Source organism: Micromonospora sp. NPDC005206 (assembly GCF_040608175.1).
Classification (GTDB): Bacteria; Actinomycetota; Actinomycetes; order Mycobacteriales; family Micromonosporaceae; genus Micromonospora.
In genome coordinates this window covers 56,923-112,893 of the sequence record NZ_JBEXHU010000018.1, presented here as the reverse complement: position 1 = coordinate 112,893, position 55,971 = coordinate 56,923, and the positions used below count along the sequence as shown (strand labels likewise).

Genomic DNA, 55,971 nt, shown 5'->3' with positions numbered 1-55,971 from the left:
GATGCCGCGGTCCAATCGATGGCGGCGGTGACGGCGCCGACCGGTTCGCCGCCGCCGAGCACCGGTACCCGACGCAGCGCGTCGGCCCCATCCACCGGTACGCCCACGGCGTCGAGCGCGGCGAGCGCGATGACGGTGGTGGCGCGGGGTGACCCGTCGATCGCCTTCACCGCCACGGCGTGACCGTCCGGGGTGGCCAGCGCGAGCACGCCCTCGGCCCCGCCCTTGGCGAGTACGCCGGGTAGCGCCCGCATCAGGTCGGTGTTCGAGTGCCCGCGCCACCCACCCACGTACTCCGGGTGTTGGCGCATTGCCTGCGCGACCAGCGCCTCGTCGGTCCCAGCGGGCGCCGTGACCAACGCCTGGAACGTGCGGGCCAGGCCGGTCAGTGGCAGGCCGAACAGTGGCGCGCCGCAGCCGTCGACCGCGTGGTGCGCGATGGGCGTGCCGGCCAGCCGGGCGACGGTCGCGGCGGTCTCCCGCTGCAGCGGGTGATCGGGGTCGAGGTAGTCGTGTGTGCTCCAGGACCGGGCGACGCAGGCGACCAGCATCGCGGCGTGCTTGCCGGAGCAGTTCATCCGGATCCGGTCGCGCTGCCCGCCAGCGCGAATCAGCCGGTCCCGGGTCAGTTCGTCCTCCGGCCAGTCCACCGGGCAGCCGAGGGCGTCCTCGGTCAGGCCAGCGCCGGCCAGCATCGCCCGGACCACCTCGACGTGCCGGTCGTCGCCGGTGTGGCTGCCGGCGGCGAGCGCCAGCGCCGGGCCGGTCAGCGGGTCGGCGCCGTCAAGGCCGGGGGCCGCCGCGACCCGGCAGGCCAACGCCTGCGCCGGCTTCAGGGTGGAGCGGCGGAGCACCGGTTCGTCGGGTACGCCGGCGGCGAGGACGACCTCGCCGTCCGGGGCGAGCACGACGACGCTGCCGTAGTGCCTGCTCTCGACAAAGCCGTTGCGAACGACCCGGGCCAGTTCGGCATATCGGGCAGCGGTCACCGGGTGCTGCTCCCTTCGATGAGTGGTGGGGGCAGGTCTGCGTTGCCTCGTCCACGTCGGCCGCCGAAGCGGCCGTTGCGGGCCTGAAGGACGCGGGCGAACTTCGACAGCGAGGCGTTGACCACCAGATAGATCAGCGCCACCACCAGGAACGTCTGGATCAGTAGGTGGGTGTACGAGGAGAGCACCTGCCCGCTGTAGAGCAGCTCGGTGTAGCTGACCACCAAGCCGAGCGAGGTGTCCTTGAGCAACCCGACCAGTTGGCTGACCAGGGACGGGGTGAGCTGGAGCAGCGCCTGGGGCAGGACCACCAGCGCCATCACCTGTCCGCGGCGCAGCCCGACGGCGAGGCCGGCCTCGGTCTGTCCACGGTCCAGGGCCAGGATGCCGGACCGGAAGATCTCTCCGAACGCCGCCCCAGGGGTCGGCCGGGGACATCAGTCACTGCCGGGTGGTAGCTGACCCCGCGCCGGCGTGCAGCTGCGGCAATGCCGGCTGCCTGGAGGCGGTGGCCAGCGGCGCCGCCCTGGTCACCGCGCTACGCGACCAGGGAGTCCCGGTCTCCGACCTGACCGGGGTCATCCGCCTGATCGACGACGGCGACCGCCACGCCACGGCGCTCGCCCGGCAGGCCGGCCGGGCTATCGGCGAGATCCTGGCCGTCGTGGTCAACTTCTTCAACCCGCAGGTGGTGGCCATCGGCGGCCGACTCGCCGACTGTGAACCGCTGCTGGCCAGCATGCGGGCCACCCTCTACGAGCGGTGCCTGCCACTGGCCACCCAGACCCTGCTCATCGAGCGGGTCACCACCGGCCAGGACGTCGGCATCACCGGCGCCGCCCACCTGGTGATCGACCACGTCGTCGCGGCCAGCTGACTCGCTCGCGTGTTGATCACACGGTGTGCCCCCGGGCCTACTCGGGGACGCGGCGGTAGGCGCCGTCGCTGGCCGAGGTGGCCATCGAGGCGTACGCGCGCAGCGCCGCCGACACCGGCCGCTGCCGGTCGGTCGGGGTGTACGGCTTGTCGCGCTTCTCCTCGGCCACCCGTCGCGCCTCCAGTTCTTCGGCGGGCACGTTCAGCTCGATGGACCGGCCCGGGATGTCGATGACGACCTCGTCGCCGTCGCGGACCAGGGCGATCAGCCCGCCGGAGGCGGCCTCGGGGGAGACGTGCCCGATGGAGAGCCCGGAGGTGCCGCCGGAGAACCGGCCGTCGGTGAGCAGCGCACAGGATCGGCCCAGCCCACGTCCCTTGAGGAACGAGGTGGGGTAGAGCATCTCCTGCATGCCGGGGCCGCCCTTGGGCCCCTCGTACCGGATCACCACGACGTCTCCCGCGACCACCTGCTTGGCGAGGATCGCGGTCACCGCGTCGTCCTGCGACTCGTAGACCTTGGCCGGGCCGCGGAAGGTCAGGCAGTCGTCGGGCACGCCGGCGGTCTTCACCACGCTGCCTTCCGGCGCCAGGTTGCCGTGCAGGATGGCCAGCCCGCCGTCGGCGGAGTAGGCGTGCTCGCGGTCCCGGATGCAGCCACCGGCCGCGTCGGTGTCCAGCGACGACCACCGGTTGGTGGTGGAGAACGGCTCGACGGTGCGCACCCCGCCGGGGGCGGCGTGGAACAGCTCGACCGCGGTCGGTGTCGGCGAGCCGCCGCGCACGTCCCAGTCGGTCAGCCACTGCGCCAGCGAGGGGGAGTGCACGGCGTGCACGTCCCGGTTGAGCTGCCCGGCCCGGTCCAGTTCGCCGAGGATCGCGGGGATGCCGCCGGCCCGGTGCACGTCCTCCATGTGGTACATCGGCGAGTTCGGCGCGACCTTGGCCAGGCAGGGCACCCGCCGGGAGATCGCGTCGATGTCGGCGACACCGAAGTCCATCTCCGCCTCACGGGCGGCGGCGAGCAGGTGCAGCACCGTGTTGGTGGAGCCGCCCATCGCCACGTCCAGGGCGACCGCGTTCTCGAACGCGGCCTTGGAGGCGACCGTGCGGGGCAGGACCGAGTCGTCGTCGCCGTCGTACCAGCGCTTGGCGATCTCCACGACGGTGCGGCCGGCCTCGACGAAGAGCGACCGGCGCGCGGCGTGGGTGGCGAGCGTCGAGCCGTTGCCGGGCAGCGCCAGCCCGATCGCCTCGGTGAGGCAGTTCATCGAGTTGGCGGTGAACATGCCGGAGCACGAGCCGCAGGTGGGGCAGGCGGAGCGCTCGATCTCGCCGAGCTGGTCGTCGGTGACCGCCTCGTTCGAGGAGGCGATCATCGCGTCGATCAGGTCGATCTTGCTGTGCACGACGCCCTCGATCGCCATCGTCTTGCCGGCCTCCATCGGGCCACCGGAGACGAAGACGGTCGGAATGTTGAGCCGCAGCGCGGCCAGCAGCATGCCGGGCGTGATCTTGTCGCAGTTCGAGATGCAGACCAGGGCGTCCGCGCAGTGCGCGTTGACCATGTATTCCACCGCGTCGGCGATCAGCTCGCGGCTGGGCAGCGAGTAGAGCATGCCGCCGTGGCCCATCGCGATGCCGTCGTCGACCGCGATGGTGTTGAACTCCCGCCCCACCCCGCCGGCCTCGGCCACCGCGTCGGCGACCAGGCCGCCCATGTCCTTGAGGTGTACGTGACCCGGCACGAACTGGGTGAAACTGTTCGCGATGGCGACGATCGGCTTGCCGAAATCGTCGTCGGTCATCCCGGTGGCCCGCCACAGGGCCCGGGCGCCGGCCATCGTCCGACCGTGTGTGGAGGTCCTCGACCGCAGCTCAGGCATGCGTACCAGCATGACACCGCCGGGGCGCCGGCCGTCCGGAGCGGACGCCGTGTCCCAACAGATGCACACCCGGTCCCCACGGCGAGCGCGCATCCGGCACTCTTGACTGCGTGCACTTTCCCCCGGGCATGGTCGCTGTGGCGGCGTTGAGCGGGCTCGTCGCCGTTGCCGCCGCCGCACTGCTGACCGTGGTCGTCCGGCGGCGCACCGGGCCCCGCCGCCCGGCGCACGTGCTGCTCGCCGCTGCCGCCGGCGTCGCCCTGCTCAGCCTCCTGGTCGGGGTGGCGACCGTGCTCGCCAGCAGCGAGCACTGGGCGCACGAGCAGGGGCAGCGCACCGGGTGGGCCACGGCGGTGGCGATCGGCACGGCGGTGAGCGGGCTGGCCTTCGCCGCCGGCCTGCTCCGACTGCCCGGGCTGGCGGCCACCGCGGCGGGGACCGCCCGGCTCGCCCTGGACGGGTTGATCATGGCCGCCGCGCTGTGGTTCGTCGGCTGGGTGCTCTTCTCCGAGCCCACCCGGCTGCTCGGCGCCGCCACTCCGATGGCGTGCCCGGCGATCCTGCTGGCCACGGTGAGCGCCGCGCTCGGCGCCGGGCTCAGCGTGATCGTCATCTTCCGGGCCGCCGCCCCGCGTCGGCGGCTCGCCGCGCTCGGCGCGGGCATCAGCGCGGTGGCCTGCGGCGGTCTGGGTCTCGCCGCCGGGCTCTGCCAGGCCGGACCGAACATGGCCCTGGCCGGCGCGGCGGTGCTCGCCGCCGGTCTGCTGACCGTCGCGCTCGCGGTGCACCGCGCCGACCGGCCGGGTCAGGTCGACCTGGACCTGATCGGTCGCGACGGCGAGTACGCGATCGCCCCGATGCTGGCGATGGCCGCCTCGGCGATGTACCACCTCCTCCAGGACGGCCGGTTCACCGCGGCGGGCGTCGTCGCCGGCAGCGTGGAGGGCTTCGCCCTGGTGGCCCGGCAGTACCTCACCCTCAAGGACGTCCGTAACTACGCCGGCCGGCTCGCCGAGCGGGAGGCGCACTTCCGCGAACTGGCACACACCGACCCGCTCACCGCGCTGGCCAACCGGCGAGGGCTGCTGCGCGCGCTGCACGACAGCGCCGCGGCGGGCACCCCGTGTGTGCTGCTCGGCCTGGACCTGGACGGCTTCAAGAACGTCAACGACATGCGTGGCCACGACGTGGGCGACGCCGTGCTCGCCGAGGTGGGCCGGCGGCTGCGCGGCAACCTGCGCCCCGGCGACGTGGCGGCCCGGCTCGGCGGCGACGAGTTCGCCGTGCTCATGGCGGGCCGGCCCGCAGACGCCAACCGGGTCGCCGAGCGGCTGCTCGGGGTGCTCAACCGGCCGTACGACCAGCCCGAAGGGCCCGTCTTCCTCTCGGTGAGCATCGGGGTGGCCGGGTGGGCCGGCGAGCCGGACGTGGAGTTGCTGCTGCGCCATGCCGACCTGGCGCTGCGCTACGCCAAGCAGCGCGGCAAGAACCGGATCGAGCGCTACGACGCCACGTACGACCAGCTGCTGCGTCGGCGCACCACGCTGGAGCACGAGTTGCGCGGCGCCATCGAACGCGACGAGTTGCGGCTGGCCTTCCAGCCGGTGGCCTCGCTGCCGTCGGTGCGGCCGGTCGGCGCCGAGGCGCTGCTCCGCTGGCACCACCCCGAGCTGGGTAACGTCCGCCCGGACGAGTTCATCCCGCTGGCCGAGGAGTGCGGCATGATCGCCACCCTCGGTGCCTGGGTGCTGCACCAGGCCTGCTATCAGCTCTCCCGCTGGCTGGCCGACGGGCACGACGTGTGGGTCTCGGTGAACGTCTCCCCACGCGAGCTGCACGCCCCGGAGTACGTGGTCCAGGTCGCCGAGGCGCTGCGCGCCCACCACGTGCCGCCGCAGCGGCTGGTCCTGGAGGTCACCGAGCACGCGGTCGCCACCGACCTGGACGAGCTGATCCGGCGGCTGACCGCGTTGCGGCTGACCGGTGTCCGGATCGCGCTGGACGACTTCGGCGCCGGCTACTCCTCACTGGGGCAGCTGCGCCGGCTGCCGATCGACATCCTGAAGATCGACCACAGTCTGGTCGCCGAGCACGAGCCGGTCCGCCCGGTCGGCGCGGACGGTCCGGCGTTCGCGCCGATGGTCGACATCGTCATGCGACTGGGCCACCAGCTGGGGCTGGAGGTGATCGCCGAGGGGGTGACCACCCCCACCGAGCTGGCCGCGGTGGTGGCCGCCGGCTGCCGGTTCGGCCAGGGCGCGCTCTTCGGCTGGGGCGTGCCCGCCGAGCACCTGGAGGCGATGCTGGAGGCGGCGACCTCGCCGGGTGCGAGGCCCACCCCGCTGCCCACACCACGCCGGGTTTCCGGGGGGTCCGGGCAGGTCATTCCGGTCGCCGAGGGCGCGTCGCCGCCCGACTCGCCGCGCTCCGTTAACCAACATGTGGGATCAGTTGACTCATCGCGTGAGATGCGTCAGGCTTAGCCACATGTCGTCGTACCGGTCGCGAGTACTTACCTGAGCGCACTCTCCCTCATCGAGAGTGCGCTGGCCCCGTGCATCTGCACGAGGGCCGTTTTTATTGCCATCGGAACCTGTCGGGGCGGGCCCGCCCGCGTCGCTTCGCTTGACAAGCCCCAGCCATTCCAGCCGAAGGCCAGAACCGCCATGACGAGACCCACGCCAGAGACCCTCGCCCACACCGCCCGGCGCGCCCGCGCCGCCGCCGAGCCGGGCGGCGACGTCGACTCCACCGCCGCGCGCGCCGCGGCCACCCCGGCCGTCCCGGCGGTACGGACACCCGCTCCGGCGCAGGTCTCCGGCGCCGGCTCGCTCGTGCGGTCCCTTGAGGCGCTCGGCGTGGACGTCGTCTTCGGCATCCCGGGCGGCGCGATCCTGCCGGCGTACGACCCGCTCTACGACTCCACCGTCCGGCACATCCTGGTCCGCCACGAGCAGGGCGCCGGTCATGCCGCCACCGGGTACGCGCAGGCCACCGGCAAGGTGGGCGTCTGCATCGCCACCTCCGGCCCGGGCGCGACCAACCTGGTCACCCCGATCGCCGACGCGTACATGGACTCGGTGGCGATGGTGGCGATCACCGGTCAGGTGGCCCGCCAGTCGATCGGCACGGACGCCTTCCAGGAGGCGGACATCCAGGGCATCACCCTGCCGATCACCAAGCACAACTTCCTCGTGCAGAGCGCCGAGGAGATCCCGCAGGTGCTGGCCGAGGCGTTCCACCTGGCCAGCACCGGCCGGCCCGGCCCGGTGCTGGTCGACATCCCCAAGGACGTGCTCCAGGCGCCGACCACCTTCGCCTGGCCGCCCACCCTCGACCTGCCCGGCTACCGGCCCACCCTGCACCCGCACGGCAAGCAGATCCGGGAGGCGGCCCGGCTGATGGCCGGCGCCCGCCGGCCGGTGCTCTACGTCGGTGGCGGGGTGCTCAAGGCCGGTGCCACCGACGGGCTGCGCCGGCTGGCCGAGCTGACCGGCATCCCGGTGGTCACCACGCTGATGGCGCTCGGCGCGTTCCCCGACTCGCATCCCCAGCACCTGGGGATGCCCGGCATGCACGGCACGGTCGCCGCGGTCTACGGCCTGCAGAAGGCGGATCTGATCGTCGCGCTGGGCGCGCGGTTCGACGACCGGGTCACCGGCAAGCTGGACTCGTTCGCCCCGGACGCGACCGTGGTGCACGCCGACATCGACCCCGCGGAGATCGGCAAGAACCGGCACGCGGACGTGCCGATCGTCGGCGACGCCCGGCACGTCATCGACGAGCTGATCGCGGCGGTGACCGTCGAACGTGCTGCCGGGCACGACAGCGACCTGGGCGACTGGTGGACCCAGCTCGACGACCTGCGCAACCGCTACCCGCTGGGCTACGACGAGCCGGCCGACGGCACGCTCTCCCCGCAGTACGTGATCAAGCGGCTGGGCGAGATCGTCGGCCCGGACGCGATCTACGTGGCCGGGGTGGGCCAGCACCAGATGTGGGCGTCGCAGTTCATCTCCTACGAGAAGCCGCAGACCTGGTTGAATTCCGGCGGGCTCGGCACGATGGGCTACGCGGTGCCGGCGGCGATGGGCGCCAAGGTCGGCAAGCCGGACGCGGTGGTCTGGGCGGTGGACGGCGACGGCTGCTTCCAGATGACCAACCAGGAGCTGGCCACCTGCGCGTTGGAGGGCATCCCGGTCAAGATCGCCGTGATCAACAACGGCAACCTCGGTATGGTCCGGCAGTGGCAGACGCTGTTCTACAACGAGCGTTACTCCAACACCGACCTCGGCACCCACAAGCACCGCATCCCCGACTTCGTGAAGCTCGCCGAGGCGTTGGGCTGCGTCGGGCTGCGCTGCGAGAACGCCGACGACGTTGACAAGACCATCGCCGCCGCCATGGAGATCAACGACGCCCCGGTGGTGATCGACTTCGTGGTCGGCAAGGACGCCATGGTCTGGCCGATGGTCGCCGCCGGCACCAGCAACGACGAGATCATGTTCGCCCGCGGCGTCCGCCCGGCCTTCGACGAGGATGACATCTGACATGAGTGAGCGAAGCGAACGAATCAGCAGGCTCAGTGCTGCGCGTCGTCAGGGCGCGACCGGGCGAAGCGAGGTCGTGGCATGACGATGCACACCCTGTCCGTGCTCGTGGAGAACAAGCCCGGCGTGCTCGCCCGGGTCTCCGGCCTGTTCTCCCGGCGCGGATTCAACATCGACAGCCTCGCCGTCGGTGAGACCGAGAACCCGGACGTCTCCCGGATCACCATCGTGGTCAACGCGGAGTCGTCCCCTCTGGAACAGGTCACCAAGCAGCTCAACAAACTGGTGAACGTGCTCAAGATCGTCGAGCTGGACCCGCAGGTCTCGGTCGCCCGGGAGTTGCTGCTGGTGAAGGTCCGCGCCGACCGGTCCGCGCGGACCCAGGTGCTGGAGACCGTCAACCTGTTCCGCGCCCGGGTGGTCGACGTGGCACCGGACACGCTGACCATCGAGGCCACCGGCACCCCGGACAAGCTCGACGCGCTGCTGCGCGACCTCGAGCCCTTCGGCATCAAGGAAATGGTCCAGTCCGGGCTGGTGGCGATCGGGCGCGGCTCGCGTTCGATCACCGCCGGTCCCGCGCTGCGGGCCGCCTGACCCATCCGCACAGACCACGACGGGCCGTCCGGGCCGTCGTACGAAAGGGAAGTCTCATGAGCGTTGAGGTGTACTACGACGACGATGCCGACCTCGGCCTGATCCAGGCCAAGAAGGTCGCGGTGATCGGCTACGGCAGCCAGGGCCACGCCCACGCGCTGTCGCTGCGCGACTCCGGCGTCGACGTGGTGATCGGTCTGCCGGAGGGCTCGAAGAGCCGTCCCAAGGCCGAGGAGCAGGGCCTGCGGGTCGTCACGCCGGCGCAGGCCGCCGCCGAGGCCGATGTGATCATGGTGCTCGCGCCGGACACCGCCCAGCGTGCCCTGTACACCGAGTCGATCGCCCCGCACCTCGCCCCGGGCAAGGCGATCTTCTTCGGCCACGGCTTCAACATCCGGTACGGGCTGATCAAGCCGCCGGCCGAGGTCGACGTGGCGATGGTCGCCCCGAAGGGCCCCGGCCACCTGGTCCGCCGCCAGTACGCCGACGGCAAGGGCGTGCCCTGCCTGGTCGCCGTCGAGCAGGACGCCAGCGGCAACGCGCTCGCGCTCGCCCTCGCATACGCCAAGGGGATCGGCGGCACGCGCGCCGGCGTGATCCGGACCACCTTCACCGAGGAGACCGAGACCGACCTCTTCGGCGAGCAGGCGGTGCTCTGCGGCGGCGCGGCGGCGCTGGTGCAGACCGGGTTCGAGGTGCTCACCGAGGCGGGCTACGCCCCCGAGGTGGCCTACTTCGAGTGCCTGCACGAGCTGAAGCTGATCGTCGACCTCATGTACGAGGGCGGCATCGCGAAGATGCGGTACAGCATCTCCGACACCGCCGAGTACGGCGACCTCTCCCGTGGCCCGCGGATCATCGACTCCCGGGTCAAGGACGAGATGCGCAAGATCCTCGGGGAGATCCAGTCCGGCGAGTTCGCCCGCGAGTGGGTTGCCGAGGACGAGGCGGGCCGGCCCAACTTCACCAAGTGGCAGGCCGAGGGTGCGGCGCACCCGATCGAGGAGACCGGCCGGAAGCTGCGCGGCATGATGAGCTGGGTCGACCGCCCGATCACCGAGACCGCCTGACGCCGCCGCGGGGCCGTCCGGTCGTCCTGACGCGGCCGGACGGCCCCGCGCGTCCAGCTTGTCGATGCTCACATGCTGGACCGAGTGACGCTGAGCACCGAGCCGGTGGCGTCGGCCGCCCGGGACATGTCCGTTGAGCGTGCGACCCGCCGGGCCCGGCAGCGATGACGGTCGGGTGAACGGGCGATGTCCGGCGTCCGCCCCGGCGTGTGAGGGCCCTCACCCCGAAGACCCGAACATGCCGACCAGCGGGGCCCCTACGATCGCGGGTAGGTGCGCAGCCGGCACCTGACGGCCACGGCACGGATCAGCGCAGGGCGCAGTGCGGCGCCTCGCCGCCCGCGCCGATCGTAAACACGACCTCTACGAGGACCGATGAATCCTGTCGTACTGATCGCCGAAGAACTCGCCCCCGCCGCCATCGAGGTGCTCGCCCACGACTTCGACGTCCGGCACGTCGACGGCACCGACCGTCCGGCCCTGCTCTCGGCGCTCTCCGAGGCCCACGCCGTCATCGTGCGCAGCGCGACCCAGATCGACGCCGAGGCGATCGCCGCCGCACCGCGACTCAAGGTGGTCGCCCGGGCGGGCGTCGGGCTGGACAACGTCGAGGTGCCGGCCGCGACCGCGCGGGGCGTCATGGTCGTCAACGCGCCCACCTCGAACATCGTCTCCGCCGCGGAGCAGGCCGTCGCTCTGCTCCTCGCCGTGGCCCGCAACACCGCCAGCGCCAGCGCCGCGCTCAAGGCGGGGGAGTGGAAGCGGTCGAAGTACACCGGCGTCGAGGTGCAGGGCAAGACCGTCGGCGTGGTCGGGCTCGGTCGCATCGGGGTGCTCTTCGCGCAGCGCATCGCCGCGTTCGGCACCCGGCTGATCGCGTACGACCCGTACATCCAGCCGGCCCGGGCGGCGCAGCTCGGCGTACGCCTGGTGGGCCTGGAGGAGTTGCTCCGGGAGAGCGACTTCATCTCCATCCACCTGCCGAAGACCCCCGAGACCGTGGGCCTGATCGGTGAGAAGGAACTGGCGATCGTCAAGCCGGGCGTGCGCATCGTCAACGCCGCCCGCGGCGGTCTGGTCGACGAGCAGGCGCTCGCGAACGCCATCGCCGAGGGCCGGGTCGCCGGCGCCGGCGTCGACGTCTACAGCAAGGAGCCCTGCACCTCCTCCCCGCTGTTCGCCTTCGACAACGTGGTGGCCACCCCGCACCTGGGTGCCTCGACGCACGAGGCGCAGGACAAGGCCGGCCTGGCGGTGGCCCGGAGCGTGAAGCTGGCGTTGCAGGGCGAGTTCGTCCCGGACGCGGTCAACGTGCAGGCCGGTGGCGTGGTCGCCGAGGACGTGCGGCCGCTGCTCCCGCTGGCCGAGAAGCTCGGCCGCGCCTTCACCGCGGTCGCCGGCGGCGTCGCCGCCAGCGTCACGGTCGAGGTCCGCGGCGAGATCGTCAGCCACGACGTGTCGGTGCTCAAGCTCGCCGCCACCAAGGGCATGTTCAGCTCGGTCGTCGAGGAGCAGGTCACCTACGTCAACGCCCCGCACCTGGCCGCCGAGCGTGGCGTCGAGGTCACCCTGGCCAGCCTGGCCGAGACGGCGGAGCAGCCCACCCTGGTCACGGTGCGTGGCGCGCTGCCGGACGGCCGGACGGTCAGCGTCTCCGGCACGGTCACCCACTCCGGCGCTCGCGACGTCCTGAAGCTGACCGAGGTGGACGGCTTCGACGTGGAGATCGGCGCGGAGGGCATCCTGCTCTTCCTGCGCTACGCCGACCGGCCCGGCGTCGTCGGCACCGTCGGCACCCTGCTCGGCGAGTCGGGCATCAACATCGCCGCGATGCAGGTGGCCCGGCGCGAGGCGGGTGGCGAGACGCTGATGACGCTCACCGTCGACCAGGCGCTCGGCGCGGACCTGCTCACCTCGGCGGCCGACTCGATCGGCGCGACGGCGGCCAGCGCGGCGGACCTGCGCGACGAGTAGTCACGGCAGCACCACGGGGGGCCCGGCGATCCGCTGGGCCCCTTTGTCGTACCCGGGCTCGGGTGGTCCTGCCGCCCGCCCGGGTCAGCCGGGCAGCCGGGCCGGGGGCGGGTAGACCGAGCCGTCCTGCGGGTCGAACAGCATCAGCCCGTGCTCGCCGGCCAGCCGTTCGATGTCCAGCAGCACCTGGTCCGCGCAGGTCGGATGCAGGTTCAGCTCGACATGGTCGTGGGCGGCGTGCAGTGGCGCCACCGCCCACGGGCTGTCCGGGCCGGGGTGCCGGTCCGGGTACGAGGCGGTGATCGCCCGGTAGAAGGCCACCACTCGGGGGTCCGGGTAACGGTCCACGTGCCGCCCCTGCCGGCAACCCTCGACCGCGGCCCGCACGTCCTCGGGCGTCGCCCCGTCCTCCAGGGCCCACACGCTCAGATCGAAACTCACGGCGGACAGCGTGCCATCCGTCGTTCACCATGTCGAAACTGCCTCGCCGCAGGCCAATCACTGATCTGCCACGCTCCGGCCGCGACGGTCCGCTGTGGAGACTCTTGCGTCGAGTTGCGTCGATTCGCTAGCGTACCGACTGCGGTCACTGGCCGAGTTCGCGGCGTCGGCCCGTCTTCGGGTGGCGCGGTCGACGTCCGGCCCCGACCGGTCCGCACCCCTCGATTGTGCGAGCCACGCGCACTCGTCGCTGACCGGCCCCCACGGCCGTTGCCGAGGCTGTGGGGGCCGATCGCAGCCCGACCGGCCGAGGTGCCAACCGGGCCGGAGCACCGCGGGGAGGCGGGCTCGGTGCGACGACGTCCCGCTCAGCGCCGGTGGGCGAAGAGCGCGCGATAGTCGGAGCCGCCGCGGAACCAGGCCAGCCCGGTGGGGCCGGCGGCGTAGAGCGCGGTGGCGTAGGCGTCGGCCACGGTCAGGTCGGGGCCGACAACCGTGGCGGCGACGAGGTGGTTGGCCGGCTCGCCGGTGTGCGGGTCCACCACGTGCCCCTGTCGTCCGGTCACCCCGGAGGTGCCGACGGCGCCGGCGGTCATCTCCAGCAGCAGCGGCGCGCGTTCGGGCGCGGTCGGGTGGTGCACCGCCACCCGCCACGGCCCGCCGTGCGGCGCCCGGCCGCGGACCACCAGGTCGGCGCCGGTGAGCACGGCGTAGTCGTGGATGCCCGCGGCGCGCAGGCGGGCGGCCGCGCGCTCCACCGCCCAGCCGCCGAGCAGGCCGCCCGGGTCGAAGCCGCCCGGCACCGACCAGGCGTCGAACCACCCGTCGGTGGCGGCGCGCATCGCCGTGCAGCGGTCCACCAGGTCGGCCAGCGGGGGGTACGAGTCGGGACTGATCTCGCCACGACGCAGCCTGGAGACCAGGCTCTCCGGCCGGTTCGGGCCGTAGGTGAGGTCGATGGCGCGTAGCTCCGCGACGCTGTCCCGCAGTGCCTCGCCGACGCCCCGGCGGCCGAGCCGCTCGGGGGCGTTGAGCAGCAGCGTGTACTCGGCGGTCGGGGTGCGCACGGTGTGCTGCACCGCGATCCGGCCCTGGCTGGCGGCCGCCGGGTCGATCCGCTGCCGCCGGCTGCCGAGCCGGAGGTCCGGCCGGCGGTTCCGGAACGCCGACGGGTCCGGCCAGCGGGTCCGCGGCTGCTCGTCGATGCGCATGGCATCTGCCCCCTCGCAGTTGGGGTCGCGTCGTCGGTGACCCCCGGTTCGCAGGCCCCCGTGACCCGCTGATCCCCACGGTAGGCAGCGGAGATGACCGCCACATGAGTCCCGCCTGAGAGGGTGCTGTGTATCCGTCCTTCCCACATCGTGGAAGCTGCGTACCGGGAGGCGGGACGGAGACGTACCGTTGCGGCGACGGTGCAGTCGAACAGAGGAGTGCGGGCGTGGCGCGGATCGCGGTGGTGGCCGGGGACGGCATCGGGCCCGAGGTGGTCGCGCAGGCCCGCAAGGTCCTCGACGCCGTGCTGCCCGGCGTGCAGGCCACCGAGTACGACCTCGGCGCGGCCCGCTGGCACCGTACCGGAGAGGTGCTGCCCGACTCGGTGCTGACGGAGTTGGCCGGCCACGACGCGATCCTGCTCGGCGCGGTCGGCGACCCGACCGTCCCGCCGGGAGTGCTGGAGCGGGGGCTGCTGCTCAAGCTCCGGTTCGCCTTCGACCAGTACGTCAACCTGCGCCCGTCCCGGCTCTGGCCCGGGGTCGCCGGCCCGCTGGGCAACGTCAAGCCGGGTGAGGTCGACCTCGTAGTGGTGCGTGAGGGCACCGAGGGGCTCTACGCCGGAGCCGGCGGCTCGCTGCACCGCGACACACCCGCCGAGGTCGCCACCGAGGAGAGCCTGAACACCCGGCACGGCGTGGAGCGGGTGATCCGCGACGCGTTCGCCCGGGCCGGCCGCCGGGAGCGGCGCAAGGTCACCCTGGTGCACAAGACCAACGTGCTCACCCACGCCGGTTCGCTCTGGGCGCGGGCCTTCGACGCGGTCGCCGCCGAGCACCCGGACATCGCCACCGAGTACCAGCACGTCGACGCGGCCGCGATGTTCCTCGTCACCCAGCCGCAGCGCTACGACGTGGTGGTCACCGACAACCTGTTCGGCGACATCCTCACCGACATCGCCGCCGCGGTCACCGGTGGGATCGGGTTGGCCGCCAGCGGCTGCATCAACCCCGAGGGGGCGTACCCCTCCATGTTCGAGCCGGTGCACGGCTCGGCGCCGGACATCGCCGGGCAGGGCATCGCCGACCCGGTCGCCGCGGTGCTCTCCGCCGCGCTGCTGCTGGAGCAGCTCGGGCACGCGGAGGCCGCGGCCCGGGTCAACGCGGCGGTCGCCGCCGAGCTGGCCGGCCGGACGCCGGGTGTGGCGCTGCGTACCGCCGAGGTCGGCGACCGGCTCGCCGCACACGCCGTAGCCTGAGCCGCCCACGGCCGCGCGCCGGTCGGTCCGGCGAGGAGCCATCCGGGGTCGTCCATGCCCCGGGCGGCGCTACCCGCTGAACGACCGTTCGGGGTAAGTTTCTGGCACAGCCATGTCGGTGTGCGATCCCGCATGCCGTTGTCCCGCAGGGAGGTCAGCGCGATGAGCGGTGGTGACAAGCTCGACTTCGAGATCCGTCCGAATCCCGCGCCGGTATCCGCCACCGACCGGGCCGCCCTGCTGGTCAACCCCGGGTTCGGCCGGGTCTTCACCGACCACATGGTCACCGTCCGGTACGCCGACGGCAAGGGCTGGTACGACGCCCGGGTGGAGGCGCGCGGGCCGATCCCGATGGACCCGGCCAGCGCGGTGCTGCACTACGCGCAGGAGATCTTCGAGGGGCTGAAGGCGTACCGGACCGCCGACGGTGGCGTGACCATGTTCCGGCCGGACGCCAACGCCGCCCGGTTCGCCGCCTCGGCGCAGCGGATGGCGATGCCGACGCTGCCGGCCGAGGTCTTCATCGACTCGCTGCACAAGCTCATCGAGGTCGACCGGGAGTGGATCCCGACCGGCGCGGACGGCAGTCTCTACCTGCGGCCGTTCATGTTCGCCAGCGAGGTCTTCCTCGGTGTCCGCCCGGCCAACGAATACCTCTACATGGTGATCGCCTCGCCGGTCGGGGCGTACTTCAGCGGCGGCGTCAAGCCGGTCACCGTCTGGGTCTCGCCGGACTACACCCGGGCCGCGCCCGGTGGCACCGGTGCCGCCAAGTGCGGTGGCAACTATGCCGCGTCACTGGCGGCCCAGGCCGAGGCCATCGAGGCCGGCTGCGACCAGGTGGTCTTCCTGGACGCGGTGGAGCGCCGCTTCGTCGACGAGCTGGGCGGCATGAACGTCTTCTTCGTCTACGACGACGACACGGTGGTCACCCCGCCGCTGACCGGCACGATCCTGCCGGGCATCACCCGGGACGCGGTCCTCACGCTGGCCGGCGCGGCCGGGCACCGGGTCGAGGAGCGGCCGGTCACCTTCGCCGACTGGCAGGCCGACGCGGCCAGCGGCCGGCTCCGCGAGGTCTTCGCCTGCGGCACCGCCGCCGTGATCACCCCGATCGGCGGGGTCCGCTTCCCCGACGGCGAGTTCCTGATCGGCGGCGGCGAACCGGGCCGGGTCACGATGGCGCTGCGCCAACAGCTCGTCGACATCCAGCGTGGCGAGGCCACCGACCCGCAGGGCTGGGTGCACCGGGTCCTCTGACGCCTCCGCCCTAGTCGAGCAGGTGGTCGCGGAGGGTGGTGAGTTGCGCGTCGGTCACCCCGGCGTGGCGTAGGTAGCCTTCCACCGAGCCGTACCCCTCGCGCAGCTCGGCGAGGAAGAGCTCCATCGTCTCGGCGGGCGAGGCCAGGAACGGTGCCGGCACGTCCCCCACAACCACGTTGTTGGCGGCCAGCCAGGCACTGAACCGGGCGGACGCCTCGGTGCTGAGGGCGTAGTCCGCGACGATGTCGGTGTCGTCGACGCCCAGCACGGCGAGGGTCAGCGCGCACACGATGCCGGTGCGGTCCTTGCCGGCCACGCAGTGCACCACCACCGGGGCGTTGGCCGAGTCGGCGATCAACCCGATCGCCTCGGCCAACCCGCCGGTGCCGGTCTGTGCGAGGGCGGCGTACCGGTCCGCGAGGTAGCGCGCCAGGCTGTCGCCCTCGCGGTACGGCTGCTCGCCCCACTCCGCGTGCTCCGGGTGGATGTTCCGGTAGGTCAGCCCCTGGTACGACGGCACCCGGCCGTCCCGTTCCACCTCGTGCGGGCGGCGCAGGTCGATGACGGTGCGGATGCCGATCGCGGCGAACGCGTCCCGGTCGTTCTCGTTGAGGCGGTGCAGTGAGTCCGAGCGGTAGAGCCGTCCCCGGCGCACGGTGCGGCCGTCGTGACCGGGGTAGCCACCGACGTCGCGGAAGTTGAAGGTCGCGGGCAGCGAGATGTTTCGGTTGTCCTCGATGGCGTCCACGCTGACACGGTAACGGCCGGTGGGACAAGGCCCCACCGGCCGTCGGGTCCGATCGGCTACCGCCCGGTGCCGGGCGGGAGTGCGCCGTATGTCTCGTCGTAGTAGCCACCCAGCTGGTTGCGGTAGTGCGGGTCGCTGTGGCTGGTCTCGTCGTACTCCGGGGCGGCCTTGATCTGGTCGCGGGTCCGGTCCACGGAGACGGTGCGCTGGTCGTGGTCGACCTGGTTGACCGTGCCGGCCGGCAGCATCACCTTCTTGCCGAAGATCCACGGGCCGGTGTCCACCACCAGGTAGCTGCCGTCCACCTCGTGGCTGGCGCTGTCGATCTTGCCGATCCCACCGTCGGTGGCCTCGACCGCGTAGCCGACCAGGTCGGCGTCGGCCACCCCGGCCTGGTCGCGGTAGCGCCAGGGGTCGAAGGCGCCGGCCGGGGCGCCCCCGGGCACGGTGCCCTGGTCGCCTCCGCGCAGCGGCTCCGGCGCGGCGTGCGTCGCGTGCGGGTCGATCCTGTCCATGCCGTTCACTCCTGACTGTCGCCGATGCGCACGGCGTAGGTGAGTGCGTCCCCGCAGGAGCTACCCGGTCGCCGGGGGCCGGAAACGGCGACGGGCCGACGCCGCGGTGCGGCGTCGGCCCGTCGGGGCGTACCTGCTCAGGCCAGCGCGGCCTCGGCGTCCAGGGTGACCGCCGCGGCGTGCACCACGGCGGAGATTCGCAGCGCCTCGTGCACCTGCTCCCGGGTGAAGCCGCTGCCGCGCAGCGTCTTCTCGTGCGACTCGAGGCACACCCCGCAGCCGGTGATCGCCGACACGGCGAGGCACCAGAGCTCGAAGTCGCCCTTGTCCACCCCCGGCCGGGCGATGATCTGCATCCGCAGCCGGGCCGGCATCGAGGCGTACTGCTCGTCGCCGATGAGGTGCTTGGCCCGGTAGTAGACGTTGTTCATCGCCATGATGGCCGCGGCGCCCTTGGCCGCCTCGACACCCTCCGGCATGAGGTGACCGAGCGCCTCGGCGGCGATCTCGCGCAGCACCATCGGGTTGCGGGCGGCCACCGCGCAGGCCAGCGCGGTGCCCCAGGCCTGCACCGGGGTCAGCGTCGAGGTGCCGACGGTGGAGCCCAGGTTGAGCTTGATGTCCTTGGCGTACTCGGGCAGGGCCGCCTTGATCGCGTCCAGACCCATGGTCAGGCTCCGGCGCCGGCGAGGAGCGCGCTGGCGTCGAGGGTCTCGCCGCCCTTGTTCCAGTTGCACGGGCACAGCTCGTCGGTCTGCAGCGCGTCGAGCACCCGCAGCACCTCGGAGACGTTGCGGCCGACCGAGCCGGCGGTCACCATGGCGAACTGGATCTCGTTGTTCGGGTCGATGATGAAGGTCGCCCGCTGGGCCACGCCGTCCTCGCCGAGCACGCCGCAGGCGGCGGCCAGCTCACGCTTGATGTCGCTGAGCATCGGGAAGGGCAGCTCCCGCAGGTCCGGGTGGTCCTTGCGCCACGCGTAGTGGACGTACTCGTTGTCCACCGACGCCCCCAGGACCTGCGCGTCCCGGTCGGCGAACTCGCCGTTGAGCCGGCCGAACTCGGCGATCTCCGTCGGGCAGATGAAGGTGAAGTCCTTCGGCCAGAAGAAGACCACCCGCCACTTTCCCTCGTGGGACTTGTGGTTGAGCGTCTCGAACGCCTTGTCGGCGTCCAGCGACACACAGGCGGTGAGTTCGTACTCGGGGAAGCGGTCACCGACAGTGAGCAAGGGTCCTCCTTGGGAGCGGCACAGGGCCCGATAACTGGATCGGTTCCAGATGCTTCCGTAGGCGAGTTTTCGCCGGTGGGCGGGCAGGTGACTTGTGAAGCCGATCACGAGCGGGGGGTTGTGCCCGAGACCGGAGGAGGGTCCGGGTCGGCCAACGGTGCGTCACCATCCCGCGATGTGGACTGTTCCTCCCAAAATCAGGGGAGCGGTGGCAGAGTAGCGATCGTGACCAGCACCGCCCTGATTATTGCGACCTAGCGCGCCGGCCCTCCCTCCGCCGAGCGCGCAGACCTCCCGCAGCCGCGGGGGGTCTTTTTGTTGCTCCGAGAAAGGATCCTGATGACGTTCCAGGTCTACGACACGACGTTGCGCGACGGCGCCCAGCGCGAGGGGCTCACCTACTCGGTGGTCGACAAGCTGGCGGTGGCCCGGCTGCTCGACGAGTTCGGCGCCGGCTTCATCGAGGGCGGCTGGCCGGGCGCGGTGCCCAAGGACACCGAGTTCTTCCGCCGGGCACGCACGGAGCTGGATCTGCGGCACGGCGTGCTGGTCGCGTTCGGCGCCACCCGCAAGGCCGGTGTGGCGGTCGCCGACGATCCCCAGGTACGCGGCCTGCTGGACGCGCACACCCCGGCGGTGGCACTGGTCGCCAAGGCCGACACCCGGCACGTCGAGCGCGCGCTGCGCACCACCGGCGCGGAGAACCTGGCGATGATCCACGACACCGTCAGCCACCTCGTCGGCGAGGGCCGACGGGTCTTCGTCGACGGCGAACACTTCTTCGACGGCTACCGGCACGACCCGGCGTACGGCGCGGCCGTGGTGCAGACCGCGCTGGCCGCCGGCGCCGAGCGGATGGTGCTCTGCGACACCAACGGCGGCATGCTGCCATCACAGGTGACCGCCGTGATCGCCGACCTGACCGACCGGCTCGGGATCGACGCGGGGCTGCTCGGCATGCACGCGCAGAACGACACCGCCTGCGCGGTGGCCAACACGATCGCCGCGGTCGAGGCGGGGGTCCGCCACGTCCAGGGCACCGCCAACGGGTACGGCGAGCGGCCCGGCAACGCCGACATCTTCGCGGTCGTCGCGAACCTCGAACTCAAGCTGGGCATGCCCGTCCTACCGGAGGGCTGCCTCGCGCAGATGGTGCGGGTCTCGCACGCCATCGCCGAGATCGCCAACATCGCCCCCGACACCCACCAGGCGTACGTCGGGGCCGCGGCCTTCGCCCACAAGGCGGGGCTGCACGCGAGTGCGATCAAGGTCGACCCGTTGCTCTACAACCACGTGAACCCGTCGGTGGTGGGCAACGACATGCGGATCCTGATAACCGAGATGGCCGGCCGGGCCAGCGTCGAGCTCAAGAGTCGTGAGCTCGGCCTGGACCTGGCCGGCCGACCGGAGGCGCTGACCCGGGTCACCAACCGGGTCAAGGAACTGGAGGCCGGCGGCTGGTCCTTCGAGGCCGCGGACGCCTCCTTCGAGCTGCTGGTCCGTTCGGAGCTTCCGGAGGGCGGCCCGGCCCGGCCGTTCACGCTGGAGTCGTACCGGGTGCTGGTCGAGCACCGCGAGGACGGCGCGGTGGTCTCCGAGGCAACCGTCAAGATCCGGGTACGCGGCGAGCGGGTGATCGCCACCGCCGAGGGCAACGGTCCGGTCAACGCGCTGGACGAGGCGCTGCGGGTGGGGCTGGCCCGGCACTACCCGCAGCTGCGCGACTTCGAGCTGGCCGACTACAAGGTGCGCATCCTGGAGGGCAGCCACGGCACCGGCGCCGTCACCCGGGTGCTGCTGGAAACCGCCGACAGCGGCGGCCGGGACTGGACCACCGTGGGCGTGCATCCCAACGTGGTCGAAGCCAGCTGGCACGCCCTGGTCGACGCCCTCACCTACGGACTGGCCCCCGCCCCCGTCTGACCCGGATCTCCACCCCCGCCCGGATCGGGGCAGGGCGGGGCGTGGGAGCCGCGGGTCAGGTGGCCGGGAGGCGGAGGGTGGCCAGCACGGGACGGTGGTCGGTGCCGGGTAGGTCGTGCACGGTCACGGTCCGGGCGGCTATCCGGCGATCGATCAGCACGTGGTCGATGGTGACCGGCGGGATCAGGTCGCCGTCGTACGGGCCCCAGGTGCCGGTCAGCCCCGCTCCGGTGGCGTCGGCGGCGTCGACGTAGCCGGTTCGCAGCAGGGCCCGTAGCGGGCCGTGGTCGAGGGTGGCGTTGAAGTCCCCCGCGAGGATCCGCAGGCCACCGTCCGGAGTGGCCGGTGGCTGGGCGGTCAGGTCGTCACGCCAGGCACCGACCTGGTCCAGCGCGTATGGCGCCGAGGGGTGGGCCGACTCGACGCGGACCGGGGGCGCGCCGGGGACGGCCAGCGTGCCGTACGCCTGGCTGAAGCCCCAGCCGCGGCGGTTGTGCCGGACACCGGCGTCGGTGATCGGCCAGCGCGAGTAGAGCCCCGAGCCGGGCGTGCCGACCTGCGCGTTGAGCTGCCGGTGGGGCAGCAGTTGGTCGAGACCGAGCCGATCGAGGGCGGCTTGCGCGTCCGGGGTGAACTCCTGCACGGTGAGCACGTCCACCCGGTGCCGCCGGACCAGCTCGACCAGCGTCCGCGCGTCGGCGGAGCCGGCGAGCAGGTTTGCGGTGAGCAGCCGCACGGTGGGCCCGCCTGTCGCGGGTTGCGGAGAGGCCAGGGCCCGGGGTGCGACCACGCTGAGCAGCGCCGCCGCGACCAGCGCCGCGACCGCCGCCGGCCACCAGCGCCGTAGGGCGAGGGTGAGGGTCAGGGCCAGCAGGCTCCAGCCCGCGACGTACGGGGTGAAGGCGAGCGCCTGCACCAGCGGCCCCCGGTCCAGGCCGGCCAGCCGGGCGGCGGCCCAGGCGGCCGTCGGTACGACCGCCAGCCAGCAGAGCACCGTACCGATCCGGTCGGCGCGGCGTCGGGCCGGTGCGGACGGGGCGTCGACGATCATGGCGGTGAGCCTAGCGGTAACCCCCGGATCCCATTTTCATGAATGGTGATGCGCTCACATCTCACAATTATCTGACGGCTGACCGACAGCTCGATAAAGCGAGATCAACTATTGACGTTCGGCTTTTTCCGATGCTACGTTCCATCTGGCCTAAACGACGCAACTCTGAGTAGTAATCCCAGCTCAGACCGGATCTGGATCGTTGAGAAATCAACCTCACCAGGTGCGCGTGAGATAACTTCCTCCGGTCTCATTGTCGTCGTCCACCTATTACAGGCAGTCATCCGTCCCGCCCTGCGGGTCGGCCGAATTCGCACGGTCACACAAGGGGGACCTGTCATGAGCACATCTTTCCGACGTAAGGCGGCGGCAATCACGTTCGCTGTCCTGGGGTTGAGCCTGGCCGGCGGCGGGATCGCCGTCGCCCAGCCGACCGCGAAGGCGCCGGAGGAGACCGTCCAGCCGGCGGCCCGCAGCACGAACGCCCAGCCGCCGGTGACGGCGGAGTCCGCACGCAAGGCGAAAGCCGCACTGAAGTCCGGCGCCGCAACCACACTCGCCGCCAGCACGAGCATCGTGGTCGTCAACGCCAACGGCACCAAGGCGCGCGGCGTTGGCACCGTGATCAAGTACGGCGTCGGCCAGTACGAGGTCCAGTTCGGTCACATCGTCACCACCGGCACCTTCGCGGCCACCGTCGGCCGCGCTGACTCCTGCTGCGTCCCGCCGTCCGGCGAGGTCTCGGTCGCGCCCCGGCTCGGCACGCCGAACGGGGTGTTCGTGCAGACCCGCAACTCGGCGGGGGCTGCGGCGGACCTGGGCTTCCACCTGGTCGTCCACATTTCCTGACGGTCCGGGTGCCGGCCCCGGACAGGGGCCGGCACCCGGGGTTGTCCCGATGAGGCCGCCGGCCCGCCCCGGCGGCTTCGCCCTGCACCCGGTCTGCTGCCGCACGCGTGGCTCGTGTCGTCCCGGGGCGGTTGTCACCCGACCGGACCGTTCATCCCGGGTCGGGGCGCCATCGGGCACTTGCGCGCTGATAATCCGACGTTTGCCGGGCGGCCGCCCCGGGAAGCAAGCACCGTGACGGACATCTCGGACACCCTGGCCAGCGTGCCCAGCCCGGTCGAAGCCGAGCCGACCGGCGTCGAGCTGGAACAGACCCTCTTCGAGGTCAAACGCGTGATCGTCGGGCAGGATCGGCTCGTCGAACGCCTGCTGACCGCCCTGGTCGCCAACGGGCACTGCCTCCTCGAGGGGGTCCCCGGCGTGGCCAAGACGCTGGCCGCGCAGACCCTCGCCACCGTGGTCGGCGGGACCTTCTCGCGGATCCAGTTCACTCCGGACCTGGTCCCCTCCGACATCGTCGGCACCCGGATCTACCGGGCCTCCAAGGAGACCTTCGACATCGAGCTGGGCCCGATCATGGCCAACCTCGTGCTCGCCGACGAGATCAACCGGGCCCCCGCCAAGGTCCAGTCGGCGCTGCTGGAGGCGATGGCGGAGCGGCAGGTCTCCATCGGTGGCCGCAGCTGGCCGGTGCCGACGCCGTTCCTGGTGCTGGCGACGCAGAACCCGATCGAGTCCGAGGGGGTCTACCAGCTCCCGGAGGCGCAGCGCGACCGGTTCATGATGAAGGTGGTCGTGGACTACCCGAGCGACGCCGACGAGCTGGCGATCCTCTACCGGATGAGCACCGACCGGCCGAGCCCGCGCCAGGTGCTCGACGCGCAACGGCTGCAAGACCTCCAGGCCCACGCCGAGCGGGTCTTCGTCCACCACGCGTTGGCCGAGTACGTGGTCCGGCTCATCCTCGCCACCCGCGACCCGGGCCGGTTCGGGCTACCGGAGATCGCGTCACTGCTGGCGTACGGGGCCAGCCCGCGGGCCACCCTCGGCCTGGTCGCGGCCGCCCGGGCCCGGGCGCTGCTGCGCGGGCGGGAGTACGTGCTGCCCGAGGACGTCCGCGAGCTGGCGGTGGACGTCCTCGCGCACCGGCTGGTGCTCTCCTTCGACGCGGTGGCCGACGGGGTCTCGGCCGAGGGCGTGGTCCGCCGGCTGGTGGAGGCCGTGCCACCGCCCCGGCTGGCCGACAGCCACCCGCAGCAGGCCCCCGACCTGGCGGCGGCATGAGGCGCGCGGTCGTCGCGCCGGCCGATCCCGGCCTCGCCGAGCTGGCTCCGGACCAGCGGCTGCGCCGCCTGGAGCTGACCGTCACACGCCGACTGAACGGCCTGCTGCACGGCCAGTACCGCGGCCTGCTGCCCGGGCCGGGCAGCGAACCGGCCGGCAGTCGCGAGTACCGGCCGGGCGAGGACGAGGTCCGCCGGATGGACTGGGCGGTGACCGCCCGGACCGCCGTGCCGCACGTCCGGCAGGTCGACGCCGACCGGGAACTGACCACCTGGCTGCTGGTCGACGCCAGCGCCAGCATGGAGTTCGGCACCGCGGACCTGGACAAGCGGGAGCTGGCGGTGGCCGCGGTCGCCGCGATCGGCTTCCTGACCGCCGGGGTCGGCAACCGGCTCGGGGCCCAGGTGCTGCGCGCCGACGGGGTCCGGCGTTTCCCGGCCCGCAGTGGGCGTACCCACCTGCTCGGCCTGCTCCGCGCGCTGCTGGCCGTACCCCGCGGCACCGCACCCGGCGACCGGCCCGGGCCGTCGGTCGGGGTGCCGGTCGGGTCGCCCGAGCTGGCGGACGGGCTCGACGCCCTGCACCGGGTCGCCAACCGACGCGGTCTGGTCGTGGTGGTCTCCGACTTCCTCGACGGCCTGCCCGACGACCCCGACGAGCCACCGCCCTGGGAGCGGACCCTGCGCCGGCTGGCCGTCCGGCACCAGGTGCTGGGGATCGAGGTGACCGACCCGCGTGAGCTGGAGCTGCCGGACGTCGGCCTGATCACGCTGGTCGACCCGGAGACCGGCCGCCGACGCGAGGTGTGCACATCGGACCGTCGGCTGCGGGAGCGGTACGCCGCGGCCGCCGCCGCGCAGCGTGACCAGGTCCACCAGGCGCTGCGGCGCAGCGGGGCCACCCACCTGGCGTTGCGCACCGACCGGGACTGGAGCGCGGACATCGTCCGGCACGTGCACGCCCAGCGTCGGTTGGCCGCCGCGCCGGCGGGAGTCGTCCGGGGAGGTGCCGCGTGATCTGGCAGTCGCCGCTGCGACTCTGGCTGCTGCTCGGCGTGCTCGCCCTGGTCGTCGCGTACCTGGTGATGCAGCGCCGACGCAGCCGGTACGCGGTCCGCTTCACCAACCTGCGGCTGCTGGACCGGGTGGCTCCGGATCGGCCGGCGTGGCGTCGCCACGTCCCCGCCGGGCTGTTCCTGGCCATGCTGGCCCTGCTCGTGGTCGGCTTCGCCCGGCCCACCGCAGAGGTCCAGGTGCCCCGGGAACGCGCCACGGTGATGGTGGCGGTGGACGTGTCCACCTCCATGCTCGCCACCGACGTCGACCCGGACCGGCTGACCGCGGCGAAGCAGGCGGCGCGGCGCTTCGTCGACGGCCTGCCCGACGAGTTCAACGTCGGTCTGGTCGCGTTCGCCGGCAGCGCGGCCGTGCTGGTGCCGCCCGGCACCGACCGGGAGGCTCTGGAGGAGGGGATCGGCCGGCTCGCCGAGGGGGTGACCGGGGTGCAGGGCACCGCGATCGGCGAGGCCATCAACACCTCGCTCGGCGCGGTCAAGAGCCTGGACAGCCAGGCTGCCACGGAGACCCCGCCGGCCCGGATCATCCTGCTCTCCGACGGGGCGAACACCTCCGGGATGGACCCGATGGAGGCGGCGGCGGAAGCGGTGGCGGCGGAGGTGCCAGTGCACGCCATCTCGTTCGGCACCCCGTCCGGGTTCGTGGACCGGGGCGGGCGGCCGATCCAGGTGCCGGTCGACGGGCAGACCCTCAAGGCGGTCGCCGACGAGACCGGCGGGATGTTCCACGAGGCCAGCACCAGCGAGGAACTGCGCGCCGTCTACGACGACATCGGCAGTTCGGTCGGCTACCGCACCGAACGGCAGGACGTCTCGGCCCGGTTCATCGGCCTCGGGCTGGTCTTCGCGATGGGTGCCGCCGCCGGCTCGATGCGCTGGTTCTCCCGACTTCCCTGATCCGCCGCGCGCAACGGACTTCGACCGTGAGGAGTACGCATGGCAGTGCAGACCGGACTGGGCGAACCGCGCGGTCCCTGGTTCATCTCGCCGGAACTCGACCCGGACGGCCGCGGGTTCTGGGACGCCCCCGGCAACGGGCGGGACCCCGGCGGACGGCGGCCGGGCCGACTGCTCGCCGCGCTGGCGGTGGTGGCGCTCTCCGCCGTCTCGGGCGCCGTGGCCGGTGGCGTGGTGGCCGGTCGGGACGGCGCTCCCGGCGAGGCGGCGGCGTCCGCCGCCCCGGTGCCGGCGGAGTTGGTCACCGCCGCCGAGCGGACCGTACCCGGAGTGGTGTCGGTGCTCGCCGGCGGCGCGAACGGCTCGTCCGCGACCGGTTCGGGCTTCGCCGTCGACGACGAGCAGCACCTCATCACCAACGACCACATCCTGGCCAAGGGTGGCGGCGGACCGGTGACGGTGGAGCTGCCCGACGGCCGCCGGTACGCCGCCGAGGTGGTCGGCCGGGAGCCGCGCAGCGACCTGGCGGTGCTGAAGGTGCCCGCGTCGGCCGGGCTCGCCCCGTTGCCGCTGGCCAAGCCGGGTGCCACGCGGGTCGGTGAGCCGGTGCTCGCGGTGGGCTCGCCGCTCGGTCTGTCCGGGACGGTAACCGCGGGAATCGTCAGCGCGTTGGACCGTCAGGTGCGGTTGGGCAACAACCGGCACAGCGCGGTGCAGACCGACGCGTCGATCAATCCCGGCAACTCGGGTGGACCGTTGGTGAACGCCCGTGGGGAGGTGGTCGGGGTGAACACCGCGATAGCCACCATCGACGGCAATGGCTCGATCGGCATCGGCTTCGCCATTCCGATCGAGCAGGTGCAGCAGACCGCCGACACGATCATCGGCAAGGGCGGCTGAGCTGCCCGGACAGCCCTTCGGGGGCCCGTGGGATCGCCGCCACTGTCGGATATCCGGCCGGAGAGCATCGGGCCATGGAAATATCACGCTCGGTATGGATACTGGCTGAGGTGGAGCGTCCTCTTCTCGTGGTCCTCCTGCTGGTGGGCCTGGTCATCGGAATTGCAGTGGGGTCGGCGTACACCCGGGCGCGGCGTGGGTGGAGTGACTATCAGATCGTCAAGAAGTCGGTGCCGGGTGTCCGGCGCAGCGCGTGGCTGTTGATCCGGGCCGTCGCCACCAAGGCCGGGGTGATCGCGCTGCTGCTGGTCGGCGCGGCGGCGTACGCCGCGGTCGGCTCCGACGACGAGACCGCGGGCCCGGCGCCCAGCCCGTCGACGACGCAGAGTGAACCACCGCACCGGTGACCTCGGGAGCGGCGGTGCGGGTTAGCCTCGGGGCGTGGACGACGGACTGCGGGTGACCGACCGGTGGGTCGTCCCCGCCGGGGAGCTGCGGGAGCGCTTCTCCCGCTCGTCCGGGCCCGGTGGGCAGGGCGTGAACACCGCCGACTCCCGGGTCGAGCTGAGCTATGACCTGGCGAACTCGCCGGCCGTGCCCGAGTCGGTCCGGTCCCGGGCGCTGGCCCGGCTGGCCAACCGCCTGGTGGACGGGGTGCTGACGATCGCCGCCAGTGAGCACCGGGCGCAGCTGGCCAACCGGGAGGCGGCCCGTGAGCGGATGGCCGCGCTGCTGCGCGAGGCCGCGGCGCCCCCACCTCCGCCGCGCCGGGCAACGCGCCCGTCCCGGGGAGCCAAGGAGCGCCGGCTGGCCGAGAAGAAGCGTCAGTCCCAGCGCAAGCGCGACCGCCGCGTCGACGGCGAGTAGTTCGTCCCAATTCCCTGGGCAGGCTCCGGGTCCTTGCAGCTACTGGATGACAGAATCTGGAATCTGTCAGCCAAAGGATGTACGCTCAACGGGTCACCCAGGAGAGGAAGACCCATGAACACCCGCATCCTCGGCACCACCGGCCCCACCGTCTCCGCACTCGGGCTCGGCCTGATGGGCATGTCCGACCTCTACGGCGCCGCCGACGAGGCCGAGAGCATCGCCACCATCCACGCCGCGCTCGACGCCGGCGTCACCCTGCTGGACACCGGTGACTTCTACGGCATGGGGCAGAACGAGATGCTGCTGCGCGACGCGCTGCGCGGTCGCAACCGGGACGACGCCGTCATCAGCGTCAAGTTCGGCGCGCTGCGCGACGCCGAGGGCGGCTGGAACGGCGTCGACGTCCGACCCGCCGCGATCAAGAACTTCCTGGCGTACACCCTGCGCCGTCTCGGCACCGACCACGTCGACATCTACCGCCCCGCCCGGCTCACGCCGGACGTGCCCGTGGAGGAGATGGTGGGCACCCTAGCCGAGCTGGTCAAGGCCGGTCACGTCCGGCACATCGGCCTGTCCGAGGTGAGCGCAGAGACGCTGCGCCGGGCGCACGCCGTGCACCCGATCACCGACCTCCAGATCGAATACTCGCTGATCTCCCGCGACCCCGAGGCCGAGATCCTGCCGACAGCGCGCGAGCTGGGCGTCGGGATCACCGCGTACGGAGTGCTGTCCCGGGGCCTGATCAGCGGCCACTGGACGGCGCAGCGGGAGACCGCCGGCGCCGACTTCCGAGGCCACCTGCCCCGGTTCGCAGGCGCCAACCTGGACCGCAACCTCGCCCTGGTGGACGCCCTGCGCGCCATCGCCGAGGCTCGCGGCGTCACCGTGGCGCAGATCGCCATCGCCTGGGTGCTCGCCCGGGGCGAGAGCATCGTGCCCCTGATCGGCGCCCGGCGTCGGGACCGGCTGACCGAGGCGCTGGGTGCGACCGCGATCACCCTGACCGCGGCGGACCTGGCCGCGATCGAGGCCGCCGTCCCGGCCGGCGCGGCCTCCGGCAGCCGCTACGACGAGGCGCAGATGGCGCTCCTGGACAGCGAGCGGGCATGACCGCCGGGCCGTGGCGCGACCGCCGGCCGGGGGCCGCGCCACGGCCGTCCGCGCGGTCAGGAAGGCTGGAGGGATGAGCGACGCCACCGCCCTGACGGCCGACCGCATCCTCGACACCGCCGAGGAGGTGCTGCGCCGGTACGGGCCCGCCAAGGCCACCGTGCTGGACGTCGCCCGGGCGCTGGGCGTCAGCCACGGCAGCGTCTACCGGCACTTCGCCAGCAAGGCCGCGCTGCGCGATGCGGTCGCCGACCGCTGGCTGGCGCGGGTCTCCACCCCGCTGATCGAGGTGGCCACCGGCCCCGGTCCGGCCCCGCAGCGGCTGCGCCGGTGGCTCGCCGAGCTGAGCGGCACCAAGCGCCGGATCGCCCGCGAGGACCCGGAGCTGTTCGACAACTTCCACCAGCTCGCCACCCTCTCCGAGGGCGCGGTCGCCAAGCACCTTGAGGTCCTCGCCGGCCAGCTCACCCTGATCGTCGCGGACGGGCTGGCGGCCGGCGAGTTCAGCGTGCCCGACCCGGCGGTGGCCGGCCGGGCGCTGTTGCAGGCCACCGCCCGCTTCCACCACCCGTCCCACCGCACCGAGTGGAGCGAACCGGGCCTCGACGATGACATGGCAGCGGTGGTCGCGCTGCTCATCGACGGCCTGCGTACCCGCCCGGAGAGCTGAGTCGGGCTGGCTCGGCGGCGAGCAGGTCAGGCTGGCACGGCGGCGAGCAACCGGTCGCGCAGCACGGCGGCCCGGTCGGCGAAGCCGCGCTGCGCGGCGGCGTACTCCGCCCGGCCCTCCGGCGTCTCCACCCGCACCGGCGGATGACCCAACGCCGCCAGGTCGTACGGGGAGGCCCGCATGTCCAGGGTGCGGATCTCCCGGGCCAGCTCGAAGCAGTCCGCGACGAGCTCCGAGGGCAGCAGCGGCGACAGCTTGTACGCCCACTTGTAGAGGTCCATGTTCGCGTGCAGGCAGCCCGGCTGCTCGTGCGCGTGCTGGGTCTCCCGGGTCGGGGTGAGCACGTTCAACGGCCGGGCCGGCGGCGTGAAGAACCGGAACGCGTCGAAGTGGCTGCACCGCACGCCCCGCTCCTCGACGATCGCGGCGGTCCGCTCCGGGTCCAGCCGCAACGGCCAGGCGTTGTGCCGCAGCTCCTCACGGGTCTGCCGGTAGACCATCGCCCACTCATGCATCCCGAAGCAGCCGAAGTGCGGCGTCCGCCCGGCGGTGGCCGCCAGCAGCGAGCGGATCCAGCCGATCGAGTCGCTGCGTCGCGCCCGTACCGCCTCGGTGTCGAGGGTGACCCCGACGGTGGTGGCGCGGTAGTCCCGGCCGAAATCGGCCGGATCCGCGCCACGCAGCTCGACCCCCGCGCCCGGGTGCCAGCGACGCAGCTGGGCCGGACGGTGCGAGTAGTAGGTGAAGAGGAAATCGGCCACCGGGTGCCGCTCGCCGCGGCGCCGGCGGGCCAGGTGCGGGGTCAGCCAGCCGTCCACCCGCTCCTCGTGGGCCCGGCGGCGGGCCTGCCAGGCCGCCACGTCGAGCACGGCGGGGGCGAGGGCGGCGGTCACGGACCCCAGGGTACGACCGCCGCCCGCCCGCCGGTCAGGGCATGTCCACCCGCACGCCGGCGGAGAACACCCCGCTGCGCAGCTCCAGCTGCCGGGGCGGGTCCCGCCCGTCGACGGTGAACACCAGCGGGAGCACCACCCGGGTGCCCGCGGCCACCGGATCGGCGAAGACGTCCCGACCCAGGTTGGCCGCCTGGGTGGCCGGCTCGTCGGTGCTCACCCAGCGCCCGCCCGGCAGGTAGGCCCGTTGCAGCTGGCCGTGCCAGGGCTGCTGATCGCCGGTGACGTTGCGCACACCGACCGTGGCCTGGCACCGCCGACCCGCGGCCGGCGCCGTACCGCCGCCGTCGGCCGGCCCGGCGGAGCCGGCCGCACCGCACGACATCCGGTACACGGTGAACTCGAACGCCGACTCGCGCAGCGGCATGCCGACCGGGCCGGACACCGCGGTGCCCATCCACGCGCCGCTGGTCGGCTGCTTCTGGGTGTCGATCGCCGCCACCCGCCGGGTCGCTGTCCAGCCGGCAGCACCGAGTACGCCGGCCAGCACGACCACCGCCGCGCCGACCAGCAACCAGACCGGCGGGGTACGCCGACGCCGCGCCGGGCTCGGGGACGACGGACGCGGATAGACCGTCCCGCGTCCGTCGTCGGGCGCCCCGCCGGCGGCCAGGGCGGCGGCCGTCATCCGCCGCCCACGCCGGCGGCGACGCCACACCCAGAACGCACCGGCGCAGAGCAGCAGCAGGACGGCCAGCCCGGCCAGCAGCACCGGGATCCGCCGCCAGGCCGGCGCCTCGGTGACCTCGGCCGCCGCCGGCGTCGCCGCCGCCTGCCAGGTGGCTGTGGCGCAGTCGTACGGCCGGCTGCCGTCGCTGGTGAACGCGCAGGCCGGCGCGGTCATCGGTTGGCCCGGCGCGGTCGCGGCGAGCGCCGTGCCGAGCGTGGTGCTGCTGTGCGCGGGCAGCCTCAACCGCCAGGTCACCTCGGTGGCGGACCCGCCGGCGCGGGTGGCTCGCCCGCCGGAACTGATCGAGGTGGCCGAGGCGCCGGGCGGCAGCTCCTGGCGCACCGTCGTGTCGACCGGCGAGCTGCCCACGTTGCGGACGTGTATCCGGTACCGCGGGGCGGGGCTGCTCTCCGGCGCGACCGCCACCGTGACCGGGGGCGGGAGCGCCTTCGCCGGTTTCCGCGAGGGTGGCGCCATCGCTGGCGGCGCCGACGGTGGCGTGGGCTCCGCGGTCGCCGCGGCGGGTGCCCGCGCGGCCACCGCCACCGGCGGCGGCGTGCTGGCGACCGGTGGCGGCAGGGCCCCCGCTGGTCGTGGCGGGGCCGCCGTTGGTTGTGGCGTGACGGCCGGTGGTCGTGGCGTGGCCGCCGCCTCCGGGGCCGCCGTGGGCAGGGCCGGCACGGCGGCGAGGATGCCGAGGCAGTGCACGAGCACTGCGAGGGCTCTGTGGTGTCGTGTCGATGCAGGCATACGAACGAACCTCCGGAGCCGACGCTAGGGGCGCGCTGCCTCCGTGCGGGTACGAAGTCGGGAAGCCGGCCCGGGCCGTCGCCGCCTCGGCTAGGGTGCCCCCACCTGACGGCTTGAGCACACCCGGCAGCCGGTCCTGGTCGGTAAACCTGGCGGCGGGGATAGATTGGCCAGGTGCGTATCGCTCGTTTCGCTCATGCCAAGGGAATGTCGTTCGGGGTCGTCGAGGGCGAGCCGGAGGCCGGGCCGCAGGGCCTGACCATCGCCGAGATCGAAGGCCACCCGTTCGGCAAGCTCTCCTTCAGTGGGGCCCGCTGGGCCCTCTCCGACGTCCGACTGCTCTCGCCGATCCTGCCCAGCAAGGTGGTCTGCGTGGGTCGCAACTACGCCGACCACGCCGCCGAGCACGGCAGCGAGGTGCCCAAGGAGCCGTTGCTCTTCCTCAAGCCGTCCACCTCGGTGATCGGTCCCCGGGACGCGATCCGGCTGCCGATCTTCTCCAAGCAGGTGGAGCACGAGGCGGAGCTGGCGGTGGTGATCGGGGCGCCGGGGGCGCGCCGAGCCGACCGGGCCGCCGCCGAACGCGCCATCTTCGGCTACACCTGCGCCAACGACGTCACCGCCCGTGATCTCCAGCGCTCCGACGGGCAGTGGACCCGGGCCAAGGGCTTCGACTCGTTCTGCCCGATCGGGCCGTGGATCACCACCGGTCTGGACGTCTCCGACCTGGAGATCCGGTGCGAGGTGGGCCGCAACCCGGAGGAGATGGAGGTACGCCAGCTCGGCCGGACGAAGGACATGGTCTTCGACGTGCCCGGCCTGGTGTCGTACATCTCGCACGTGATGACGCTGCTGCCCGGCGACGTGGTGCTCACCGGCACGCCGGCAGGGGTTAGCCCGCTCGTCGAGGGGGATGCGGTCACCGTGCGGATCGAGGGCATCGGGGAGCTCACCAACCCGGTGGTCCCGGTCGCCTGATCCGTCCGATGCCCCTGTTTCCGCAGCTCACGGGCGGTTCGGGGGGATCGGATTTGGCCTGCCGGCACCGGGAGGGTAATGTTCACTCCCGGCGCCGCAAGGGGCCAATGGGGTATGGGGTAATTGGCAGCCCGACTGATTCTGGTTCAGTTAGTCTAGGTTCGAGTCCTGGTACCCCAGCGCAGCTGGGATTCGCGAGAATCCCGGACGCTGGATTCTGACGGAGTTCGACTCCGCCCCCGCGGGGGCGGAGGGTGGTCTCTGGTAGAGTGCAGCTCCTCCGCCCTCGAGGGTGGAGGAGCAGAAGTGGTTCTGGCCCCGTCGTCTAGTGGCCCAGGACGCCGCCCTCTCAAGGCGGTAGCGCCGGTTCGAATCCGGTCGGGGCTACATCTGTGCACAGCCCGTCTCACCTGGTGAGGCGGGCTGTTTCGTGTCCACCTCGCGCGCCCCGCCGGGCCCGCACCCCATGCTGCCCCCCGCATACGGTGCCGCTAGACTACAGCCGCACCGCTCGCGAGGGCGGTGAAGCAGGAAAGTTCTGGCCCCGTCGTCTAGTGGCCCAGGACGCCGCCCTCTCAAGGCGGTAGCGCCGGTTCGAATCCGGTCGGGGCTACAAACCGAAGGCTCGTCTCGCTCCGCGAGGCGAGCCTTCCTGCATACCCAGTCCCACCCCCCGCCCGCGTCCCCCTCCCGCCCCCTCCCGTCCGCGTGATCAAGAGCTTTGCGTCATGCCACGCCGGGTGGACTGACGCAAACCTCTTGATCACGCCGGCGGGGGGTGGGGCCGGGGCGGGGCCGGGGTCGGGCCTGGGTGGGGTTAGAGGCCGGAGAGGCGTTGGCCGGCTCTCACCACGGCCATGGCGTGGCGTTCGCCGGGGCGGCGGCCGAGGCGCTCGATCGGGCCGGAGATGCTGACGGCGGCGATCACTCGGCCGGTGCGGTCGCGGATCGGGGCGGAGACGCTCGCCACACCGGCCTCCCGCTCGGCCACGCTCTGCGCCCAGCCGCGGCGCCGTACCTCGGCCAGGGTGCGGCCGGTGAACTTGCTGCGTGGCAGCAGCGGCATCACCGCCTCCGGCGGCTCCCAGGCGAGCAGGATCTGGGCCGCGGACCCGGCGGTCATCGGCAGCACCGACCCGACCGGAACGGTGTCCCGCAGGCCGCTGGCACGCTCCGCCGCCGCCACGCAGATGCGCTCGTCGGCGCGGCGCAGGTAGAGCTGTGCGCTCTCGCCGGTGGCGTCGCGCAGCGCGGCCAGCAGCGGTTCGGCGGCGGTCAGCAGGACGTCCGGCGCGGCGTTGGCCAGCTCGCCCAACCGCGGGCCGGGACGCCAGCGACCCTGGGTGTCCCGGACCAGCATCCGGTGAATCTCCAGTGCCTGTGCCAGCCGGTGCGCGGTGGCCCGGGGCAGCTTCGTGCGCTCAACGAGTTCGGCCAGGCTGGCGCCGTCGACACAGGCGGCCAGGATGACCACCGCCTTGTCGAGAACGCCGACACCGCTCATACTGTGTCCCACAAGCCGAAACTTACCTCCCAGAATTTAGGATGTCCAGATGGTGGGAGTCACTCCTCAGCCGAGGACCCTGGCCGAGAAGGTCTGGGACGCGCACGTCGTACGGTCCGCCGCTGGTGAGCCGGACCTGCTCTTCATCGACCTGCACCTGCTGCACGAGGTGACCAGCCCGCAGGCGTTCGACGGGCTGCGGCTCGCCGGTCGCCGGGTGCGCCGTACCGACCTGACGCTCGCGACCGAGGACCACAACACCCCGACCGGGTACGCCGATCCGGCGTTCCGGTCCCGCCGTGGTGACCTGCTCACCATCGCGGACCCCACGTCCCGGACGCAGATCGAGACGCTGCGCCGCAACTGCGCCGAGTTCGGCGTGCGGCTGCACCCGCTCGGCGACGACAACCAGGGCATCGTGCACGTGATCGGCCCGCAGCTCGGGCTCACCCAACCGGGCCTGACCATCGTCTGCGGCGACTCGCACACCGCCACCCACGGCGCGTTCGGCGCGCTCGCCTTCGGCATCGGCACCAGCGAGGTGGAGCACGTGCTGGCCACCCAGACGCTGCCGCAGAGCCGGCCGAAGACCATGGCCGTGAACGTCACCGGCCGGCTCGCCCCGGGGGTCACCGCCAAGGACCTGGTGCTCGCGCTGATCGCCCAGGTCGGCACCGGCGGCGGTCGCGGGCACATCGTCGAGTACCGCGGCGAGGCCATCCGCGCCCTCTCGATGGAGGGGCGGATGACGATCGCCAACATGTCCATCGAGTGGGGCGCCAAGGCCGGCATGATCGCGCCGGACGAGACCACCTTCGCGTACCTCAAGGGTCGGCCGAACGCGCCGCAGGGCGCGGACTGGGACGCGGCGGTCACGTGGTGGCGGACGCTGCCCACCGACGAGGGCGCGCGCTTCGACGCCGAGGTGACCCTGGACGCCAGCCAGGTCACCCCGTTCGTCACCTGGGGCACCAACCCCGGTCAGGGCGCGCCACTGAGCGCGCCGGTGCCGGACCCGGAGGAGTTCGCCACCGACTCCGAACGTGCCGCGGCCCGCCGGGCGCTGGAGTACATGGACCTGCGCGCCGGCACGCCGCTGCGTGAGCTGCCCATCGACGTGGTCTTCGTGGGTTCCTGCACCAACGGCCGCCTGGAGGACCTGCGGGCCGCCGCCGACGTGCTGCGCGGCCACACGGTCGCCGACGGGGTACGGATGCTCGTGGTGCCCGGCTCCGCCGCGGTGCGGGAGGCCGCCGAGGCCGAAGGGCTGGACAAGGTCTTCGCCGATGCCGGCGCCGAGTGGCGGTTCGCCGGCTGCTCGATGTGCCTGGGGATGAACCCCGACACGCTGAAGCCGGGCGAGCGCTCCGCCTCCACCTCCAACCGCAACTTCGAGGGCCGTCAGGGTCCGGGCGGGCGTACCCACCTCGTCTCCCCGCCGGTCGCCGCCGCCACCGCCGTGGTCGGCCGGCTGGCCGCCCCCGCCGACCTGTAGAAGGGACCGAGGAGATGGACAAGTTCACCACCCACACCGGCACCGCCGTGCCGCTGCGGCGTTCCAACGTGGACACCGATCAGATCATCCCGGCCGTGTACCTCAAGCGGGTGACTCGGACCGGCTTCGCCGACGGACTGTTCAGTGCCTGGCGCGAAGATCCGGCATTCGTGCTCAACGATCATTCGTATTCCGGGGCGTCGATCCTCATCGCCGGTCCGGAGTTCGGCACCGGATCCTCCCGCGAGCACGCAGTCTGGGCTCTCCGGGACTGGGGCTTTCGCGCAGTCGTGGCCCCGGGCTTCGGCGACATCTTCCGCGGCAACGCACTCAAGGAGGGTCTGCTGCCGGTCGAGTTGGCATTGAAAGCCGTCGAAGAACTGTGGGGCCTCGTCGAGGCGGATCCGAGCACTCCGGTGACCGTCGACCTGACCGCTCGCCAGCTCCGGGCCGGGGACGCCAGCTGGTCGTTTCCGCTGGACGACTTCAGCCGGTGGCGGTTGCTGAAGGGCCTGGACGACATTGGACTCACCCTTCGGCACGCCGCCGACATCGACTCCTACGAGGCGGGCCGACTGCCGTTCCTGCCCTCGGTGGCATAGCCGTACGCCCGACCGCACACCGGATTCCGCCCCCATCGGTCCAACCGGTGGGGGTGAATCCGTTGCGACACAAGGGCTTTTTTCCACCGAATGTTTGTGTCCCGGCAGCACAGGGCATACCGTGCGCGCAGAATGGCTCGCGTCGAGTCAGTTGCACAATCGGGAGGAAGTCGTGAACAAGGCCGAGCTCATCGAGGCGCTCGCTGTTCGCCTGGGGGACCGAAAAACGGCGACGGCCGCGCTCGACGCGGTCCTCACTGAGGTCCAGGCGGCGGTCACCAAGGGCGAGAAGGTGGCGATCACCGGATTCGGAGCATTCGAAAAGCGTGTGCGTGGCGCGCGAACAGCGCGCAACCCGCGTACCGGCGAGGCGGTGAAGGTCAAGAAGACATCTGTCCCCACCTTCCGCGCCGGCGCCGGATTCAAGGAGATGGTGGCCAGCGGCAAGGTGCCGAGGGCCACGGCGGCGGCGAAGAAGACCGCCACCACCACGGCCAAGACCGCCGGCACCAAGGCGGCGGGCACCAAGGCAGCGGGCACCAAGGCGGCGGGCACCAAGGCCACCGCGGCCAAGGCGGCCAGCAAGAAGACCACTGCGGCCAGCAAGAAGACCACTGCGGCCAGCAAGAAGACCGCCCCGGCCAAGGCGAGCAAGACCGCCACGGCCACCAAGGCGGCCAGCAAGAAGACCGCCCCTGCCAGGGCGAGCAAGACCGCCACGGCGACCAAGGCGGCCGCCAGCAAGAAGACCGCCCCGGCGAAGAAGAGCGCCGCGGCGACCAGGTCCACCGCGGCGAAGAAGACCACCACGGCGGCGAGCAAGAGCACGGCGGCGAAGAAGGCCCCGGCCAAGAAGGCCCCGGCCAAGAAGGCGGCCAGCAAGCGCTGACCGACCCGCAGGAAAGGGCGTCCACCCGTGGGGTGGGCGCCCTTTTCGGCGTAGCCCGGACCGTTGACCGGACGGGCCGGCACGCGCAGAATCGCCGTGCCGGCCCCCCTTTGCCGGCCCGCCGACGGGAAGAGGGCGCCGGTGCGCTACCGCCAGCTCACCACCGGATGGCTCGCGCTGGGCGTCATCCTGCTCATCGACGTGCTGCGGGTGTGGCTGCCCGGCATCATCACCATCTTCGGCCAGGCCGCGTCCACCCCGGCCGAGCTGATGGGCGCGTTCGCCCTCGGCTGGTTCGTGCTCGCGCTGGCCGCACCGGCGCTGGTCCGCCGGGTGGGCGCCCGCCCGGTCACCGTCGCCGCTGCCGTTGTGCTGGCCGCCGCCCGGCTCGCGCTCACCGCCGCTCCGGGCGGGCGTACGCAGCTCTGGCTGGCCACCGCCGGGCTGTTGGCCGGGCTGGTCTGGCTGGTCGGCGTCGCCGCCGCCACCGACCGACCGGTGCCCGGGCTGGCGCTGGGGTTGGCGGCCAACGCGGCCGCGCACGCGGTGCTGGACACGTATGACCTGGTCTGGCGGGGTGACTGGGTGGCCTGGCTGCTCAGCGCCGTCGCGGTGGCGGTGTTCCTGCTCGGCACGGCGCTGCCGTCCGTGCCCGCCGGCCCCGGTGGCGCCAGGGCCTGGCTGCTGGCCGGGCCGGCACTGCTGCTGGCCGGGATGGTGGCGCTCAGTCCGGCGCTGGCCCGGACCGGAACCTCGTACCTGGTCGCGGGGGACGGCGTGGCCCGCTCGCCGCTGTTCGGGCTGGCCCCGCTGCCGGTGGCGGTCGCCGGATTCCTGCTGGCCGCACTGGTCGGTGCGCCCCGGCGGTGGGGTCGGGCACTCGGACCGGCGGCACTGCTGGCCGGTGCGCTGCTCTTCGCGCTGGACCGGGGCGATCTGCTCGTCGCGGCCGTCCTGCTCACCGCCGTCGGTCTCGGCGCCTGCCTGGCCCACACCGACGACGCCGGCCGCGTCGAGGGCGCGGAGGACAGCGTGCGGTGGGCGGGCCGTCGGGGATACGCGGTCGCCGTCGGCATGCTCGTCTTCGTGCTGGGGGCGGTCGGGTACTACTCCGCCTACGACCTCGGCTACCCCAACGGCGCGGTGCCGGTGGTGGTCGCCGCGCTGGTCGCCGTCGTGGCCCTCGCCGCCCGTCCCGTCGGCCGCCCGGCCCCGGCACCGTTGCCGCCGTTGCGGACCACGGCCGCGGTCACCGCGCTGGCTCTGCTGGCGCCGCTGCTCGCCGACGAGGTGCCGGTGGCCGACAACCGGGACGGCCCGCCGGAGCGGCTGACCGTGGTGGCGTACAACGTCCGGATGGGTTTCGGGCTCGACGGGCGGTTCGACCTGGCCGGGCTGACCGCCGCCGTCGACCGGCAGCGGCCCGACGTGGTGCTGCTCAGCGAGGTGGACCGGGGCTGGCTGCTTAACGGCGGCCACGACACCCTGGACCTGCTGGCCGACCAGCTCGGCATGCCGTACTTCTTCGGGCCGGCCGCCGACCCCGTCTGGGGCGACGCGGTGCTCAGCCGTTGGCCGGTGACCGATCCGCGGACCCTGCCGCTGCCCGCCGTCGGGGCGCCCACCGGTGCGCAGGCCCTCGCCGTCACCCTGGACCTCGGTGCCGGCGTTCGCACCGCGGTCGTCAGCACCCACCTGCAACCGCCGCCCCACCGGGGTCCGGTGGTCCAGGCCCGCGCGGTCGCCGACTTCGCCACCCGGTACGCGGCCGGCCGGCCGCTGGTGGTGGCCGGCGACCTGAACACCGAACCGGGTGACGAGGCGTTCGGGCAGTTCACCGCGGCCGGTCTAGTCGACGCGTTGGCGGCCGCCCGGCCGCTGGCGACCAGTCCGGCCGACGATCCGCGCCAGCAGATCGACCACGTCTTCGTCTCACCCGGCCTGGCACCCACCGGCCCGGTCGCGCCGCGTGGCACGTCCAGCGACCACCTGCCGGTCGCCGTCACCCTCACGGCCCGCTGACCCGCCGGCTCAGGGCGGCCGCGGCCTACAGGCGGTCCGCAGCGAGCATCCGGTCGGCGGTGAAGGCGAGCAGCCAGCCGCCGCCCTTCGGCGTGGTGAAGTCCTCGTCGGCGCGGCCGGACAGCTGCTCCAGGGCGCCCGGCAGCACCTTGCCCTGCCCGCACACCGCCACCCGCCCGCCGCCGGCCAGCTCCAGCAGCCGGGCGGCGGTGGCGAGGACCTGCTCGTCGAGCTGCTGGCCCGGCTGCGGCTCGTCCAGGTCGCCGCAGATCTCGATCGGCAGGTCGAGCAGCGCGGCGGCCGGGTCCAGGGTCTGCACACAGCGGCGCGGCGACGCCGACACCAGACGGGCCGGCCGGACCAGGGCGACCAGCCCGGCCAGCGCCTGCGCCTGAGCCCATCCCTCGGCGTCCAGCGGCCGTCCGGTGTCGGGGCCGGTCCAGGTGGCCCGCTTGCCGGCGTGCCCGTGCCGGATCAGCGCGATCGTCCCGGTCACCGGTGGCAGCGCGGCGAACGCGCCCAGCACCTCAGCGTCGTGCGGGTAGCTGACCAACCGGATCGCGTCGTCCACGGCGAGCCAGCGCACGTCGTCCACCTCGGTGCCGGGCTGGAAGCCGCCGGAGCCCATCGCGAGCATCGACCAGTAGTCGACCAGCTTCGGCTGGCCCTCGCTGCGGTAGCGCACCGACGGCAGCCGCACCTGCGGCACGCCCCGCACGTCGGACTCCTCGGCCAACTCGCGTACCGCCGCGACCAGCGGGTGCTCGCCCGGCTCCAGCTTGCCCTTCGGCAGCGTCCAGTCCCCGTAGCGCGGGCGGTGCACGACGCAGACCTGCACACCGTCGGCGGACGGTCGCCAGGCCACCCCACCGGCCGCCCGGATGCCGGTCACGGCAGCCATCGGGTCCGCCGTCGCCGGGTTGCCCGGTGCCAGGCGGCGGGGAAGCGGGCACGCATCCGGCGTACCGTCTCGCGTTCCCGTTCGGCCAGCCGACCGGCGGTGACCGCCAGCTCGTGGTCGTCCGGCCGGTCGGCGGCGAGGGCCAGCCAGGTGTCCGCGGCGACGGCGGCGTCCTGGTGCTCGCCCAGCACATCCTGGACCCCGGCAAGGGCGCGAGACAGCCGGCGCGCATCCTTGCCGAGCGCCGGGGCGACCGCGTTGACCGCGTACCGGGCCTGTTTGCCCTCCTTGCGCACGGCGTGCCAGCGGTCGTCCGGCGCCAGCGGGTCGAGGCCGTCGACGCCGTCCGGCCCGGTCAGTTGTCGCCAGGCGCGTGCCACCAGCCCGGGCAGCGCCCGCGCGGCCGGGGCGGCCGCCCGGCGGGTGAGCCGGGGGGCGCGGGCGGCCAGCACCAGGGCGTCCACCAGGGCCAGGTAGCGCGCCGAGCGCAGCGCCTCGTGGACCGCGGCCAGGGCCTGCCGCTGCCGTTCGGCGAGCGCCTCGTCGAGCCGGTCCACCGCGCGCGGGTCGAGTGGGCTGAGCGGATCGGTGGTCGCGGTGCGCCGCAGCCGGTCGCGCAGCACCTCGGCGTCGCGGGCCGCGCCGAGCACGCCGGCCAGCCAGCGCAGCTCAGCCCGCAGCGGGCGGGACCAGCTCCTGCGGACCAGCGGCGCGAAGGTGCGCAGGTCGGTGCGGAGCCGCCGGCAGGCGACCCGCATCTGGTGGACGGCGCTGTCACCGCCGCCGCCCGGGGCGTGCAGCCGCACCAGCGGGTCGTGCGCGAGCAGGCGGCGTACCTCCTTTCGGACCGCCTCGGTCACCACGTCCCCGGCGCTCGGGTCGGCCGGCAGCCCGGACGGCGCGACCAGGTCCGGCTCGGCCTGTGCCGCCGCGCCCAGCGCCCGCACGTGCTTCGGAATGAACGCCCCGTGCCGCGCGCCGGCCTCCCGCAGAACCACGCCGATCCGGTCCAGCAGTTCGCGGTCGCCGGCCTTGAGCTCCGCCTCCAGCTCGCGGAAGGTGTCGGTGGTGGCGCCGGCGTCGTCGAGCACGGTCACCCGGTCGTCCACCACCTCGGCGAGCACCGTGCCGGCGCCGTCGCGCACCTCGTGGGCGTGCCGGACCGTACGCACCACCGTCACCGGCGCCAGCGGCGCGCCCCGGTGCAGGGCGGTGACCAGCTCCACCAGCTCCGGCGGCGGTTGTCCGACCGGCCCGGGACGGGAGATCTCGTGCCGGACACCGGGCGTCGACGTGGGCAGCTTCACCGTCCAGGGCAGATCGTCGCCCCGGCGGTGGCGCAGCGAGGCGCCGGCCCGGGCAAGCCGCAGGTCGACGGTGTCGAGGTAGCGGGCGACCAGCGTCACCGGCGGCAGCGCGCGGACCTCGCCACCGGCCGGGGAGGTGGCGGACAGGTCCGGCAGCACGTAGGCGTCGTCCACCTCGTGCTTCTGCTCCTCCTCCACCATCAGGTCAGCCTATGCCGCGACCCGGTCAGCCGGCGGTGCCACCGACCCGGTGCAGCAGCAGTTCCTGGAGATGCTCCCGGGTCTCCTCGTCCCCGCCGGCACGCCGGCTCCAACAGCCGTCACCGGCCAGCTCGAACGCGTCCACGTCGGGGCTCATCGCCATGGTCAGCACCCGGTCCAGCTCGGCTCGGGCCACCGGGTCGCTCACCTGCACCAGCGCCTCCACCCGCCGGTCCAGGTTGCGGTGCATCAGATCCGCCGAGCCCATCCAGAACTCGGCGTTGCCGTTGTTGCCGAACCGGAAGATGCGGGAGTGCTCCAGGAACCGGCCGAGGATCGAGCGGACGCGGATGTTCTCCGACAGCCCCGGCACCCCCGGACGCAGCGTGCACATTCCCCGGATGAGCAGGTCGACGTGCACGCCGGCCTGGGAGGCCCGGTACAGCGCGTCGGTCACGCCCTCGTCGACCAGCGAGTTGACCTTGAACTGGACGAGACCGGGCATGCCCAGCCGGACGTGCGAGATCTCCCGCTCGATCCGCTCGATCAGGCCGCTGCGGATGCCCTGCGGGGCGACCAGCAGCCGCCGGTACGCGGTCTGCCGGCTGTAGCCGGTGAGCACGTTGAACAGGTCGGTGAGGTCGGCGCCGACCTCCGGGTCGGCGGTGAGCATGCCGAAGTCCTCGTACAGCCGCGCGGTCTTCGGGTGGTAGTTGCCGGTGCCGATGTGGCAGTAGCGGCGGATCTGGTTGCCCTCCTGCCGGACCACCAGCGCGGTCTTGCAGTGCGTCTTCAGGCCGACCAGGCCGTACACGACGTGACACCCGGCGCGTTCCAGGGTGCGCGCCCAGCCGATGTTGGCCACCTCGTCGAAGCGGGCCTTCACCTCCACCAGCACCACCACCTGCTTGCCGGCGGCGGCCGCGTCGACCAGGGCGTCGACGATCGGCGAGTCGCCGCTGGTGCGGTACAGGGTCTGCTTGATGGCCAGCACGTTCGGGTCGGCGGCGGCCTGCTCGATGAAGCGCTGCACGCTGGTGGCGAACGAGTGGTACGGGTGGTGCACCAGGATGTCCCCGTCGCGCAGGGTGGCGAAGACGCTGCGCGGCACCTCACCCTCGGCGAGCCGGGGATGGGTGGCCGGCACGAACGGCGGGTCCTTGAGGTCCGGCCGGTCCGCCTCGCCGTAGACCTGCCAGAGCGCGGAGAGGTCCAGCAGCCCGGGGACCCGCAGCACGTCCTGGTCGTCCATGTCCAGTTCCCGCACGAGCAGGTCCAGCATGTGATCGGAGATCGACGCGGCCACCTCCAGCCGGACCGGCGGGCCGAACCGACGCCGCGCCAGCTCCCGTTCCAGGGCCTGGAGCAGGTCCTCGTCGCGGTCCTCGTCGACCTCCACCTCGGCGTTGCGGGTGACCCGGAAGAGGTGACACTCGACCACCTGCATGCCGCTGAACAGCTGCCCCAGGTGCACCGAGATCAGGTCCTCCACCGGCACCATCCGCACGCCCGGCTGGTCCCGGTCCACGCGTACGAAGCGGGGGACGTTGTTGGGCACCTTCACCCGGGCGAACAGCTCCGAACCGCCGTCCGGGTCGCGGACCGCCACCGCCAGGTTCAGCGACCGCCCGGAGATGTACGGGAACGGGTGCGCCGGGTCCACCGCGAGCGGGGTCAGCACCGGGAAGATGTGCTCCCGGAAGTAGGTGCGCAGCCGCTCCCGCTCGGCGTCGCCCAGGTCGCCCCAACGCAGGATGCGGATGCTTTCGTCGGCCAGCTTGGGCAGCACGTCGTCGACGAAGCACGCGGCGTGCCGGGCGACCAGCTCGGCGGTCCGCTCGGCGATCAGCTCCAGCTGGGTCCGCAGGGGCAGCCGGTCGCCGCCGCGTACCGGAAGGCCGGCGGAGAGCCGTCGCTTCAGCCCCGCGATCCGCACCATGTAGAACTCGTCGAGGTTGCTGGCGAAGATGGCGAGGAACTTGGCCCGCTCCAGCAGCGGGGTGCGCTGGTCCTCGGCGAGCGTGAGCACCCGGGCGTTGAAGTCGAGCCACGACAGCTCCCGGTTGAGGAACCGGTCCTCCGGCAGTGGCGCGGGAACCGGCGGTTCGTCCGGCTCGCCGCCGGCCGGCCGTCCCTCGGGCCTGGTCGGCCGCAGCCCACCGGCCGCCGGGCCGTCCGTCTCGGTGGACGAGACGGCGGAGTCGAGGACCTCGTCCAGCCCGGAGGAGGCCGCGGCCGGGTCGGTGTCGTGCGCGTCGGCGCGGGCGGCGCCGGCCCGCTCGGCGCGGACCTGCCGGAATCGGCCGTCGCCGCCGCGTGTGCGGGCGCCGTTGCGGGGGACGGCTGGGTCGGTGGCGGGCGTGCCGGCCGGGTGCTCGCGAGGGGTGCTCACCCGCTCATAATCACCCGATCCGGGTTAACGCAAAATGAACTTGGCCTCGCCGGTTCAGCTCATCGTCGGCAATGTCACCCGGACGACCTCGCCGTCTGAATCCGTGTCGACGCGAACCCGCTGGCCGAGCCGGAGCAGCCGCAGCCCGGAGGCGTCGAAGGCCCGGGCGGGAAAGCGCAGCTCGGTGCCGTCGTCGAGCAGCAGAACTCCGCTGCGCGTCGCCGCGTCGTAGCTGGCCACCGTGCCTTGCATGCTTGGCACCGTACACCGGCGGGTCAGCCCGCGGAGCGGGCCGGGCAGCCGGCGGCGAGCAGCGCGGCGGTACGCGGTCCCAGCCCGAGCCGGGCGGCGGCGGCCAGGTCGGCGGCGGTGTCCACGTCCCGGCGCAGGCTGGGCCAGTCGCCGTTCAGGGGCAGCGCCCCGCTGGCCGTGTGCGCCGCCGCCGAGCCCATTCCGAACCGCGGGTCCAGGGCGATGCCCGGCGGCGCCGTGAGCAGCACCGTGCCCTCGCCCGGTGCGTCCGGCACGAACCGGCGTACCCGCGCTCGGCCGGCCCGCGCCGCGAGCAGCGCGCCGGCCAGCTCGGCCGGGCGCAGCGCCGGCAGGTCGGCGGTGAGCCCCGCCACCCACCCGGCGGGCACGCCCGCCGCGCCGTGCCGGAACGCGGCGTTCAGACCGGCGTCCGGCTCGTCGGGTCGCACCCGCGCGCCGGCGGTCCGCGCCGCCACCGCCACCCGGGCGTCGTCGGTCACCACCAGAACCTCGGCGACCGCCGGGCAGGCCAGCACCGCGCGGAGCGTGTCGGCCGCCAGCGCCAGCGCCAGCTCCTCGTGCGGTACGCCGGAAAGGGCGCCCCGCAGCCGGCTCTTGGCTGCGGTCAGACGCTTCACCGGCACGACCACGGCCCACCCCGGTTGACTCACGTCGGCAATCCTGCCAGCCGGACGGCGGGACCCTCGCTGGCCGTACCGGGGGCGAGCAGGCATGATTTCCGCTGCGGGCGTCGTGAACGGGGTTCGCGGCGGGGTCGGGCGGGACGAGGAGGCACAGTGGCACGGCGGAGGCTGGGGTTCTGGCAATGGTTCGCCGTGGCGCTGGTGAAGCCGGTGATGACCGTCTGGACCCGGCGCACGTGGCGCGGCATGGAGCACCTCGGCCGGGACGGCGGCGTCATCATCGTCGCGAACCACATCTCGCACGCCGACCCGCTGGTCTCCGCGCACTTCATCTTCGACTCCGGGCGGTGGCCGCAGTACCTGGGCAAGGCCAGCGTGTTCCGGGTGCCGGTGGTCGGCTGGATCCTGCGCCGGTGCCGGCAGATTCCGGTCGAGCGGGGCACCGTGGACGCGGTCCGCTCGCTGGACGCGCTGGTCGCCGCGCTCGACGAGGGCGGCGCGGTGGTGATCTACCCGGAGGGCACCACCACCCGGCAGCCGGAGCTGTGGCCGATGAAGGCCAAGACCGGCGCGGCCCGGTTGGCGCTGGCCACCGGTGCGCCCGTGGTGCCACTGGTGATGTGGGGGCCGGAGCGGATCTTCGACCCGCGGACCACCCGGCTCAGCCTGCGTCCGCGGATCCCGGTGACCGTGGTCGCCGGCGAACCGGTCGACCTGAGCCGGTGGGCGGACGCCCCGCCGACGCGAGCCACTCTCGAGGGGATGTCGGACGCCATCATGCTGCGGCTGCGGGACATGCTCGCCGAGATCCGTGGCGGCACCCCGCCGCCGCTCTGGGAACGGCCGGCCCGACCGTCCGCCGAGCGCCAGCAGGGTGGTGTCGCGTGAACGGGCACAGCACGGGCCACGTCGCGGTGCTCGGCGCCGGCTCCTGGGGCACCGCGTTCGCCAAGATCCTCGCCGACGCGGGGCGGGACGTGACGGTGTGGGCGCGGCGCGCGCCGGTGGCCCAGAGCATCCGCACCGAGCGCCGGAACCCGGAGTACCTGCCGGACCTGCTGCTGCCGGCCCGGGTCACCGCCACCCACGACGCGGTCGAGGCGATCACCGGCGCCGAGCTGGTGGTGCTGGCCGTGCCGTCGCAGACCCTGCGCGGCAACCTCGCCGAGTGGGCCGGGCACCTGCACCCGGACGCCACCCTCGTGTCGCTGATGAAGGGCATCGAGCTGGGCACCACCAGCCGGATGAGCGAGGTCATCGTGGAGACCGCCGGTGTGGCTGCGGACCGCGTGGTCGTGGTCTCCGGTCCGAACCTGGCCCCGGAGATCGCCGCCGAGCAGCCGGCCGCCACCGTGGTCGCCGGAACGAACAGCCACCGCACCACGCTCGTGCAGGCGTCGATCCGGACTCCCTACCTGCGCCCGTACACCAATGACGACGTGATCGGCTGCGAGCTGGGCGGGGCGGTCAAGAACGTGATCGCCCTGTCGTACGGCATCGCCACCGCGATGGGCTTCGGTGACAACACTCGGGCCATGTTGATGACCCGCGGGCTGGCCGAGACGGCCCGCCTGGGTGTGGCGCTCGGCGCGGACCCGATCACCTTCGCCGGCCTGGCGGGCATGGGCGACCTGGTCGCCTCCTGCTCGTCCCCGCTGGCCCGGAACCGCACCTTCGGGGAGCATCTGGGCCGGGGCGAGACGCTGGAGCAGGCCCAGGCCGCCACCCGGCAGACCGCCGAGGGCGTGAAGAGCTGCCTGGCGATCCGCGACCTGGCGCGGGCGCACGGTGTCGAGATGCCGATCACCGAGCAGGTCGAGCGGATCTGCCACGAGGGGATGGATCCCCGCCTCGCCGTGGACACCCTGATGAGCCGGACAGCCAAACCCGAGTCGTACGAGTGAGGACCCGATGAGCGATCTGGGAGACGGCACCCGCTGTGTGCACGCCGGGCTGCCCGAGCCGGCACCAGGTGACCCCTTCCTGCCCGGGCCGGTCTTCGCCGCGCCGTACCACCTCGACCCGTGGCAGGGCCCGGCCGGCTCACCGAACGGCTACGGCCGCCCCGACAACCCCACCCGGCGGCTGCTGGAGTCGGCCGTGGGTGAGTTGGAAGGCGGCGACTGCCGGGTCTTCGCCACCGGTCAGGCGGCCATCACCGGGGTGCTGTTGACCCTGCTGCGCCCGGGGGACACCGTGGTGCTGCCCACCGACGGATACTTCCCGGTCCGGGCGTTCGCCACCGATGTGCTGGAGGCGATCGGCGTCCGGGTGCTGTTCGTCCCGACCGTCGGGCCGTACCCGTCGCTGGAGGGCGTCCGGCTGGTGCTGGTGGAGACCCCGGCCAACCCGGGCCTGGACGTGGTCGACGTGGCCGCCCTGGCCGAACGGGCGCACGCCGCCGGCGCACTGCTCGCGGTGGACAACACCACGGCGACCCCGCTCGGCCAGCGTCCGCTGGACTTCGGGGCCGACCTGGTGGTCGCCTCGGGTACGAAGGCGCTCACCGGCCACTCCGACCTGCTGCTGGGCTACGTGGCCAGCCGGTCCGCCGAACTGATCGAGGCGGTGACGCGCTGGCGTACCACCACAGGTTCGGTGCCGGGCGCGTTCGATGCCTGGTTGGCCCACCGCTCGCTGGGCACGCTCGACCTGCGGCTGGCCCGGCAGAGCGCGAACGCCGCCGCGGTCGCCGATCTGCTCGCCGGCCGGCCGGACGTGACCGGCCTGCGGTGGCCGGGGCGTACCGACGACCCGGCGTACCCGGTGGCCTCGGCGCAGATGCGCCGGATGCCGGGGGTGCTCTCGTTCGACCTGGGCGACGCCGACCGGGTGAGCCGCTTCGTCGAGGCTGCCCGACTGGTGGTGGCGGCCACCAGCTTCGGTGGCCTGCACACCACCGCGGACCGGCGGGCGCAGTGGGGCGACGACACCGCCCCCGGCTTCGTTCGACTCTCCTGCGGGGTGGAGGACACGGTCGATCTGGTGGCCGACATCGCCGCCGCGCTGGACACCGCCGGACGGGCCTGAGATATCGTGTCGGCGGCCCGCACCGGCGGGCCGCGACCGGAGGAGGTGAGTCCGATCCGTCAGTCGACAGGACCGGCGCTTCCTCCCGTGTCCCCGCCGCGGTAGCGGCCACGGGAGCGCCGGTGAGCGTTTCCCGGAGGTATCCCATGGCAGCACCGTTTTCCACCGACCGGCCGGCCCTCGTGCACCGGCTGCGCACCGCCGGCTGCGTCTACGCCGAGGACGAGGCCGACCTGCTGCTGGCTGCGGCCGACACCCCGGCGGCGTTGGCCGACCTGACCGAGCGTCGGGTGGCCGGCGAACCGCTGGAGCATCTGCTCGGCTGGGCGGAGTTCTGCGGTCTGCGGATCGCCGTCGCCGCGGGCGTCTTCGTGCCTCGGGGGCGCACCGCGCTGCTCGTCGAGGCGGCCGCCGCGGTGACCGGTCCGGCGCCGGCCGTGGTCGACCTCTGCTGCGGCTCCGGGGCCACCACGGTCGCGTTGGCGCACCGGCTCGCGCCGCGCTGGCTGGCCGCCGCCGACATCGACCCGGCGGCCGTGGCGTGCGCCCGCCGCAACCTCGCCGGACTGGCCGCCGAGGTGTTCGAGGGTGACCTGTTCGCGCCGTTGCCCCCGCACTGGAGGGGCCGTTTGGACCTGGTGGTGGCCAACGCCCCGTACGTGCCGACCGCCGCGGTGGCGCTGATGCCCGCCGAGGCGCGGCTGCACGAGGCCCCGGTGGCCCTCGACGGCGGGCCGGACGGGCTCGCCTTGCTGCGCCGGGTGGCCGCCGGCGCGGTCCGGTGGCTGGCGCCCGGTGGACACCTCGCGGTGGAGGTCAGCGCCGGGCAGGCGGACACGCTCTGCGCGGCGTTCGACGCCCTCGGTCTCGAGCCGAGCGTGCGGCACGACGAGGACCTGGATGCCACCGCCGTGACCGCCCGCCGCCCGGCCTGAACCCGCCCGCCGCCCGGCCTGAACCCGCCCGCCGCCCCGCCTGAACCCGCCCGCCGTAGCCCGCTGACCACGGCCCGCTGACCGCCTCCGCGGCCCGGGCACGTGGCGTCGCTCAGCCCATCGCAGCGGCCGGCCCTCGTCGGAGGGCGCGGGCTGGCCGTACCCCTTGTTCGTCCTTTGCTCTGCTTCAACGGGCGCAACAGAAAGACACCCACAGTGTCGCGCCGGTTGAAGCAGAGCAAAGGATGCGCGGAAGCACCTCGGGGGCACCGGGACAGCAGCGCGGGCAGCAGAGCAGTCCGGCAGCGGAGCCGCCAACGAACGGCACCGAGGCGAAGTCCCGCGACATGCGACCTCGCCGCGATCAGCGATGCCAGCGGGTGTCCCCACCCGGCCGGGGAGGCCGGGCGTGGCGGGGGAGCGGTGTTGGCACTAGCCTCGGCTCACACTCATGACGGCGGAGGGCGGTTTCGGTGGGCAGCGCAGGGGTGCCGGTGGTCGTCGGGCTGGACAACGGCGGGACCAGCAACAACGCCACCGTGCTGACGGTGGACGGCCGGTTCCTGGTGGACGGTCTGCTGGAGATCCCCAGCGAGGTGCGGGCCGGCCCGGACGCCGCGATCGAGGCGCTGGCCCGGGCGCTGGACGGCGCTCTGGCGCAGACCGGCGTGCCCCGCGAGCTGGTCCGGGCGGTGGGGCTGGACACTCCGGGCCCGGCCAGTGCCACCGGCGTCATCTCGTCGCGTGGCTCGACCAACTTCTCCCAGCCGGCCTGGCGTGGCTTTGACGTGCGGGGCGCGCTGGAGCGGCGGCTGGGCCTGCCGGTGGTCTACCACAACGACGGCAACGCGGCCGCGCTCTACGCCCACCACGTGTACTTCGGCGCCGAGGCGATGAACCGGTCGTCGGTCTCCGCGATCGTCGGCACCGGCCTGGGCGGCGGCGTTGTCGAGGGCGGGCGCGTGATCGCCGGCGCGGCCGGGATGGCCGGCGAGCTGGGTCACGTGCACATCCCGCTGACCGGGCTGCTCGGCCCGGAGCAGCCGGAGCCCACCTGCGCCTGCGGCTTCACCGGGGACGTCGAGAGCGTCGCCTCGCTGACCGGCATCGAACGCAACCTGCTGCCGTACTGGCTGACCCGGTACCCCGACCACCCGCTCGCCGCCGAGCCGGTCGCCCGCGCGGCGAAGCTGGTCCGCGGCTACGGCGAGCAGGGGGACCCGCTGGCCCGGGACCTCCTCACCCAGCAGGCGATGGCGCTGGGTCGGCTGTTCACCGTGGCGGCCAACTTCACCGACCCGCACGCGTACTTCGTCGGCGGTGGGGTGGTGGAGGCGGCGCCGGAGTTCCGCGACTGGTTCCTGGCGACCGTCCGCGAGCACACCGTGCTCCGCGAGGAGCAGGCCGCCGTGGCCACCTTCGCCCTGGTGCCGGAGCGGGACATGGCCGGCGCCCGGGGCGTGGCCATCGCCGCCCTGGAGGCACTGCGCGCCGTACCGGAGTCCAGCCCGCTGGTCGCGTGAGCCGCCGGTCAGCGCCGGGGCGGGGCCTGGGCGAAGGCGGTCCAGGCGGCCGGCGGGAAGAGCAGGGCCGGGCCGGTCGGGTCCTTGGAGTCGCGGACGGCCACCAGCCGCGGGATCGCGGCCACCTCCACGCAGGCGCCCTGGTCGCCGCTGCGGCTGCTCTTGCGCCACGCCGCCGCGGCCAGCGCCGCTGTGATCGTCGGTGTCATGTCCTACCGTCCCTTCAGGAGTGTCAGTAGCTGCTTGCGGCTGTCCGCCGGGCTGAGCGCCACGCTCCGCAGGTGCTCCATGATCTTGGTGCAGGTACGCGTTTCGCCGGCACGGTCGAGGATCATCTGGCCGGCGACGGTCTCCACCGAGGCGATGATCGGGTCCTCCGGGTCGGCGAACTCCAGGATGTGCAGCGAGCCCCGGGTGCCCCGGTGGTAGCCGGCCGAGAGCGGGATCACCTGGACGGAGATGTTCGGCAGCTCGGCCATCTTCACCAGATGGCGCAACTGCCCGTCCATCACGGACTGGTCGCCGACCGGGCGGAGTTGCGCGCCCTCGTCGATGATCGCGTCGAGGATGGGCGGGTCGTCGCCGGTGAGCCGCTGTTGCCGATCGAGGCGGACCTTGACCCGCTGCTCCACCAGGTCGTCGCCGAGGGTGTGCGGGCCGCCGCGCATCACCCCACGGATGTAGTCGGCGGTCTGCAGCAGGCCGGGCACCACCGAGGGCTCGAAGTTGGCGATGGCGGTGGCCTCGGCCTCCAGAGCGATGAAGTCGATGGTGCGCGGGTCCAGCAGGTAGGAGTACGACACCCACCAGCCCGGCTTGCGGGCGTCCTTGGCGAGCTGCACCGCGGCGGCCACCTCGTCGGCGCCCACCCCGTACGAGGTGAGCAGGGCGCGCACGGTGGCCGGGCTGATCAGTGTCTGCGCGTTCTCGTACCGCGAGAGGGTGCTGCGGGTGCTGTTGATCTCATCCGCGGCGGTCTCGAGCGTCAGCCCGGCGGCTTCCCGGTGGTGGCTCTACATGTGTCAATCTGTCATCGCGTCCTCACTGCCGGTTGTCGTGGCGACGGTGGCGGTGAGCGACCGGAGGGGATGGGGCGCGCGGCGATCGGGTTTCTCCCCCGTACCCGATCGTCGCGTGCCACCGCCATCCCGGCCCGCCGGAAGGAGACGACGTGCGTACCGGTCCGGAGCCCCCCGCCGTACACCGGACGGCCGACAATGACCCGCTTCCTGGTGGTGCTCACCGACGTGCGTGCCGTCGAGGGCATCGAGCGCAACGAGCGGACGGCACCCGAGCGGCGCCGGCAGGTGGTCGGTGCCAGCAGTCGGGAGGCCGCCGACCGGATCGCCGGCGCGTTCATGGCCCTGGGCATGGTGCGGGCCGGCCGCCAGCGCGTGAAGGTGATCGCCGTCGGTCGCCGGCACGCCCGGGACTGACGCGCCAGCACCGGCCGGCGTCGCGCCGCCGGTCAACATCCCATCACGCACCGTATATCCTCTGTTGACCGATTGCCGTGTCGAGCCGCGGCTCGCCGGGTATCGCCTCGCCCTACCGCCACGCACAGTAAGGTCAACCGGGTGAGCGCCATCGGCGAGCACGACCAGCCGCAGTCGCGTACGAAGAGGTGACCGGAGTGACCACCCCAGGCAAGACCCGCGTGGCGATCGTCTTCGGCGGCCGCAGCCCGGAGCACGGCATCTCCTGCGTCAGCGCCGGCAGCGTGTTCGGCGCGCTCGACCCCGACGAGTACGAGGTGGTGCCCGTGGGCATCACCCGGGCCGGCCAGTGGGTGCTGACCAACGGCGACCCCGCGCAGCTCGCGATCAACTCCCGCCAACTGCCCGAGATCACCGCCGAGTCCGGAGCGGACATCGTGCTGCGTGCCGACCCGACCGGCAACGGGCTGATGGTGCTCGACCCGACCGAGGGCCCTCGCGCGCTGGCCGACGTGGACGTGGTCTTCCCGGTGCTGCACGGCACGTACGGCGAGGACGGCACCATCCAGGGAATGCTGGAGATGGCCGGCATCCCCTACGTCGGGGCGAACGTGTTCGCCTCCGCCGCCGCGATGGACAAGGAGTTCACCAAGAAGCTCTGCGCGGTCGAGGGCATCCCGGTCGGCCCGTACGCGGTGCTGCGCAACGGGATGACGCTCAGCGACCAGGACCGGGAGCGGCTCGGCCTGCCGGTCTTCGTCAAGCCCTCCCGGGCCGGCTCGTCGTTCGGCATCACCCGGGTTACCGACTGGGCGCAGCTGGACGAGGCGGTCGCCACCGCCCGGCAGTTCGACCCGAAGGTCATCATCGAGGCCGCGATCGTCGGCCGCGAGATCGAGTGCGGCGTGCTGGAGGGGGAGGCCGGCGGTTCGCCGGAGGCGTCCGTGCTGGCCGAGGTGCGCGTCGTCGCCGACCACGACTTCTACGACTTCGAGGCGAAGTACCTCGACGACTCCTGCGAGTACGACATTCCGGCCGGGCTCCCGGAGAGGGTGACCCGCCAGGTGCAGGAGTACGCCGTCCGCGCGTTCACCGCGCTGGACTGCGCCGGCCTGGCCCGGGCCGACTTCTTCGTCACCCCCGAGCTGGACGTCTACCTCAACGAGATCAACACCATGCCCGGGTTCACGCCGACGTCGATGTTCCCGCGCATGTGGGCGGCGTCCGGCCTGGAGTATCCGAAGCTGGTCAACCGCCTGATCCGCACCGCCCAGCGGCGCGGCGTCGGCCTGCACTGAGCCGTGGCCGCCGGCCGGCCCGCGACGCCCCGCTCAGGCGGAACGTCGTCGGGTCAGGCCCGGCAGCCGGCGGGAACGTCGCCGCCGGAGGGCACCGAGGCGACGATCGCGCTGGAGACCGGCGCCACCCACTGCAACGGCTGCTCGAAGGAGCGTGGGACGCGCACCGTCACCGGCGTCTCCCGGTCGACCGCGGTGAGCACGGTTGCGTCGTCCTGCTCGACGGAGTGCCAGCAGACCCGGTTGACCGTCCAGACCTCGTCGGTGGGCGGGATGGCCGGCTCGGTGCCGCCGCAGGCCACGGTGATCGCGGGATCGCCGTACGCGGCGTTCTGCTCCGGACCTGCGGTGACCGGGCGCTGCGCCCGGTCGCGGATGGTCGGCGGCAGTTGGGAGAGCAGGGCACGGCACACCGTGGCCGGGCGGGCGGCCAGCGCCGGGGCGGCCATCTCCACCGGAGCGGTGGACTGCACCCGGGCGGCGGTGGGGCTCGGCGCGGCGGCCGGCTCGGCCGGGGAGAGCCTGGTGAAGGCCAGCACGGCTACCAGCAGCGTGACCGGCAACGCGATCAACGTGGCCAGCAGGGCCGCGCCTCGGATGGTCCGGTCCCGGCCAGCCGGCGCGTCGCCGGCCGGCTCGGCCGGCTCGCGGATACCGTCAGCCGGCTCGGGCGTACCGTCGCGCGTCCCGTCGAGCCGGTCGTCGTTCTCAGCGGCGGAGGAGGTAGCCATCTCGTCCACTTACAGCCGCACCACCGAACACGTGAGGGTGCGAGTGATGCCGGGCACCATCTGCACCTTGCTGACAATGAGTTTCCCGAGCTCGTCGACGGTGTTCGCCTCGGTGAGGACGACCACGTCGTACGGCCCGGTGACGGCGTCGACGCGTACCACGCCGGCAAGGTCCGCGATGAGACCGGCCACGTCACGTGCGCGGCCGACCTCGGTCTGGATGAGGATGTACGCCTGTACCACGACTCGACCTCCGTCCGTCGCCGCCCAGGGGCGGCCCGAAGGGTGAAACTACCTTACGGACCAGGTCTGATCCCTATCGGTGGTCAAGGAGCAGCAGTGAGCGAGCACGGCGGTGCCGGGCAGAACGTACGGAACGCCGGCGGTGTCGCCAGCGTGGGCGGGATCGGCGAGTTCGGATTGATCGGGCGGATCACCGCCCGCCTGTCGGTCGGACCGACGACCCTGCTCGGCCCAGGGGACGACGCGGCGGTGGTGGCCGCCCCGGACGCCCGGGTCGCCGCCTCCACCGACGTGCTGGTCGACGGCCGGCACTTCCGGCGGGACTGGTGCTCCGCCCGGGACGTCGGACACCGGGCCGCGGCGGCCAACCTGGCTGACATCGCCGCGATGGGCGCCACACCGACCGCCCTGCTGGTCGCCCTCTGCATGCCGGCGGACCTGGAGACCAGTTGGGCCGAGGAGTTGGCCGACGGGCTGGCCGCGGAGGCGGCCACGGTCGGCGCGAGCGTGGTCGGCGGGGACATGTCGTCCAGCCCGACCCTGACCGTCGCGGTCACCGCGCTGGGCGACCTCGGCGGCCGTCCGCCCGTGGTGCGCTCCGGCGCCCGCCCCGGTGACGTGCTGGCCCTGGCCGGCCGCACCGGGTACGCGGCGGCCGGCCTGACCGTGCTCACCCGCGGCTTCCGCACCCCCCGGCTGCTGGTGGAGGCGTACCGGAGGCCGCAGGTGCCGTACTCGGCCGGACCGCAGGCCGCCAGGCTCGGCGCCACCTCGATGATCGACGTGTCGGACGGGCTGCTCGCCGACCTCGGGCACGTGGCGGCGGCCAGCGGGGTGGCGATCGACGTGCGCCGGGACGCGTTCGAGGTGCCCCGGCAGATGGCCGACGCCGCGCAGGCGCTCGGCGTCGACCCGTACACCTGGATCCTGGCCGGCGGCGAGGATCACGCGTTGGCCGCGACCTTCCCCCCGGCGGTGGCGTTGCCGGCGGACTGGCGGGCGATCGGCCTGGTCACGGCCGGTGCCGGGGTCACCGTCGATGGCGGCCCCTACGAGGGGCCGAGGGGCTGGGACCACTTCCGGTGAGGTCCCGCGCCCGCCGTACCCTGGATACCGTGAGTGAGATCGAGATCCGGGTGGTGCGGTTCGACGCGCCGGTGGCGCAGCAGTTGATCCGCGACGCGCTGGCCGACCTCGGCGCCCGCTACGGCGGTACCGGCGACGACACCCCGGTGGACGCGGCCGAGTTCGTGCCGCCGGACGGCGCGTTCCTCGTCGCCTACCTGGCCGGCGAGCCGGTCGGCTGTGGCGGTTGGCGCAGCCACGGCGCGGACACCGCAGAGCTGAAGCGGATGTACACCGCCCCGGCGGCCCGTGGGCGGGGCGTTGCCCGGAGGGTGCTGGCGGCCGTCGAGCGCTCGGCCCGTGAGCAGGGCCGCAAGCGGATGGTCCTGGAGTGCGGGGACAGGCAGCCCGAGGCGATCGCCATGTACAACTCCGCCGGCTACGAGCAGATCCCGAACTTCGGCTTCTACAAGGACGCGGAGGGCTGCGTCTCCTTCGGCCGCACCCTCTGACCCGGACGGTCGCCGACCGAGCGCCCGGTGGCCGACGTTCAGCCGGTGGTGATCCGGATCTGGGCGGCGGCCCGGGCGGCCGCCGCGGTCGCCTCGGCCGGGTCGGCGCCCCAGGCCAGCACCTGGCCGCTGCGCCGCGCCGACGAGGTGACCTCGGCCACCCGGTCACCCACCGTCACGCCCACCCCGACGTCCAGCACGCCGGGCACCCGGCTGGCCGCGCGTACCCCGTCCACGGCGGTGACGGCGCCGGGCGGAGCGAGCAGGAACTCCACGGCCGCCGCGCCGCGCGGGCCGGCCGGCAGCGCCGGGCGTTCCCCCCGGAGCGTGCGCAGGTACGCGGCGACGAAACCGCACTCGTAGGCAACCGAGATCAGTACGGCGATCAGGTCGCCGGGG

At 73.2% G+C, this 55,971-nt stretch carries 53 protein-coding genes, 3 tRNA genes and 2 pseudogenes (2 of these 58 cut by a window edge); 35 read left to right on the top strand and 23 right to left on the bottom strand.

The genetic code is table 11. The features are described 5' to 3' along the window. Positions 1–989, bottom strand: the 5' portion of a protein-coding gene (locus tag ABZU69_RS26325) for an asparaginase (RefSeq protein WP_354966996.1). The gene continues 49 nt to the left of window position 1, outside the view; only the first 989 of its 1,038 coding nucleotides appear in the window; the start codon lies at positions 987–989; the stop codon falls past the left edge of the window. Further along, on the bottom strand, positions 986–1,390 hold the full coding sequence (locus ABZU69_RS26320; RefSeq protein ID WP_354967064.1) for an ABC transporter permease subunit: 405 nt from the start codon (positions 1,388–1,390) through the stop codon (positions 986–988). Before ABZU69_RS26320 ends, ABZU69_RS26325 begins: the two co-directional genes overlap by 4 nt. Here ABZU69_RS26320 and ABZU69_RS26315 point away from each other — a divergent pair. Further along, positions 1,372–1,866 (top strand): annotated as a pseudogene (locus tag ABZU69_RS26315) (ROK family protein); the annotation flags it as partial. The gene ABZU69_RS26320 and the pseudogene ABZU69_RS26315 sit on opposite strands and share 19 nt — an antisense overlap. A 37-nt stretch (positions 1,867–1,903) precedes the next feature. On the opposite strand, the gene ilvD reads toward ABZU69_RS26315, so the two are convergent. After that, a complete protein-coding gene (gene ilvD, locus ABZU69_RS26310) occupies positions 1,904–3,751 on the bottom strand; it encodes a dihydroxy-acid dehydratase (RefSeq protein WP_354966995.1) in 1,848 nt (615 codons plus the stop codon). Between the two features lie 110 nt (positions 3,752–3,861). Between ilvD and ABZU69_RS26305 the strand changes: the two genes are divergently transcribed. The 5 genes from ABZU69_RS26305 to serA all read left to right on the top strand — a co-directional run bounded on the left by ABZU69_RS26305 (position 3,862) and on the right by serA (position 11,942). Further along, positions 3,862–6,234 (top strand): EAL domain-containing protein, encoded by a 2,373-nt coding sequence (locus ABZU69_RS26305; protein ID WP_354966994.1) that lies wholly within the window; start codon positions 3,862–3,864, stop codon positions 6,232–6,234. A 183-nt stretch (positions 6,235–6,417) separates the two neighbouring features. Beyond that, positions 6,418–8,301 carry an acetolactate synthase large subunit gene (locus ABZU69_RS26300; RefSeq protein ID WP_354966993.1) on the top strand — a complete coding sequence of 628 codons (1,884 nt, stop codon included), beginning with the start codon at positions 6,418–6,420 and terminating at the stop codon, positions 8,299–8,301. A gap of 81 nt (positions 8,302–8,382) precedes the next feature. Further along, on the top strand, positions 8,383–8,898 hold the full coding sequence (gene ilvN, locus ABZU69_RS26295) for an acetolactate synthase small subunit (protein WP_089017348.1): 516 nt from the start codon (positions 8,383–8,385) through the stop codon (positions 8,896–8,898). A 56-nt stretch (positions 8,899–8,954) separates the two neighbouring features. Beyond that, complete coding sequence (ilvC, locus tag ABZU69_RS26290) at positions 8,955–9,968, top strand: ketol-acid reductoisomerase (RefSeq protein WP_354966992.1); 1,014 nt, start codon at positions 8,955–8,957, stop codon at positions 9,966–9,968. A gap of 375 nt (positions 9,969–10,343) precedes the next feature. Further along, positions 10,344–11,942, top strand: a complete 1,599-nt coding sequence (serA, locus tag ABZU69_RS26285) for a phosphoglycerate dehydrogenase (RefSeq protein ID WP_354966991.1) — start codon at positions 10,344–10,346, stop codon at positions 11,940–11,942. 84 nt (positions 11,943–12,026) lie between these two features. Here serA and ABZU69_RS26280 read toward each other — a convergent pair whose 3' ends face one another. Continuing rightward, positions 12,027–12,383, bottom strand: a complete 357-nt coding sequence (locus ABZU69_RS26280) for a hypothetical protein (RefSeq protein WP_089017345.1) — start codon at positions 12,381–12,383, stop codon at positions 12,027–12,029. A 368-nt stretch (positions 12,384–12,751) separates the two neighbouring features. Continuing rightward, a complete protein-coding gene (locus ABZU69_RS26275) occupies positions 12,752–13,594 on the bottom strand; it encodes an FAD:protein FMN transferase (protein ID WP_354966990.1) in 843 nt (280 codons plus the stop codon). 227 nt (positions 13,595–13,821) lie between these two features. Here ABZU69_RS26275 and ABZU69_RS26270 point away from each other — a divergent pair, with 227 nt between their 5' ends. Together ABZU69_RS26270 and ABZU69_RS26265 are read left to right on the top strand one after the other, a co-directional pair. Then, on the top strand, positions 13,822–14,853 hold the full coding sequence (locus ABZU69_RS26270) for a 3-isopropylmalate dehydrogenase (protein WP_354966989.1): 1,032 nt from the start codon (positions 13,822–13,824) through the stop codon (positions 14,851–14,853). A 162-nt stretch (positions 14,854–15,015) separates the two neighbouring features. Beyond that, a complete protein-coding gene (locus ABZU69_RS26265) occupies positions 15,016–16,113 on the top strand; it encodes a branched-chain amino acid aminotransferase (RefSeq protein WP_354966988.1) in 1,098 nt (365 codons plus the stop codon). A gap of 10 nt (positions 16,114–16,123) precedes the next feature. Here ABZU69_RS26265 and ABZU69_RS26260 read toward each other — a convergent pair whose 3' ends face one another. From ABZU69_RS26260 to ABZU69_RS26245, 4 genes are all read right to left on the bottom strand, one after another. After that, entirely contained in the window at positions 16,124–16,864 is a 741-nt protein-coding gene (locus tag ABZU69_RS26260) for a tyrosine-protein phosphatase (protein ID WP_354966987.1), read from the bottom strand. Positions 16,865–16,920: 56 nt separating this feature from the next. Then, complete coding sequence (locus ABZU69_RS26255; RefSeq protein ID WP_354966986.1) at positions 16,921–17,379, bottom strand: PRC-barrel domain containing protein; 459 nt, start codon at positions 17,377–17,379, stop codon at positions 16,921–16,923. A gap of 137 nt (positions 17,380–17,516) precedes the next feature. Further along, the gene (locus tag ABZU69_RS26250) at positions 17,517–18,047 is read right to left on the bottom strand and encodes a carboxymuconolactone decarboxylase family protein (RefSeq protein ID WP_354966985.1); all 531 of its coding nucleotides are present in this window, start codon (positions 18,045–18,047) and stop codon (positions 17,517–17,519) included. A 2-nt stretch (positions 18,048–18,049) separates the two neighbouring features. Next, positions 18,050–18,610, bottom strand: coding sequence for a peroxiredoxin (locus tag ABZU69_RS26245; RefSeq protein ID WP_089017338.1), 561 nt, complete (start codon positions 18,608–18,610; stop codon positions 18,050–18,052). 339 nt (positions 18,611–18,949) lie between these two features. Here ABZU69_RS26245 and cimA point away from each other — a divergent pair, with 339 nt between their 5' ends. Continuing rightward, on the top strand, positions 18,950–20,533 hold the full coding sequence (gene cimA / locus ABZU69_RS26240) for a citramalate synthase (RefSeq protein ID WP_354966984.1): 1,584 nt from the start codon (positions 18,950–18,952) through the stop codon (positions 20,531–20,533). Positions 20,534–20,588: 55 nt separating this feature from the next. Here the strand turns inward: cimA and ABZU69_RS26235 are convergent, their stop codons facing one another. Beyond that, positions 20,589–21,584 carry an endonuclease/exonuclease/phosphatase family protein gene (locus ABZU69_RS26235; protein ID WP_354966983.1) on the bottom strand — a complete coding sequence of 332 codons (996 nt, stop codon included), beginning with the start codon at positions 21,582–21,584 and terminating at the stop codon, positions 20,589–20,591. A gap of 339 nt (positions 21,585–21,923) precedes the next feature. Here ABZU69_RS26235 and ABZU69_RS26230 point away from each other — a divergent pair, with 339 nt between their 5' ends. The 9 genes from ABZU69_RS26230 (at position 21,924) to ABZU69_RS26190 (ending at position 29,239) form a co-directional block, all read left to right on the top strand. Then, on the top strand, positions 21,924–22,433 hold the full coding sequence (locus ABZU69_RS26230) for a hypothetical protein (protein ID WP_354966982.1): 510 nt from the start codon (positions 21,924–21,926) through the stop codon (positions 22,431–22,433). A gap of 234 nt (positions 22,434–22,667) precedes the next feature. Next, positions 22,668–23,717 carry a MoxR family ATPase gene (locus ABZU69_RS26225; protein ID WP_354966981.1) on the top strand — a complete coding sequence of 350 codons (1,050 nt, stop codon included), beginning with the start codon at positions 22,668–22,670 and terminating at the stop codon, positions 23,715–23,717. After that, entirely contained in the window at positions 23,714–24,733 is a 1,020-nt protein-coding gene (locus ABZU69_RS26220) for a DUF58 domain-containing protein (RefSeq protein ID WP_354966980.1), read from the top strand. Before ABZU69_RS26225 ends, ABZU69_RS26220 begins: the two co-directional genes overlap by 4 nt. Continuing rightward, positions 24,730–25,689 carry a VWA domain-containing protein gene (locus ABZU69_RS26215; RefSeq protein WP_354966979.1) on the top strand — a complete coding sequence of 320 codons (960 nt, stop codon included), beginning with the start codon at positions 24,730–24,732 and terminating at the stop codon, positions 25,687–25,689. Before ABZU69_RS26220 ends, ABZU69_RS26215 begins: the two co-directional genes overlap by 4 nt. Before the next feature lie 39 nt (positions 25,690–25,728). Beyond that, on the top strand, positions 25,729–26,589 hold the full coding sequence (locus tag ABZU69_RS26210) for a trypsin-like peptidase domain-containing protein (protein ID WP_354966978.1): 861 nt from the start codon (positions 25,729–25,731) through the stop codon (positions 26,587–26,589). Between the two features lie 110 nt (positions 26,590–26,699). Further along, the gene (locus ABZU69_RS26205; protein WP_354966977.1) at positions 26,700–26,996 is read left to right on the top strand and encodes a hypothetical protein; all 297 of its coding nucleotides are present in this window, start codon (positions 26,700–26,702) and stop codon (positions 26,994–26,996) included. Positions 26,997–27,030: 34 nt separating this feature from the next. Next, positions 27,031–27,456 carry an alternative ribosome rescue aminoacyl-tRNA hydrolase ArfB gene (gene arfB, locus ABZU69_RS26200; RefSeq protein WP_121654221.1) on the top strand — a complete coding sequence of 142 codons (426 nt, stop codon included), beginning with the start codon at positions 27,031–27,033 and terminating at the stop codon, positions 27,454–27,456. 114 nt (positions 27,457–27,570) lie between these two features. Next, positions 27,571–28,569, top strand: a complete 999-nt coding sequence (locus ABZU69_RS26195; RefSeq protein WP_354966976.1) for an aldo/keto reductase — start codon at positions 27,571–27,573, stop codon at positions 28,567–28,569. Positions 28,570–28,642: 73 nt separating this feature from the next. Then, on the top strand, positions 28,643–29,239 hold the full coding sequence (locus tag ABZU69_RS26190) for a TetR family transcriptional regulator (protein WP_354966975.1): 597 nt from the start codon (positions 28,643–28,645) through the stop codon (positions 29,237–29,239). 26 nt (positions 29,240–29,265) lie between these two features. Here ABZU69_RS26190 and ABZU69_RS26185 read toward each other — a convergent pair whose 3' ends face one another. Further along, positions 29,266–30,132, bottom strand: coding sequence for a 3-methyladenine DNA glycosylase (locus ABZU69_RS26185; protein WP_354966974.1), 867 nt, complete (start codon positions 30,130–30,132; stop codon positions 29,266–29,268). A 34-nt stretch (positions 30,133–30,166) separates the two neighbouring features. Next, entirely contained in the window at positions 30,167–31,612 is a 1,446-nt protein-coding gene (locus ABZU69_RS26180; RefSeq protein WP_354966973.1) for a hypothetical protein, read from the bottom strand. Between the two features lie 174 nt (positions 31,613–31,786). Here ABZU69_RS26180 and ABZU69_RS26175 point away from each other — a divergent pair, with 174 nt between their 5' ends. From ABZU69_RS26175 to ABZU69_RS26160, 4 genes are all read left to right on the top strand, one after another. Next, positions 31,787–32,590: a fumarylacetoacetate hydrolase family protein gene (locus ABZU69_RS26175; RefSeq protein WP_354966972.1), complete on the top strand. Its 804-nt coding sequence runs from the start codon at positions 31,787–31,789 to the stop codon at positions 32,588–32,590. Between the two features lie 108 nt (positions 32,591–32,698). Then, positions 32,699–32,770 (top strand) — tRNA-Gln (locus ABZU69_RS26170). A 134-nt stretch (positions 32,771–32,904) separates the two neighbouring features. Continuing rightward, a tRNA-Glu gene (locus ABZU69_RS26165) sits at positions 32,905–32,977 on the top strand. A gap of 153 nt (positions 32,978–33,130) precedes the next feature. After that, positions 33,131–33,203, top strand: a tRNA-Glu gene (locus tag ABZU69_RS26160). A gap of 204 nt (positions 33,204–33,407) precedes the next feature. On the opposite strand, the gene ABZU69_RS26155 is transcribed toward ABZU69_RS26160, so the two are convergent. Beyond that, on the bottom strand, positions 33,408–34,094 hold the full coding sequence (locus tag ABZU69_RS26155) for an IclR family transcriptional regulator (RefSeq protein ID WP_036374687.1): 687 nt from the start codon (positions 34,092–34,094) through the stop codon (positions 33,408–33,410). Between the two features lie 49 nt (positions 34,095–34,143). Between ABZU69_RS26155 and leuC the strand changes: the two genes are divergently transcribed. The 4 genes from leuC to ABZU69_RS26135 all read left to right on the top strand — a co-directional run bounded on the left by leuC (position 34,144) and on the right by ABZU69_RS26135 (position 39,102). Beyond that, complete coding sequence (leuC, locus tag ABZU69_RS26150) at positions 34,144–35,589, top strand: 3-isopropylmalate dehydratase large subunit (protein ID WP_354966971.1); 1,446 nt, start codon at positions 34,144–34,146, stop codon at positions 35,587–35,589. A 14-nt stretch (positions 35,590–35,603) separates the two neighbouring features. Then, complete coding sequence (leuD, locus tag ABZU69_RS26145; RefSeq protein ID WP_354966970.1) at positions 35,604–36,191, top strand: 3-isopropylmalate dehydratase small subunit; 588 nt, start codon at positions 35,604–35,606, stop codon at positions 36,189–36,191. A 172-nt stretch (positions 36,192–36,363) separates the two neighbouring features. Beyond that, positions 36,364–37,080, top strand: a complete 717-nt coding sequence (locus tag ABZU69_RS26140; protein ID WP_354966969.1) for an HU family DNA-binding protein — start codon at positions 36,364–36,366, stop codon at positions 37,078–37,080. A gap of 141 nt (positions 37,081–37,221) precedes the next feature. Next, complete coding sequence (locus ABZU69_RS26135; RefSeq protein ID WP_354966968.1) at positions 37,222–39,102, top strand: endonuclease/exonuclease/phosphatase family protein; 1,881 nt, start codon at positions 37,222–37,224, stop codon at positions 39,100–39,102. A 25-nt stretch (positions 39,103–39,127) separates the two neighbouring features. On the opposite strand, the gene ABZU69_RS26130 is transcribed toward ABZU69_RS26135, so the two are convergent. The 5 genes from ABZU69_RS26130 to cofC are packed head-to-tail and all read right to left on the bottom strand — an operon-like array spanning position 39,128 to position 44,826. Next, a complete protein-coding gene (locus ABZU69_RS26130) occupies positions 39,128–40,003 on the bottom strand; it encodes an NUDIX hydrolase (protein ID WP_354966967.1) in 876 nt (291 codons plus the stop codon). Continuing rightward, positions 39,991–41,511: a CYTH and CHAD domain-containing protein gene (locus ABZU69_RS26125; RefSeq protein WP_354966966.1), complete on the bottom strand. Its 1,521-nt coding sequence runs from the start codon at positions 41,509–41,511 to the stop codon at positions 39,991–39,993. Before ABZU69_RS26125 ends, ABZU69_RS26130 begins: the two co-directional genes overlap by 13 nt. Before the next feature lie 25 nt (positions 41,512–41,536). Continuing rightward, positions 41,537–43,903 carry an RNA degradosome polyphosphate kinase gene (locus ABZU69_RS26120; RefSeq protein ID WP_354966965.1) on the bottom strand — a complete coding sequence of 789 codons (2,367 nt, stop codon included), beginning with the start codon at positions 43,901–43,903 and terminating at the stop codon, positions 41,537–41,539. Between the two features lie 54 nt (positions 43,904–43,957). Further along, positions 43,958–44,155 carry a cold-shock protein gene (locus tag ABZU69_RS26115; RefSeq protein WP_354966964.1) on the bottom strand — a complete coding sequence of 66 codons (198 nt, stop codon included), beginning with the start codon at positions 44,153–44,155 and terminating at the stop codon, positions 43,958–43,960. 23 nt (positions 44,156–44,178) lie between these two features. Next, on the bottom strand, positions 44,179–44,826 hold the full coding sequence (gene cofC, locus ABZU69_RS26110; RefSeq protein ID WP_354966963.1) for a 2-phospho-L-lactate guanylyltransferase: 648 nt from the start codon (positions 44,824–44,826) through the stop codon (positions 44,179–44,181). Between the two features lie 126 nt (positions 44,827–44,952). On the opposite strand from cofC, the gene ABZU69_RS26105 reads away from it, so the two are divergent. The 5 genes from ABZU69_RS26105 (at position 44,953) to ABZU69_RS26085 (ending at position 50,287) form a co-directional block, all read left to right on the top strand. Further along, on the top strand, positions 44,953–45,687 hold the full coding sequence (locus tag ABZU69_RS26105; protein ID WP_354966962.1) for a lysophospholipid acyltransferase family protein: 735 nt from the start codon (positions 44,953–44,955) through the stop codon (positions 45,685–45,687). Further along, positions 45,684–46,703 carry an NAD(P)H-dependent glycerol-3-phosphate dehydrogenase gene (locus ABZU69_RS26100; RefSeq protein WP_354966961.1) on the top strand — a complete coding sequence of 340 codons (1,020 nt, stop codon included), beginning with the start codon at positions 45,684–45,686 and terminating at the stop codon, positions 46,701–46,703. The genes ABZU69_RS26105 and ABZU69_RS26100 overlap by 4 nt, the downstream gene beginning before the upstream one ends. 7 nt (positions 46,704–46,710) lie before the next feature. Next, a complete protein-coding gene (locus ABZU69_RS26095) occupies positions 46,711–47,829 on the top strand; it encodes a cystathionine gamma-lyase (protein WP_354966960.1) in 1,119 nt (372 codons plus the stop codon). A 146-nt stretch (positions 47,830–47,975) separates the two neighbouring features. Further along, entirely contained in the window at positions 47,976–48,764 is a 789-nt protein-coding gene (locus tag ABZU69_RS26090) for a putative protein N(5)-glutamine methyltransferase (RefSeq protein WP_354966959.1), read from the top strand. 473 nt (positions 48,765–49,237) lie between these two features. After that, a complete protein-coding gene (locus tag ABZU69_RS26085; protein WP_354966958.1) occupies positions 49,238–50,287 on the top strand; it encodes an ROK family protein in 1,050 nt (349 codons plus the stop codon). An 8-nt stretch (positions 50,288–50,295) separates the two neighbouring features. On the opposite strand, the gene ABZU69_RS26080 is transcribed toward ABZU69_RS26085, so the two are convergent. Both ABZU69_RS26080 and ABZU69_RS26075 read right to left on the bottom strand, forming a co-directional pair. Then, entirely contained in the window at positions 50,296–50,496 is a 201-nt protein-coding gene (locus ABZU69_RS26080) for a DUF397 domain-containing protein (RefSeq protein WP_354966957.1), read from the bottom strand. Between the two features lie 3 nt (positions 50,497–50,499). Beyond that, positions 50,500–51,294 (bottom strand): annotated as a pseudogene (locus ABZU69_RS26075) (Scr1 family TA system antitoxin-like transcriptional regulator); the annotation flags it as partial. Positions 51,295–51,504: 210 nt separating this feature from the next. On the opposite strand from ABZU69_RS26075, the gene ABZU69_RS26070 reads away from it, so the two are divergent. Continuing rightward, a complete protein-coding gene (locus ABZU69_RS26070; RefSeq protein ID WP_354966956.1) occupies positions 51,505–51,723 on the top strand; it encodes a hypothetical protein in 219 nt (72 codons plus the stop codon). Between the two features lie 197 nt (positions 51,724–51,920). Then, the gene (locus ABZU69_RS26065) at positions 51,921–53,021 is read left to right on the top strand and encodes a D-alanine--D-alanine ligase family protein (protein WP_354966955.1); all 1,101 of its coding nucleotides are present in this window, start codon (positions 51,921–51,923) and stop codon (positions 53,019–53,021) included. 53 nt (positions 53,022–53,074) lie between these two features. On the opposite strand, the gene ABZU69_RS26060 is transcribed toward ABZU69_RS26065, so the two are convergent. Beyond that, on the bottom strand, positions 53,075–53,761 hold the full coding sequence (locus ABZU69_RS26060) for a DUF3515 family protein (protein WP_354966954.1): 687 nt from the start codon (positions 53,759–53,761) through the stop codon (positions 53,075–53,077). Further along, a complete protein-coding gene (locus ABZU69_RS26055; protein ID WP_013284547.1) occupies positions 53,762–53,995 on the bottom strand; it encodes an Lrp/AsnC ligand binding domain-containing protein in 234 nt (77 codons plus the stop codon). It lies immediately after the preceding gene. A gap of 153 nt (positions 53,996–54,148) precedes the next feature. On the opposite strand from ABZU69_RS26055, the gene ABZU69_RS26050 reads away from it, so the two are divergent. Together ABZU69_RS26050 and ABZU69_RS26045 are read left to right on the top strand one after the other, a co-directional pair. After that, complete coding sequence (locus ABZU69_RS26050; RefSeq protein WP_354967063.1) at positions 54,149–55,081, top strand: thiamine-phosphate kinase; 933 nt, start codon at positions 54,149–54,151, stop codon at positions 55,079–55,081. Between the two features lie 29 nt (positions 55,082–55,110). Beyond that, positions 55,111–55,572, top strand: coding sequence for a GNAT family N-acetyltransferase (locus ABZU69_RS26045; RefSeq protein WP_354966953.1), 462 nt, complete (start codon positions 55,111–55,113; stop codon positions 55,570–55,572). Positions 55,573–55,610: 38 nt separating this feature from the next. Here ABZU69_RS26045 and ABZU69_RS26040 read toward each other — a convergent pair whose 3' ends face one another. Continuing rightward, positions 55,611–55,971, bottom strand: partial view of an ATP-grasp domain-containing protein gene (locus tag ABZU69_RS26040; RefSeq protein ID WP_354966952.1) — the end only. 896 nt of this gene lie beyond the right edge of the window; only the last 361 of its 1,257 coding nucleotides appear in the window; its start codon lies off the right edge, out of view — the gene reads right to left on this strand; it ends in the stop codon at positions 55,611–55,613.

What these genes read in the sequence shown, in the direction of transcription:
- ABZU69_RS26180 (WP_354966973.1), bottom strand. Translation starts at nt 31,612, where the DNA reads ATGCCTGCATCGACACGACACCACAGAGCCCTCGCAGTGCTCGTGCAC.
- ilvC (WP_354966992.1), top strand. Translation starts at nt 8,955, where the DNA reads ATGAGCGTTGAGGTGTACTACGACGACGATGCCGACCTCGGCCTGATC.
- ABZU69_RS26235 (WP_354966983.1), bottom strand. Translation starts at nt 21,584, where the DNA reads ATGATCGTCGACGCCCCGTCCGCACCGGCCCGACGCCGCGCCGACCGG.
- ABZU69_RS26125 (WP_354966966.1), bottom strand. Translation starts at nt 41,511, where the DNA reads ATGGTGGAGGAGGAGCAGAAGCACGAGGTGGACGACGCCTACGTGCTG.
- cimA (WP_354966984.1), top strand. Translation starts at nt 18,950, where the DNA reads ATGACGTTCCAGGTCTACGACACGACGTTGCGCGACGGCGCCCAGCGC.
- ABZU69_RS26130 (WP_354966967.1), bottom strand. Translation starts at nt 40,003, where the DNA reads ATGGCTGCCGTGACCGGCATCCGGGCGGCCGGTGGGGTGGCCTGGCGA.
- ABZU69_RS26115 (WP_354966964.1), bottom strand. Translation starts at nt 44,155, where the DNA reads ATGCAAGGCACGGTGGCCAGCTACGACGCGGCGACGCGCAGCGGAGTT.
- serA (WP_354966991.1), top strand. Translation starts at nt 10,344, where the DNA reads ATGAATCCTGTCGTACTGATCGCCGAAGAACTCGCCCCCGCCGCCATC.
- ABZU69_RS26265 (WP_354966988.1), top strand. Translation starts at nt 15,016, where the DNA reads ATGAGCGGTGGTGACAAGCTCGACTTCGAGATCCGTCCGAATCCCGCG.
- ABZU69_RS26275 (WP_354966990.1), bottom strand. Translation starts at nt 13,594, where the DNA reads ATGCGCATCGACGAGCAGCCGCGGACCCGCTGGCCGGACCCGTCGGCG.
- ilvN (WP_089017348.1), top strand. Translation starts at nt 8,383, where the DNA reads ATGACGATGCACACCCTGTCCGTGCTCGTGGAGAACAAGCCCGGCGTG.
- ABZU69_RS26220 (WP_354966980.1), top strand. Translation starts at nt 23,714, where the DNA reads ATGAGGCGCGCGGTCGTCGCGCCGGCCGATCCCGGCCTCGCCGAGCTG.
- leuD (WP_354966970.1), top strand. Translation starts at nt 35,604, where the DNA reads ATGGACAAGTTCACCACCCACACCGGCACCGCCGTGCCGCTGCGGCGT.
- ABZU69_RS26155 (WP_036374687.1), bottom strand. Translation starts at nt 34,094, where the DNA reads ATGAGCGGTGTCGGCGTTCTCGACAAGGCGGTGGTCATCCTGGCCGCC.
- ABZU69_RS26230 (WP_354966982.1), top strand. Translation starts at nt 21,924, where the DNA reads ATGAGCACATCTTTCCGACGTAAGGCGGCGGCAATCACGTTCGCTGTC.
- ABZU69_RS26210 (WP_354966978.1), top strand. Translation starts at nt 25,729, where the DNA reads ATGGCAGTGCAGACCGGACTGGGCGAACCGCGCGGTCCCTGGTTCATC.
- leuC (WP_354966971.1), top strand. Translation starts at nt 34,144, where the DNA reads ATGGTGGGAGTCACTCCTCAGCCGAGGACCCTGGCCGAGAAGGTCTGG.
- ABZU69_RS26095 (WP_354966960.1), top strand. Translation starts at nt 46,711, where the DNA reads ATGAGCGATCTGGGAGACGGCACCCGCTGTGTGCACGCCGGGCTGCCC.
- ABZU69_RS26070 (WP_354966956.1), top strand. Translation starts at nt 51,505, where the DNA reads ATGACCCGCTTCCTGGTGGTGCTCACCGACGTGCGTGCCGTCGAGGGC.
- ABZU69_RS26090 (WP_354966959.1), top strand. Translation starts at nt 47,976, where the DNA reads ATGGCAGCACCGTTTTCCACCGACCGGCCGGCCCTCGTGCACCGGCTG.
- ABZU69_RS26255 (WP_354966986.1), bottom strand. Translation starts at nt 17,379, where the DNA reads ATGGACAGGATCGACCCGCACGCGACGCACGCCGCGCCGGAGCCGCTG.
- ABZU69_RS26080 (WP_354966957.1), bottom strand. Translation starts at nt 50,496, where the DNA reads ATGACACCGACGATCACAGCGGCGCTGGCCGCGGCGGCGTGGCGCAAG.
- ABZU69_RS26250 (WP_354966985.1), bottom strand. Translation starts at nt 18,047, where the DNA reads ATGGGTCTGGACGCGATCAAGGCGGCCCTGCCCGAGTACGCCAAGGAC.
- ABZU69_RS26300 (WP_354966993.1), top strand. Translation starts at nt 6,418, where the DNA reads ATGACGAGACCCACGCCAGAGACCCTCGCCCACACCGCCCGGCGCGCC.
- ABZU69_RS26190 (WP_354966975.1), top strand. Translation starts at nt 28,643, where the DNA reads ATGAGCGACGCCACCGCCCTGACGGCCGACCGCATCCTCGACACCGCC.
- ABZU69_RS26195 (WP_354966976.1), top strand. Translation starts at nt 27,571, where the DNA reads ATGAACACCCGCATCCTCGGCACCACCGGCCCCACCGTCTCCGCACTC.
- ilvD (WP_354966995.1), bottom strand. Translation starts at nt 3,751, where the DNA reads ATGCCTGAGCTGCGGTCGAGGACCTCCACACACGGTCGGACGATGGCC.